The sequence below is a fragment of the Arcobacter sp. L genome (assembly GCF_000284235.1).
Classification (GTDB): Bacteria; Campylobacterota; Campylobacteria; order Campylobacterales; family Arcobacteraceae; genus Aliarcobacter; species Aliarcobacter defluvii.
Genome location: NC_017192.1, coordinates 2,249,189 through 2,306,859, shown reverse-complemented (window position 1 = coordinate 2,306,859; position 57,671 = coordinate 2,249,189). Strand labels below are relative to the sequence as shown.

51 protein-coding genes (2 of these 51 running past the window's edge) are annotated in these 57,671 nt (G+C 25.4%); 27 read left to right on the top strand and 24 right to left on the bottom strand.

The window, feature by feature from the left end; genetic code table 11:
• The 7 genes from ABLL_RS11340 to ABLL_RS11310 all read left to right on the top strand — a co-directional run.
• Window positions 1-936: the final stretch of a hypothetical protein gene (locus ABLL_RS11340; RefSeq protein ID WP_014474952.1), read on the top strand. The gene continues 1,146 nt to the left of window position 1, outside the view; only the last 936 of its 2,082 coding nucleotides appear in the window; the start codon falls outside the window, past its left edge; its stop codon occupies window positions 934-936.
• A 101-nt stretch (window positions 937-1,037) separates the two neighbouring features.
• Complete coding sequence (locus ABLL_RS11335; RefSeq protein ID WP_014474951.1) at window positions 1,038-2,387, top strand: imelysin family protein; 1,350 nt, start codon at window positions 1,038-1,040, stop codon at window positions 2,385-2,387.
• 10 nt (window positions 2,388-2,397) lie between these two features.
• The gene (locus tag ABLL_RS11330; RefSeq protein WP_014474950.1) at window positions 2,398-3,756 is read left to right on the top strand and encodes a di-heme oxidoredictase family protein; all 1,359 of its coding nucleotides are present in this window, start codon (window positions 2,398-2,400) and stop codon (window positions 3,754-3,756) included.
• Entirely contained in the window at window positions 3,756-4,700 is a 945-nt protein-coding gene (locus ABLL_RS11325; protein ID WP_014474949.1) for an imelysin family protein, read from the top strand. Before ABLL_RS11330 ends, ABLL_RS11325 begins: the two co-directional genes overlap by 1 nt.
• 4 nt (window positions 4,701-4,704) lie before the next feature.
• Window positions 4,705-5,667, top strand: coding sequence for a sterol desaturase family protein (locus tag ABLL_RS11320; RefSeq protein ID WP_014474948.1), 963 nt, complete (start codon window positions 4,705-4,707; stop codon window positions 5,665-5,667).
• Complete coding sequence (locus ABLL_RS11315; RefSeq protein WP_041654873.1) at window positions 5,609-6,730, top strand: cytochrome-c peroxidase; 1,122 nt, start codon at window positions 5,609-5,611, stop codon at window positions 6,728-6,730. Before ABLL_RS11320 ends, ABLL_RS11315 begins: the two co-directional genes overlap by 59 nt.
• A gap of 70 nt (window positions 6,731-6,800) precedes the next feature.
• Window positions 6,801-7,061, top strand: a complete 261-nt coding sequence (locus ABLL_RS11310) for a hypothetical protein (protein WP_014474946.1) — start codon at window positions 6,801-6,803, stop codon at window positions 7,059-7,061.
• On the opposite strand, the gene ABLL_RS14945 is transcribed toward ABLL_RS11310, so the two are convergent.
• Window positions 7,058-7,756: a sensor histidine kinase gene (locus ABLL_RS14945; protein WP_014474945.1), complete on the bottom strand. Its 699-nt coding sequence runs from the start codon at window positions 7,754-7,756 to the stop codon at window positions 7,058-7,060. The two genes, ABLL_RS11310 and ABLL_RS14945, sit on opposite strands and share 4 nt — an antisense overlap.
• Window positions 7,757-7,802: 46 nt before the next feature.
• A complete protein-coding gene (locus ABLL_RS14940) occupies window positions 7,803-8,954 on the bottom strand; it encodes a cache domain-containing protein (RefSeq protein WP_014474944.1) in 1,152 nt (383 codons plus the stop codon).
• A gap of 99 nt (window positions 8,955-9,053) precedes the next feature.
• Here ABLL_RS14940 and ABLL_RS11295 point away from each other — a divergent pair, with 99 nt between their 5' ends.
• The 6 genes from ABLL_RS11295 to ABLL_RS11270 all read left to right on the top strand — a co-directional run bounded on the left by ABLL_RS11295 (window position 9,054) and on the right by ABLL_RS11270 (window position 18,951).
• On the top strand, window positions 9,054-9,758 hold the full coding sequence (locus tag ABLL_RS11295) for an SDR family NAD(P)-dependent oxidoreductase (RefSeq protein WP_014474943.1): 705 nt from the start codon (window positions 9,054-9,056) through the stop codon (window positions 9,756-9,758).
• Window positions 9,759-9,817: 59 nt separating this feature from the next.
• Window positions 9,818-11,707, top strand: coding sequence for a methyl-accepting chemotaxis protein (locus ABLL_RS11290; RefSeq protein ID WP_014474942.1), 1,890 nt, complete (start codon window positions 9,818-9,820; stop codon window positions 11,705-11,707).
• Between the two features lie 87 nt (window positions 11,708-11,794).
• Window positions 11,795-13,552 (top strand): TolC family protein, encoded by a 1,758-nt coding sequence (locus tag ABLL_RS11285; RefSeq protein ID WP_014474941.1) that lies wholly within the window; start codon window positions 11,795-11,797, stop codon window positions 13,550-13,552.
• A complete protein-coding gene (locus ABLL_RS11280) occupies window positions 13,552-14,643 on the top strand; it encodes an efflux RND transporter periplasmic adaptor subunit (RefSeq protein WP_014474940.1) in 1,092 nt (363 codons plus the stop codon). Before ABLL_RS11285 ends, ABLL_RS11280 begins: the two co-directional genes overlap by 1 nt.
• 2 nt (window positions 14,644-14,645) lie before the next feature.
• Window positions 14,646-17,702 carry an efflux RND transporter permease subunit gene (locus ABLL_RS11275; RefSeq protein WP_014474939.1) on the top strand — a complete coding sequence of 1,019 codons (3,057 nt, stop codon included), beginning with the start codon at window positions 14,646-14,648 and terminating at the stop codon, window positions 17,700-17,702.
• 1 nt (window position 17,703) lies between these two features.
• Window positions 17,704-18,951 carry a dicarboxylate/amino acid:cation symporter gene (locus tag ABLL_RS11270; RefSeq protein WP_014474938.1) on the top strand — a complete coding sequence of 416 codons (1,248 nt, stop codon included), beginning with the start codon at window positions 17,704-17,706 and terminating at the stop codon, window positions 18,949-18,951.
• 19 nt (window positions 18,952-18,970) lie between these two features.
• On the opposite strand, the gene ABLL_RS11265 is transcribed toward ABLL_RS11270, so the two are convergent.
• Complete coding sequence (locus ABLL_RS11265; RefSeq protein ID WP_041654872.1) at window positions 18,971-19,357, bottom strand: nuclear transport factor 2 family protein; 387 nt, start codon at window positions 19,355-19,357, stop codon at window positions 18,971-18,973.
• Between the two features lie 110 nt (window positions 19,358-19,467).
• On the opposite strand from ABLL_RS11265, the gene pyrC reads away from it, so the two are divergent.
• Together pyrC and ABLL_RS11255 are read left to right on the top strand one after the other, a co-directional pair.
• Window positions 19,468-20,481, top strand: a complete 1,014-nt coding sequence (gene pyrC, locus ABLL_RS11260) for a dihydroorotase (RefSeq protein ID WP_014474936.1) — start codon at window positions 19,468-19,470, stop codon at window positions 20,479-20,481.
• Between the two features lie 24 nt (window positions 20,482-20,505).
• Complete coding sequence (locus tag ABLL_RS11255; RefSeq protein ID WP_014474935.1) at window positions 20,506-21,051, top strand: 6-carboxytetrahydropterin synthase QueD; 546 nt, start codon at window positions 20,506-20,508, stop codon at window positions 21,049-21,051.
• A gap of 25 nt (window positions 21,052-21,076) precedes the next feature.
• On the opposite strand, the gene ABLL_RS11250 is transcribed toward ABLL_RS11255, so the two are convergent.
• The 4 genes from ABLL_RS11250 to ABLL_RS11235 all read right to left on the bottom strand — a co-directional run bounded on the left by ABLL_RS11250 (window position 21,077) and on the right by ABLL_RS11235 (window position 24,490).
• Complete coding sequence (locus ABLL_RS11250) at window positions 21,077-21,979, bottom strand: AraC family transcriptional regulator (protein ID WP_014474934.1); 903 nt, start codon at window positions 21,977-21,979, stop codon at window positions 21,077-21,079.
• Window positions 21,980-22,732 carry an SDR family NAD(P)-dependent oxidoreductase gene (locus ABLL_RS11245; protein ID WP_014474933.1) on the bottom strand — a complete coding sequence of 251 codons (753 nt, stop codon included), beginning with the start codon at window positions 22,730-22,732 and terminating at the stop codon, window positions 21,980-21,982. It lies immediately after the preceding gene.
• 91 nt (window positions 22,733-22,823) lie between these two features.
• Entirely contained in the window at window positions 22,824-24,116 is a 1,293-nt protein-coding gene (gene nhaA / locus ABLL_RS11240) for a Na+/H+ antiporter NhaA (RefSeq protein WP_014474932.1), read from the bottom strand.
• On the bottom strand, window positions 24,113-24,490 hold the full coding sequence (locus tag ABLL_RS11235) for a Fur family transcriptional regulator (protein ID WP_014474931.1): 378 nt from the start codon (window positions 24,488-24,490) through the stop codon (window positions 24,113-24,115). Before ABLL_RS11235 ends, nhaA begins: the two co-directional genes overlap by 4 nt.
• A gap of 120 nt (window positions 24,491-24,610) precedes the next feature.
• On the opposite strand from ABLL_RS11235, the gene ABLL_RS11230 reads away from it, so the two are divergent.
• Together ABLL_RS11230 and ABLL_RS11225 are read left to right on the top strand one after the other, a co-directional pair.
• Window positions 24,611-25,540 (top strand): metal ABC transporter solute-binding protein, Zn/Mn family, encoded by a 930-nt coding sequence (locus ABLL_RS11230; RefSeq protein WP_014474930.1) that lies wholly within the window; start codon window positions 24,611-24,613, stop codon window positions 25,538-25,540.
• Window positions 25,537-26,997, top strand: a complete 1,461-nt coding sequence (locus ABLL_RS11225; protein WP_014474929.1) for a DUF1007 family protein — start codon at window positions 25,537-25,539, stop codon at window positions 26,995-26,997. Before ABLL_RS11230 ends, ABLL_RS11225 begins: the two co-directional genes overlap by 4 nt.
• A gap of 9 nt (window positions 26,998-27,006) precedes the next feature.
• On the opposite strand, the gene ABLL_RS11220 is transcribed toward ABLL_RS11225, so the two are convergent.
• Window positions 27,007-27,561 carry an N-acetyltransferase gene (locus tag ABLL_RS11220; RefSeq protein WP_014474928.1) on the bottom strand — a complete coding sequence of 185 codons (555 nt, stop codon included), beginning with the start codon at window positions 27,559-27,561 and terminating at the stop codon, window positions 27,007-27,009.
• Between the two features lie 105 nt (window positions 27,562-27,666).
• Between ABLL_RS11220 and ABLL_RS11215 the strand changes: the two genes are divergently transcribed.
• The 5 genes from ABLL_RS11215 (at window position 27,667) to ABLL_RS11195 (ending at window position 32,453) form a co-directional block, all read left to right on the top strand.
• Window positions 27,667-28,329 carry a response regulator transcription factor gene (locus tag ABLL_RS11215; protein ID WP_014474927.1) on the top strand — a complete coding sequence of 221 codons (663 nt, stop codon included), beginning with the start codon at window positions 27,667-27,669 and terminating at the stop codon, window positions 28,327-28,329.
• 89 nt (window positions 28,330-28,418) lie between these two features.
• Entirely contained in the window at window positions 28,419-29,813 is a 1,395-nt protein-coding gene (locus tag ABLL_RS11210) for a cytochrome c (protein ID WP_014474926.1), read from the top strand.
• Window positions 29,810-31,138, top strand: coding sequence for a cytochrome c (locus ABLL_RS11205; protein WP_014474925.1), 1,329 nt, complete (start codon window positions 29,810-29,812; stop codon window positions 31,136-31,138). The genes ABLL_RS11210 and ABLL_RS11205 overlap by 4 nt, the downstream gene beginning before the upstream one ends.
• Window positions 31,139-31,164: 26 nt before the next feature.
• Window positions 31,165-31,608 (top strand): redoxin domain-containing protein, encoded by a 444-nt coding sequence (locus tag ABLL_RS11200; RefSeq protein WP_173363179.1) that lies wholly within the window; start codon window positions 31,165-31,167, stop codon window positions 31,606-31,608.
• Window positions 31,587-32,453 (top strand): 4Fe-4S dicluster domain-containing protein, encoded by an 867-nt coding sequence (locus ABLL_RS11195; RefSeq protein ID WP_014474923.1) that lies wholly within the window; start codon window positions 31,587-31,589, stop codon window positions 32,451-32,453. The genes ABLL_RS11200 and ABLL_RS11195 overlap by 22 nt, the downstream gene beginning before the upstream one ends.
• 159 nt (window positions 32,454-32,612) lie before the next feature.
• Here the strand turns inward: ABLL_RS11195 and ABLL_RS11190 are convergent, their stop codons facing one another.
• Window positions 32,613-33,431 (bottom strand): LysR family transcriptional regulator, encoded by an 819-nt coding sequence (locus tag ABLL_RS11190; protein WP_014474922.1) that lies wholly within the window; start codon window positions 33,429-33,431, stop codon window positions 32,613-32,615.
• Between the two features lie 91 nt (window positions 33,432-33,522).
• Between ABLL_RS11190 and ABLL_RS11185 the strand changes: the two genes are divergently transcribed.
• Entirely contained in the window at window positions 33,523-34,398 is an 876-nt protein-coding gene (locus ABLL_RS11185; protein WP_014474921.1) for an AEC family transporter, read from the top strand.
• Between the two features lie 14 nt (window positions 34,399-34,412).
• Here ABLL_RS11185 and ABLL_RS11180 read toward each other — a convergent pair whose 3' ends face one another.
• The 5 genes from ABLL_RS11180 to ABLL_RS11160 form a co-directional block, all read right to left on the bottom strand.
• A complete protein-coding gene (locus tag ABLL_RS11180) occupies window positions 34,413-34,808 on the bottom strand; it encodes a PAS domain-containing protein (RefSeq protein WP_014474920.1) in 396 nt (131 codons plus the stop codon).
• 12 nt (window positions 34,809-34,820) lie between these two features.
• Entirely contained in the window at window positions 34,821-36,200 is a 1,380-nt protein-coding gene (locus tag ABLL_RS11175) for a methyl-accepting chemotaxis protein (protein WP_014474919.1), read from the bottom strand.
• A 143-nt stretch (window positions 36,201-36,343) separates the two neighbouring features.
• Complete coding sequence (locus ABLL_RS11170) at window positions 36,344-39,193, bottom strand: ABC transporter substrate-binding protein (protein ID WP_014474918.1); 2,850 nt, start codon at window positions 39,191-39,193, stop codon at window positions 36,344-36,346.
• A 19-nt stretch (window positions 39,194-39,212) separates the two neighbouring features.
• On the bottom strand, window positions 39,213-41,249 hold the full coding sequence (locus ABLL_RS11165) for an EAL domain-containing protein (RefSeq protein WP_014474917.1): 2,037 nt from the start codon (window positions 41,247-41,249) through the stop codon (window positions 39,213-39,215).
• A gap of 41 nt (window positions 41,250-41,290) precedes the next feature.
• Entirely contained in the window at window positions 41,291-43,246 is a 1,956-nt protein-coding gene (locus tag ABLL_RS11160; RefSeq protein ID WP_014474916.1) for a methyl-accepting chemotaxis protein, read from the bottom strand.
• A 135-nt stretch (window positions 43,247-43,381) separates the two neighbouring features.
• Between ABLL_RS11160 and ABLL_RS11155 the strand changes: the two genes are divergently transcribed.
• Window positions 43,382-44,047, top strand: a complete 666-nt coding sequence (locus ABLL_RS11155) for a response regulator transcription factor (protein ID WP_014474915.1) — start codon at window positions 43,382-43,384, stop codon at window positions 44,045-44,047.
• Window positions 44,048-44,059: 12 nt separating this feature from the next.
• On the opposite strand, the gene ABLL_RS11150 is transcribed toward ABLL_RS11155, so the two are convergent.
• Both ABLL_RS11150 and ABLL_RS11145 read right to left on the bottom strand, forming a co-directional pair.
• Window positions 44,060-45,556 carry a PLP-dependent transferase gene (locus ABLL_RS11150; protein ID WP_014474914.1) on the bottom strand — a complete coding sequence of 499 codons (1,497 nt, stop codon included), beginning with the start codon at window positions 45,554-45,556 and terminating at the stop codon, window positions 44,060-44,062.
• 1 nt (window position 45,557) lies between these two features.
• On the bottom strand, window positions 45,558-46,709 hold the full coding sequence (locus ABLL_RS11145; protein ID WP_014474913.1) for a PLP-dependent aspartate aminotransferase family protein: 1,152 nt from the start codon (window positions 46,707-46,709) through the stop codon (window positions 45,558-45,560).
• Between the two features lie 131 nt (window positions 46,710-46,840).
• On the opposite strand from ABLL_RS11145, the gene ABLL_RS15140 reads away from it, so the two are divergent.
• From ABLL_RS15140 to ABLL_RS11135, 3 genes are read left to right on the top strand one after another with little or no spacing between them, the layout of a single operon-like run.
• Window positions 46,841-47,005 (top strand): hypothetical protein, encoded by a 165-nt coding sequence (locus ABLL_RS15140; protein WP_014474912.1) that lies wholly within the window; start codon window positions 46,841-46,843, stop codon window positions 47,003-47,005.
• Window positions 47,002-47,742, top strand: a complete 741-nt coding sequence (locus ABLL_RS15220) for a L,D-transpeptidase (protein ID WP_014474911.1) — start codon at window positions 47,002-47,004, stop codon at window positions 47,740-47,742. Before ABLL_RS15140 ends, ABLL_RS15220 begins: the two co-directional genes overlap by 4 nt.
• 41 nt (window positions 47,743-47,783) lie before the next feature.
• Window positions 47,784-48,149, top strand: a complete 366-nt coding sequence (locus ABLL_RS11135; protein WP_014474910.1) for a hypothetical protein — start codon at window positions 47,784-47,786, stop codon at window positions 48,147-48,149.
• A gap of 40 nt (window positions 48,150-48,189) precedes the next feature.
• Here the strand turns inward: ABLL_RS11135 and ABLL_RS11130 are convergent, their stop codons facing one another.
• The 8 genes from ABLL_RS11130 to ABLL_RS11095 form a co-directional block, all read right to left on the bottom strand.
• On the bottom strand, window positions 48,190-49,209 hold the full coding sequence (locus tag ABLL_RS11130) for a PotD/PotF family extracellular solute-binding protein (protein ID WP_014474909.1): 1,020 nt from the start codon (window positions 49,207-49,209) through the stop codon (window positions 48,190-48,192).
• A complete protein-coding gene (potC, locus tag ABLL_RS11125) occupies window positions 49,206-49,961 on the bottom strand; it encodes a spermidine/putrescine ABC transporter permease PotC (RefSeq protein ID WP_014474908.1) in 756 nt (251 codons plus the stop codon). The genes ABLL_RS11130 and potC overlap by 4 nt, the downstream gene beginning before the upstream one ends.
• Window positions 49,958-50,809: an ABC transporter permease subunit gene (locus ABLL_RS11120; RefSeq protein WP_014474907.1), complete on the bottom strand. Its 852-nt coding sequence runs from the start codon at window positions 50,807-50,809 to the stop codon at window positions 49,958-49,960. The genes potC and ABLL_RS11120 overlap by 4 nt, the downstream gene beginning before the upstream one ends.
• Window positions 50,802-51,887 (bottom strand): spermidine/putrescine ABC transporter ATP-binding protein PotA, encoded by a 1,086-nt coding sequence (gene potA / locus ABLL_RS11115; RefSeq protein WP_014474906.1) that lies wholly within the window; start codon window positions 51,885-51,887, stop codon window positions 50,802-50,804. The genes ABLL_RS11120 and potA overlap by 8 nt, the downstream gene beginning before the upstream one ends.
• A gap of 172 nt (window positions 51,888-52,059) precedes the next feature.
• Window positions 52,060-52,737: a hypothetical protein gene (locus ABLL_RS11110; RefSeq protein ID WP_014474905.1), complete on the bottom strand. Its 678-nt coding sequence runs from the start codon at window positions 52,735-52,737 to the stop codon at window positions 52,060-52,062.
• Window positions 52,738-53,841 carry a M48 family metallopeptidase gene (locus tag ABLL_RS14790; RefSeq protein WP_014474904.1) on the bottom strand — a complete coding sequence of 368 codons (1,104 nt, stop codon included), beginning with the start codon at window positions 53,839-53,841 and terminating at the stop codon, window positions 52,738-52,740.
• A 1-nt stretch (window position 53,842) separates the two neighbouring features.
• Window positions 53,843-54,880 (bottom strand): glycoside hydrolase family 19 protein, encoded by a 1,038-nt coding sequence (locus tag ABLL_RS11100; RefSeq protein ID WP_014474903.1) that lies wholly within the window; start codon window positions 54,878-54,880, stop codon window positions 53,843-53,845.
• Window positions 54,880-57,671, bottom strand: the 3' portion of a protein-coding gene (locus ABLL_RS11095; RefSeq protein WP_014474902.1) for a type VI secretion system Vgr family protein. 55 nt of this gene lie beyond the right edge of the window; 2,792 of the gene's 2,847 nt are visible here — the last part of the coding sequence; its start codon lies beyond the right edge, outside the window; the stop codon is at window positions 54,880-54,882. The genes ABLL_RS11100 and ABLL_RS11095 overlap by 1 nt, the downstream gene beginning before the upstream one ends.

The following is a 57,671-nucleotide window of genomic DNA, read 5'->3' as shown; positions in this document are numbered from 1 at the left end:
ATTATAAATGAAGTTATAAATGCAGTCTTTAAACAAGAGTTGAAAGATACAATTACTTTAGATTCCGTAATTAATACTTCCTTAGTTCCTAATAAAGCTATATCAAAAATTAGTGTTTTGTCAAATATTGGAAATATAAATATGGAAAAAGCAATTTTTGATTTTACAGAAGATTCTTTAAAAAGTGATTATTTGTTAAATATACCTTCTTTATCTAATATAAAAGATTTTACAAAAACTCAATTAAGAGGAAAACTTGATTTAAAAGGTGAAATTCAAAATGAAAAAGAAAATTTATTAATTAGTGGTAATTCAAATATATTAGGAGGAACTTTAGATTTTAATTTAAAAAATAGTGATTTTATTACTACATTAAATAATATAAATATGAAAGATTTATTATATATGATAAATAATCCAGAAGTATTTGATTCTAAGGCAAACTTCAAATTAAATTATAATTTATTAACTAAAAAAGGTAATTTAAATGGAACTTTATTAAATGGGCATTTTTTACCAAATGATTTTTCAAATATCATAAATCAGTTATCAAAATTTGATTTAACAAAAGAGGTTTATGAATCAGCAGAAGTAAATAGTGATATAAATGAAAAGCAGTTAATATCTGATTTAACTATGAAAAGTAAAAATACTCAAATTGATATAAAAGATTCTTTATTGGATTTTGAACAAAATTTAATAGATGCAAAACTTGATACTCAAATCAAAAAAAGTAATTTTTTAATAACTTTAAAAGGTGATATGAAAAAACCAACTATTTCTTTAGATACTAAAGAGTTATTAAAAAATGAAATAGATAAAAAGCTTGAAAAAAATAGATATAAAATTGAAGAAAAACTAGACAAAGTTTTAGATGAAAAAATAAAAGATGAGAAAACAAAAGAGTTAATAAAGAATTTAAAATCTATATTCTAATTATTTATGATAATAATTATCACTTTAAGAAGAAATGAAGTTTTTTTTTGATTTAATTCATTATGATAATTAATATTAAAATTAACAAAAGGAATTAGATTATGAATTTAACTAAAAAAATGTTAGTTTCTTTCTCTGTTGTTGCTGCAATTGCTTTAACTTCTAACGCTGCAACTAATACTGAACCAAAAAAATTTGAGCTTGCTCAATCAAAATCTATTTTAGAAGCATATTCTGATATTGCTCTTGCAAATTATAGTGATACTTTAAAAGATGCAAAAGCATTAAAAGTTTCTATTGATAAATTTGTAAAAAATCCAACTCAGGAAAATCTTGATGCTGCAAAAAAAGCTTGGTTAGAATCAAGAGAATCTTATGGGCAAACTGAAATTTTTAGACTTTCAAATGGTCCAATTGATGCAGAAGAAGGTTGGATTGCAGAAACTTATGGTGCATTAGAAGGACAAATTAATGCTTGGCCACTAGATGAAAATATGATAGATTATACAGTTGATGCAGATGGAAAATTAACTTCTGGAAATATTATTGATACTGTTGGGAAATTTAATCCAGGTGGAGAAGAATCAAAAGAAGTTGATGTTACAAAAATTACAGTTGATGCACTTACAGATTTAAATGAAAATGGTGGAGAAGCTAATGTTTCTACTGGATACCATGCAATTGAATTTTTATTATGGGGACAAGATCAAGATTATTCAAACTTTATGACAGATGCTGTAACTCCTGGAGCTATGACAGCTGGGCAAAGATCACTTACAGATTTTACTACAGATAAAAATGCAAAAAGAAGATTGGCTTATTTACAAGCTTCAACTGATAAATTAGTTGCAGATTTAGAATTAGTTACATCAGCATGGGAAAAGAAAGTAAATGGAAATAAAGGTTTATATCAAGCAGCAATTAAAGGTGAATTAAAAGGTAAAGATGCTTCAAAAAATATTGAAGCAGCAGAAGCTTTAAAACAAATAATTGCAGGAATGGGTGTATTTATTAAATCTGAATTAGCAAATGAAAGAATTGCAGTTGCAGTTTTAACTCCTAGTGAAGAAGATGAACACTCTTGTTTCTCTGATAATACACATAGAGATATCTTAACAAACTATTTAGGATTTAAAAATATTTTAACAGCTACTTATAATGGTAAAAAATATGGTAAATCTTTATTTGATGCTGTAGATAAAGATACAAAAGAAAGAATAGAAAAATTAATGTCTTCAATAGAAGAAAAAATTAATAGTATTGATGAAGTAGCAAAAACTAAAGCTCATTTTGATTATCAAATTAGACCTGATAATGAACAGTCAAAAGTTATTGTGAAATTAAAAAATGAGTTAAGAAAACTTGGTGATGAAATGGTTAATGTTGCAGCTGCAAATGGAATTAATTTAAGTACAGATGATGTTACTGATCCAGAAGAAACAAAAATTTAATTTTTCATTTTTGAAAAAAACAATTATATTAAAAAGCCTTGTAGTAATATTTGCTACAGGGCTTTTTGCAGTTAATAATAGTGGTAATTTTTTATCAAATGATAAAAATAGTTCATTATTATTAAAGCCTGTTAATAATCTAAATGACAAAGAGTATGATAAATTTATTTTAGGTAGAAGTTTTTTTTCTATTCCTTGGGTTGAAGCTCCAAGTGTAACAACTGCACGTGATGGATTAGGTCCACTTTTTAATGCAAACACTTGTGTTAGTTGTCATCCAAAAAATGGAAGAGGAACTCTTTTTGCAGATGAAAATTTACCTTCAAGATCTTTACTTGCTAGATTATCAATTACATCAAATGATAGTGATGAACATAAAGAATATTTGAAATATAAAGGTTTTGTACCTGAGCCAGTTTATGGAAATCAACTTTCAATAAATGGAATTTTTGGAGTTGATTATGAAGGAAAAATCAAGATTGATTTTGAAGAGGTTGAAGTAGTTTTTTCAGATGGAGAAAAACAAATATTATTAAAACCAAAATATAATTTAGAGAACTTAAATTATGGAAAATTAGATAAAAATGTAAATATTTCTTATCGAATAGCTCCTAGTTTGAATGGAATGGGATTAATAAGTCTGATTTCACATGAAGATATATTGGCAAATGTTGATGAAAATGATTTAAATAATGATGGTATTTCAGGACGTGCAAATTTTGTCTACTCAAATATTACAAAAAGAATTGAACTTGGAATTTATACTTGGAAAGCAAGTGTTGCATTTCTAAAAGAGCAAGTTGCAGGTGCAGCTTCAAATGATATGGGTTTAACAACTACTATTTTTCCAGATGGGAATTGTACAAAATATCAAAAAGAGTGTAATGAAGCTCCAAAACCAAGAGACATGATAGATTTACCTGATGATAGATTAGATGCTGTTTCATATTACTTAAAGCATATTAAAACTTATGAAGCTAAAAAAACAAAAGAATATGAAGAAGGATTAGCTTTATTTGAAGCTATTTCATGTTCGAAATGTCATATAAGTAGTTTTAATACTAAAAAAGGTTTTAAAATATCTCCCTTTTCAGATTTTTTACTTCATGATATGGGTGAAGATTTAGCAGATGGAAGAGTTGAATTTATGGCAAATGGTAGAGAGTGGCGAACAGCACCTTTATGGGGATTGACACTTCATGAAAAAATAAATAAAGAAAAACCAAGACTTTTACATGATGGAAGAGCAAGAAGTTTTCAAGAAGCCATTTTGTGGCATGGTGGTGAAGCTCAAAATAGTAAAGAAAACTATATGAATTTACCAAAAAATCAAAGAGAAAAATTGATTAAATTTTTAGAGGAATTATAATGAAGAAAATTTTATTTTTAATGTTTTTTTGTACAACAATTATATTTGCACAAGATAGAGCACTTTTAAATATAGTTAAAAACGTATCTATACCAAATGTTGAAACAGCAATTAAAGATGCAAAAATTTTAAAAGATGATATGAGTGATAAAAATTTTACAAATTTTATTAAATCTTGGAAAAAAGTAGAAGTTATTTATTTTGCTGGAGAAATTGATGATGATTATTTAGATACACCAAGATATATGGATGTTTTTAATAATTTAAAAGAAGATTTAAATTCTCAAATGCAAAGAGTAATAGAATCAGATACAGAACCAAAAATGGCATTATTTAAAAATTCATTTAAAACTGTAAATGCTTTGGAATATGTTTTATATAATGATAAAGAGTTGACTTTAAGAGAAAAAGAGTTAGCTAAAATAATTATTGATTCATTAATTTCTCATTTAGAAGATATTAAAGGGGTTTATGAAGAGTATTTAACTTCAAAACCAAAAGATGAAAAACTTGAAAATGCAATAATTATAAATACTTTAATAGCAAGTTCATATAGACTAAAAGAGTGGAGAGTTGGGAATCCTGCTGGATTATCTTCAAAATTTAAAAATGATCCTAAAAATAATAGAGCAGAATATTTTTTAAGTCAAAATTCATTTGCTGCAATAGATGCTATTTTAGATGCACAAAAAGAAGTTTTAGAAGAAAAAAAATATTACAGTTTTTCAAATATAGCTAAAAATTTAAATGCTCAAAAAGAGTTAGAAACTGCTTTAAATAAAATCAATGAAGCAAAAGTAAATTTATCAAAATTGAAAAAAGATGATTTTTCAAATGCAAAAGATTTATTTACAAGTTTAAGAGAATTACATAATGCTTATTATTTATCTTTAATTGAAAAACTAGGTTTAAGTCCAAATGTTTTAGATGCTGATGGAGATTAATTAAGTGAATGATTTTTTTGCATTAGAATATTTAATAAACCCAAGTAAAAGACTTTTTTGGGTTTATTTACTTAGTTCAATGGTACTTGCAATAATTTATTTTTATATTACAAAAAAAAATACGAGAGTAATCACTTCTTCAAAACTTTGGTTACACCCAAGTGCAAAGTTAGATTATTACTATTTTTTTTTATCATATTTTATAAATATTTTTTTATTGATTCCATTTATTATAAGTGCAAAAAGTGTTGCTTTATTTGTAAATAAAGAGTTGTATTTATATTTTGATTATTATGAAAATGAATTATTTTCATATAAACAAATAGTTTTAATGTATACAATGTGTATATTTATTGTAAGTGATTTTTCAAGATATTGGTTACATAGATTTTTGCATACTATCCCATTTCTTTGGGAATTTCACAAGGTTCATCATAGTGCAAAAGTTTTGACACCTGTGACATTTTATAGAGTGCATCCAGTTGAAAATTTTTTATTTGGACTTAGATACTCTTTAAGTGTGGGAGTAGTAACAGGAGTTTTTATATATCTATTTGGAGCAAAAATAGATATTTATATGGTTTTTGGAGTTAATATAGTTTTATTTATATTTTCATTATTTGGCTCAAATCTTAGACACTCGCATATTCCATTTTCTTATGGAAGTTTTTTAGAGAAGTGGTTACTTTCTCCAAAACAGCATCAGATTCACCATGATAAAAAGCATTTTAATAAAAATTACGGTGGTTACATAGCTATATGGGATAGAATTTTTGGTTCACTTTGTTTATCAAAAGATGTGAAAGTACTAAAGTTTGGTTTAAGACCTGAACAAATGAAAGAGTATATATCTTTAAAAAATTTAATTTTAATACCATTTATAAATTTAATAAAAAAAGGGGGATTTAGTGAAAAAATCAAATTTATTAATTTCAGTGCTTTTAGCTTTTTCAAGTCTAAATGCTAGTGAAGTTTTATCAAAAGAGACTTTAGGTCAAGTTTTATATTTTGATGTAAACTTATCAAAAAATAGAACACAAAGTTGCGCTACATGTCATAATCCAAATGCAGGATTTGTTGATGATAGAAATAATGGCGTAAATAAAATGGTTTCATTAGGAGATGATGGAAAATCTTTAGGAGATAGAGAAGCTCCAACAGCATCTTATGCAAAATTTTCTCCAAAATTTCATTTTGATGAGAAAAAACAAAAATATGTCGGTGGACAGTTTTGGGATGGAAGAGCTGCTACTTTAGAAGAACAAGCTGGTGGTCCACCATTAAATCCAATAGAAATGGGAATGGCAAATAAAAAAGAGATTATTGAAAGAATAAAAGAGAATAGTTTATATGTAGATTCATTTAAAAATATTTTTGGTAAAGATATATTTGAAGATGAAGATAAAGCTTATGATGCGATGACAATTGCAATTGCTTCGTTTGAACGAACTGACGAATTTTCTCCTTTTGATTCGAAGTATGATAGATATTTAAAAGGTGAATATGATTTAACTCCTCTTGAAGATTTAGGTAAATCAATATTCTTTTCAAATAACAATAATTCATGTGCAAATTGTCATGTTCTAAAAGGTGAAGATAAAGCTGGCGAAACATTTACAAATTATGAGTATCATAATATTGGAACTCCTGAAAATAAAGAGTTAAGAGCTAAAAATGGTGTAAAAACTATTGATGAAGGGCTTTTAGCAAATCCAAATGTAACAGATATAAATCAAAAAGGAAAACATAAAGTTCCAACGCTAAGAAATGTAGCTGTAACTGCTCCTTATATGCATAATGGTGTATTTAAAGATTTAAAAACTGTTGTTGAATTTTATGATAAATACAATAATAAAGATAGAACTATAAATCTTGAAACTGGGAAATCTTGGGATGAACCTGAAGTTAAAGATACAATTTCAATAAAAGAGTTAAGAGCAAATGCACTAAATGATAGAAAAGTTGAAGCTTTGGTCGCTTTTATGAAGTTGCTAACTGATAAAAAGTATGAATATTTATTAGATAAATAGGAACACAAAGAAGTTATTTTTTAATATTTTATTATATTTATTTATGATAAAATGTTTTAAAAGGCTTCTTTTGAAGAGTAATATTATACCATTTTTTATTATTTTGAATTTATCTGCTGGAGAAAATATAAATAATTTAGAAAAAGAAAAAGAGAATTTGATTTGTAAATACATAGAACGAATTGAAGAAGCACAAAATAAAAATTTAGATGCTAGAGTGAATTTATTAGATAAAACGTTAAGTTGCTTATTTAATTCAAAGACAAAAAAAGATATTACAAATTGTAAAATCGATGAAAGAAAAAGAATAATGCAGAAAATAAAAGGTTAATTTTTTTCTGCATTTAATTCTATAGTGATTTCTAATCCTAAATAATCAATATTTCCATAGTTTATTTTCGTATTATTTATTTTTAGATTTCCATTCATATGTTTTGAAATTATCTCTTCTGTCATATAAAGACCAATTCCCGTCCCTTTTGCTTGATGTTTTGTAGTAAAATAGGGTTCACAAACTTTATCGATAATATCTTCTTTTATTCCACCTGCATTATCTTTTATTTTTATAATTGATTTATTCTTTTCAATATAACTATTTATAAAAATTAATCTAGGATAATCTTTTTCTAAAAGAGCATCTTTTGAATTGTTCAAAATATTTATAAGCGCTTGAATAAATTCACTTTCATAACCATAAATATTAAAATCTTCAATTTTATTTACAAATAGAATCTCATGATTTTTAAATTGAGCGTCTATTAGTTTGAAAGCTTTTTCAAATGATTCTTTAATACTAAAAAAAGTTTCCTCTTTATCAGATTTAAAAAAGTTTCTAAAATCATCAATAGTTTTGGATAAATATAAAGCAGAATTAGTTATGTTATCTATTGACTCATTAAATGATACATCATCTAAATTTTCTAACTCTTTTTGAAGTTTCATGCCAGTTGCTGCTGTTGTTATAAGGGAAAGAGGTTGTCTCCATTGATGAGCAATATTTCCAAGCATTTCTCCCATCGCAGCCATTTTTGATTGTTGAGAAAGAATATGTTGTTGTTTTTTTAACTCAAGTTTATAGTTTAAAAATTTTTTTTCTAATCTTTTTGATATATATATATATAGAAATAGTTAATAAAATAAGAGTAAGAATAAAAGTAATTATAAAAATATTTTTTATTTTTTTGTTAAATTTTTCATTTAATTCCAAACTCTTTTCTTTAATAATTTGATTCATATGGTTATGAAAAAAACCTTTTCCTAAAATCCAATTCCAGCTAAATAAACCTTTTACATAACTTGTTTTTGTAAGAGGTATTTCATCATCGATAATTTGATAGTCATAAGTGATAAAACCTCCACCATCTTTTGCTAAGTTCCAAATATCATTAAATAAAGTTGTTTCTTTATTTGAATCTATTTTTTGAAAAGATTTATCAACTAAATTATCGACTTTTTGAAAAAGTGCTTTTTTGTTATAATCTAAAATAAAAAAGTAGTCATTTTCATTTGTTTTTAATTTTGAAATATATTCTAAAATTTCATTTTTCATATTTTCTTCAAAATCTATAACATATTCACCACTTCCAATAAACCAATTATATGGTTTAAAATGTATATTAAAACCAATTTTTTTGAAATCTTTTTTACTTAAATTATCAGGTTTTGCATAGTACCATGATAAAAATGCTTCATCTTTGTTTTTAAGACTTTCAACTATTTCTCTTGCTAAATACATACCATTTGTATCTTGAAAATTATAGACAAATTTCCCCTCATTTTCTCTATTTATAGGAAGTAAAATACATTCATAATCAAAAGTATAGATAAAAATATAACCTCGACCATCGTTGAATCTTATATCAACTAACGCATCCTTTATCATTTTGATTATTTCATCTTTTGTTTTTGTATCTTTATTTTCATTATAAATTCTTGTTGCTATATTATTGGCTTCAAGAACTCTTTCTCTAATATTTCTTTTTAATTTCTCTTCTGTTTTTTCTTGGGTTCGAATAATTAAATCATATAAATTTTCAACTTCAGTTTTTACAAAATCTTGATTTCTTTTCAAAAATTCATTTTTTAGAGATATTTTTTCTTTTTCTAATTCATCTTGTTTCTCAAAATATAAAAAAATTGAAATTAGTAAAGAAAGAGAAATAATAAATATTATGGGAGTATATTTTATGATGTTAATAAGAGATTTCTCATTTTTATAAATCATTTTTTTCCTATTTGTTGATAGATTTATTCTAACAAAATTTAAATTTTAATAAAATGACCAAGGTCAATGATTTTGATATTATAAGTTAAAGGAGAGAGAATGTCAAAAAGAGTATTAATAACAGGTGGAAATAAGGGAATTGGACTAGCAGTTTCAAGAGCAATGTTAGAATTTGGATATGAAATAATTATTGTTGCAAGAGATTTTGCGAATTGTCCTTTAGTTGGTGTTGAAAATGTGACTAGTATTGAGTATGATTTATCAGATATTGATGGTTTAAAAGATTTAGCAAATACAGTTGGAAATATAGATATTTTGATTAATAATGCTGGATATATGCAACCAAAATATTCTTATGATAACTATCCAAAAGATGCACGTGAGCATATAATGAATGTTGATTTATATACTCCTGTTGAGTTGATGAATATTTTTAGTGAAAATATGAAAAAACAAAAATATGGAAGAATTGTAAACACTGCTTCAATTGCTGGACAAATAGGACATCCTGATGTTTGGTATGGAATAGCAAAAGCAGGACTTATAAATGCTACAAAAATTTATGGGAAACTTTTAGGTGCCTATGGAATAACAGTGAATTGTGTGGCGCCAAGTCCAACTGAAACAGATATGCAAAAAGATAATAGCGAAGAGAGAAAAGCAGAGTTTAAAAAAACAGTTGCAACGGGAAGATTTGCTGAACCTGAAGAGGTTGCAAAAGCCATAGTATGGTTAGCTACAGATTGTCCTGAATATATAAATGGTATTTGTTTAGATATAAATAATTGTTCATATCCAAGATAATAAAATATTAAGAAAAATTATTATAGTCTTCCGCCCTTATTTTAGTTTCAAGGGTCTTTATGTTCAAAAATTTTTCTATTAAGAAAATATTAGTTTTATCTGGAATTTTAATAGTTCTAATTTCTTTGGTTAATTTAGTGGTTAATATCTTTTTATTATCTTCAGTTGAAAATAGAGTGAAAGAGAAAGAAAAAGATATTTTACCAACAGTGTTTAATTTTTTAGAACTACAAAAAGATGTAATTCAAGTACAACAATGGCTTACTGATGTTTCTGCTACAAGAGGAGCAGAAGGATTTGATGATGGATTTAATATTGCAAAAGAGTATTCTTCAAAAGCGAATGAATTACTAGATAAAATGATAGATGAACATAAAAATAAAGATGAAATTTTAGTAAAAGATTTAAATGAATTTAAAAATGATTTTAATAAATTTTACGAAGTAGGTCTTAAAATGGCAAATACATATGTAAAATTTGGTCCTTCTGAGGGAAACAAAATCATGGAAGAACTCGACCCTTTTGCTGAAAAATTAACTAATAAACTATCTGAATGGATTGATTCTAACTTTAAAATCAATAGTGAAAAATCTTTAGAAATAGAAAAAACAATAGACTTTACTCAAAAAAATCTAGTTATTTTGGGGCTAATTATTATAATAGTAAATTTAGTAATTTTTGCTATTTTAGTTAGTCGAATTTCAAATTCAATTAATATTTTTCAATCGGGATTATTGTCTTTTTTTACTTATTTAAACAAAGAAACAAAAACTGTAGAACCTTTAGATGATAGTACAAAAGATGAATTTGGACAAATGTCTAAAATCATAAATGAAAATATAATAAAAACGAAAAATATAATAGAAAGTGATGAAAAATTTTTACAAGAAGTTGAAAAAGTTGTAGTTGAGGTAAATAAAGGAAGTTTAACAAAACGACTAGATAACAAAGTTGAATCAGAAAATCTTGAAAAACTACGAAATAGTATGAATATAATGCTTGAAAAATTAAATGAAATTGTTGGAAAAGATACAAATAAAATATTAGAAATTTTAGATAGCTTTGGAAGATTAGATTTTAGAAATTCTATAGAAAATGATAATGGAAAAATTCCTTTAGCTTTAAATAATGTAACAAAATTGATAAATGATATGTTAGTTGAAAACAAATCAAATGGATTAACTTTACAAAATAGTTCAAATATTTTGATGTCAAATGTTGAAACATTAAGTTCTTCTTCAACTCAAGCAGCAGCAAGTCTTGAAGAAACAGCAGCAGCACTAGAAGAAATAACTTCAAATATTGCAAGCAATAATGATAAAGTTATTGAGATGTCAAGATATGCAAATGATTTAACATCTTCTGCAAATGAAGGTCAATCTTTAGCAAATCAAACAACTGAATCTATGAATGAAATTGATGAAGAAGTAAAAGCAATAAATGAAGCAATAACTGTGATAGATCAAATTGCTTTCCAAACAAATATATTGTCTTTAAATGCAGCTGTTGAAGCAGCAACTGCTGGTGAAGCTGGAAAAGGTTTTGCTGTTGTTGCACAAGAAGTGCGAAATTTAGCAAATAGAAGTGCTGAAGCTGCAAAAGAAATAAAAGATTTAGTACAAAATGCTACAAATAAGGCAAATGAAGGAAAAGCAATCTCTGATAAAATGATTCTTGGTTATAATAATCTTAATGAAAACATTTTAAAAACAATGGATTTAATAAAAGATATAGAAAATTCTTCAAAAGAACAACTTACTGGAATTGAACAAATAAATGGTGCAGTTACAGAACTTGATCAACAAACACAACAAAATGCAAATGTTGCAATGCAAACAAAAAATGTTGCTCAAAGTACTTTGATAATAGCAAATCAAGTTGTAAAAAATGCAAATGATAAAAAATTTATAGGAAAAGATGAAGTAAAAGCTAAAATTGTGAATTTATAATATCATTAAAGTAGATTTAAAACAAGGATATATAAAAATAGCTAAGCTTTAAATTTTTATTTTTATAAAACTTTTTTAAGGAACTTAATGGCTAAAAAATTACTTTTTATATTTTTGGAATTTTTATTTCTAAATAGTTTATATGCAAAAGATTATAATTTAAATTTTTTAGTTGATAAAGAATCTGAAAAATATGTAGATAATATAAAAGAAGAGTTGAAACATCTATTTCCAAGTGATGATAAAATAAATTTTAAAATAGATGTTTGTAAAGATTCTTGTGAAACTAAACTAAAAAGTTATGATTTTTCTTTACTACAAAAACCAGAAAAGTTAAAAAATAGTTCAAATTTTTTACTTACTTATAATCATATATATTCAAAGTATGAAGAAAATAAACTAATAAGAGCTAGTGCTTTATTAATATTTGAATATTTAAAAGAGAATAAAAAGAATAAATATTTACATTTAAAAAATGAATTTTTTGAAGAAAAAAAACAAGAAATAAAAAGTGAAAATAATATAGATTTAAAAGATTTATTTTCTTTAGCTAAACAAAACAATCTTCAAATCTTACAAAGTCTAAATAGTATGAAATTGAGTAAATTAGATGTTGATGAATCAAAAACAAACTATAAACCACAAATTGATTTTTATTCAAATCTAATTCAAATGGATGGCGATAGAGCAAAATATAGCAGTGGTTTATATAGTGAAGGAACAGTTGATGTTGGTGTAAAACTAACTCAACTGATTTATTCAGATAAAGTAATAAAAAATATAAAAATCAAAGAATTACTTGAAAAATCAAATAAAAATGGTGTTAAGGCAAAAATTGATGAAGTTTTTTATAGTGTAGTGCTTACTTATTTAAATATTATAAAAGCAAGTAATCATAATGATATTATGAAAATCAAACAAAATTTTATCAAACAAAATCTAAGTTTTGCAAACCAAAGAGTAGAAATCGGTGTTCAAGATAGAAGTGATGTTTATAGATGGGAAAGTGAATTAGCAAATGTAAATATAGAGTTAGCAAACTCTATAAATGAATTAGATTATTTAAAAATAGAGTTAGCAAATCTTTTACAAATAAATAAAAATTTCTCTTTTTTCAATTATGGAATGGAATCAAAAATCTTTAAACTTTTGAATCAAGATTCAATAAATTTTATTTCAAATGAAAAAGTACAAGAGTTATTTTTAGATGAAATTATCTATTCTCATTCTGCTTTAAAACAATTACATGATTTGATAGTTGCAAAAAATGAAGAATATAAGATGAATAAAGCTTCAAGATATTTACCAACTATTGCCTTTGAAGGAAATGCAAAAAAAATTGTAGATAGATATGCACAAGGTTCAAATACTACTAGATATTGGGATAATGATGAATATCAAGCAGTTATAAATTTAACTTTACCTATTTATGAAGGTGGTTTAAAATCTGTAAATATTGAAAAAAATGAAGTTGAATTACTCAATTTAAAACTTCAATATAATGAAATAAAAAATCTGATTGAAAAAAATGTAGAACAAAACTATGATTCTTTAAAAAAATCTTATGAAAAAATATCTTTTTCAAAAACAGCTCAAGAGTTTGCCCAAAAGAATTTTGAACTAATTCAAGATAGATATAAAATGGGAAATGAAAATATTATTTCTTTATTAGATGCTCAAAATGCTTATATAGTTTCAAAATTAAATGAAAATATTTCAATAATTGATTATTTGATTGATTTAAGTTCAATTTACTATTTTAGTGGAAATATTGATATATTAATTGATATGAACAAAAAAGATGATTTAGAGAAAAAAATATTAAAAGTAACAAAGGAATCATAATGATAAAAATTCTATTAATTGGATGTTTACTTTTTTTTACAGCTTGTCAGAAGAAAGAAGAAAATAAAAAACAAGAGAGTAAAAAATCAGTTTTTGTGATAAAACCTACAATAAAAGATGGTTTAGAAAAAAGAATTTTTAATGCTGTTGCTTCTTCTTCAAATGAAACAAAACTTAGTTTTAAAGTTCAAGGAAATTTGAACTATTTTAAAATACAAATTGGTGATGAAGTAAAAGAGAATAGTTTAATTGCAAAACTTGATTCAAAACCTTATGAATTGAAAGTTTCTCAAGTAAATTATGCATTAAGTGAATCACTAGCAAGTTTACAAAATGCAAAAAATTCTTATGAAAGAGTAAAAAAATTATATATAAATCAAAATGCAAGTGTAAGTGATATTGATAATGCAAGAAGTTCTTTTGAAGCAAGTAAAGCAAAAGTTGAAAATATAAAAAAAGAGTTAGAATATGCAAAACTCCAACTATCTTATACAGAGTTATATTCTCCAATAAATGGAGTAATTGGAGCAAAATTTGTAAATGAAAATGAAAATGTAACAGTTGGTACACCAATAGTTTTGGTAAGTGATAAGTTTGTTGATGAGGTTAGAATACATATTCCAGAGATGTTTATAAATAAAATTAAAAAAGAGGATTTTGTAAAAGTATTTTTTAATTCAATAAATACAGTTGTCAATGCAAAAATTTCAGAAATATCAAAAGTTGCTTCTTCAAATGAAAAAACATATTTAGTAATAGTAAAACTAGAAGAAAAAAATCCTTTGATTAAAGTAGGAATGTCAGCGGATGTTTATTTTAATTTTGAAGAAAAAGGAAAAAAATTAGTTTATCTAATTCCTTCTAACTCTGTTTTAAATGATAAAGATGGTTACTTTGTTTATGTAATAGAAAAAAATGGTAATGACTATTTTACAAAAAGAAAAAATATAAAAGTTGGTAACTTACAAAAAGAAGGATATGAAGTAATAAGTGGTTTAAATGAAAATGATTTAGTTTTAAAAGCAGGAATGAGTGAAGTTTTTGAAGGTATGGCTGTTGTTATTGGAAATGAAAAAGCAATAGGCAACTAAAAATGAATCTAACTTCTTTTGCTTTAAAAAATGACAAAGTAACCATTGTTTTTGCTATTTTAATTTTTATTTATGGAATTATCTCTTTTTTAGATTTGCCAAGAGCAAAAGACCCTGGATTTATAATAAGAACTGCAACAGTTGTGACTTATTTTCCAGGTGCAAGTGCTAAAAGAATAGAGCAACTTGTAACTGATAAATTAGAAAAAAAGATTCAAGAGATGAGTGAAATTGATTTTATTAAATCAACTTCAAAAAGTGGTGTTTCTATAATTTTTGTAAATATTTTGGAAAAACATAAAAATATGCGCCCAATTTGGGATAGTTTACGAAGAAAAGTAGATGATGGAACAAGAGAACTTCCTGATGGAGCTTTAAAACCAATAGTAAATGATGAGTTTGGTGATGTTTATGGTTCTTTGATTTCTATTTCTAGTGATGGTTTAAGTAAAGCAGAACTTGAAGATATCGCAAATGATACAAAAGATGTTTTTTTAAGATTAAATGATGTTGCAAAAATAGATATTATTGGTATTCAACCACAAGTTGTTTATGTTGAATTTGATAACTCAAAATTAGCTAGATTGAATTTAAGTGCTAGTTATTTAAAAAATATTTTAGAGAGTAAAAATATTGTACTTTCTGGAGGAAATATCAAAATAGAATCAAGTAGATTATCTATTGAGCCATCAGGAAATTACGAAAATATAGAACAAATATCAAATACAATAATTCCTTTAAATACAGGAGAAAAAGTCTATTTAAAAGATATTGCAAATATAAAAGCTGATTATAAAAATCCAAGTTCTTTGATAGTTCAAAAAGATGGTAAAGATTCGATTATTTTAGCAATTTCTATGAAAAAAGATGGCGATATTATCAAGCTTGGAGAAGAGATAGATATTTTGACAAAACAAGTTCAAGATAAACTTCCTTTAGGAGTAAAACTTGATAGATTGTTTAATGAACCAAAAATTGTAGATCATATTATAAATAATTTTGTGAATAATCTTCTTCAAGCTATGGTGCTTGTTATTTTAGTTATGCTTTTTTCTTTGGGTTTAAGAACTGGATTAATTGTGGCTTTTTTAATTCCAATGTCAATATTAACCTCATTTATAATTATGTCAGTTTTTGATATTTGGTTAGACCAAGTTTCACTCGCAGCTTTGATTATCTCTTTAGGCTTACTTGTTGATAGTGCAATTGTTATGAGTGAATCAATTATGGTTTTGATGCAAAAAGGAAAAAATGTAGTAGAAGCATCAATTCAAAGTGCAAACGAGCTAAAAATTCCTCTTTTAACATCAGCGCTTACAACTTCAGCTGCTTTTTTACCTATTTTTTTAGCTAAATCAAGTACAGGTGAATATACAAACTCTATATTTAAAGTTGTAACTATTACACTTTTATCTTCATGGGTTTTAGCTCTTACTTTAACGCCTGTTTTAAGTAAATATTTTATGAAAAAAGATTTAACTAAAGAGTTAAAACAAAGTAGGGCGATTAGATTTTATAGAGATTTTTTAAATCTTTTATTAAATCATAAAATAGCTACTGTTATTGTAGTTACTTTATTGTTTATTAGTTCTTTAAAAGTATTAGATTCTGTTCCTAAAAAATTCTTTCCCGAAGCAACAGAGTCAACATTTACAGCTGAAATTAGACTTCCAATCGGAACAGCAATAGAAACTACAAAAGAAAATGTAGAAGTTATAGAAAAATATATAAAAGAGAAATATATGTCATCTAAAAATGGTGATAATGAAGTGATAAATTTTGTCTCTTTTATTGGTGAAAGTGCTCCTAGATTTTGGTTATCTTATGAACAAGAGTTGGCAAGTAGTGAATATAGTACAATTTTGATAAATACAAAAGATACTGAAGTTTTACCAAAAATTGAAGAAGATATAGAAAATTTTGCAAAATCAAAATTCCCAGATATGCAAATAAATGCAAAAACTTTAGCAATGGGACCACCAGTTAAAAAACCAATAGAGATAAGAATTAGTGGAAAAGATACTAATAAACTTTTTGAATTAAGTTCTAAAGTGAAGCAAGAACTATCAAAAATAGCTGGAGTGAAAAATATTGTTGATGATTGGGGAATTAGAAATAAAAAATTAGTTGTTCAGATTGATGAAGCTAAAGCATTAAAAGAAGGTATTTCAAATCTTGATATTGCTATTTCTTTACAAACAAATCTAAGTGGTTTTGAAGTGGCAACTTATAGAAAAGATGATAAATTGATTCCTATTATTCTTCGTTCAAATGAAGATACAAAAGATGATATAAATAGATTGCAAACAGTAAATGTATATTCTCAAACAAGTGGAAAAAATATCTCTTTATCTCAAGTTGCAACAATAAAAGTAGTTTATGAAGAATCAAATATAATAAGAAGAGATAGATTAAAAACAATAACAGTAGGAGCAGAAATAGAAGAAGGTTATAATGCACTTTTGGTTTTTGAAGATATAAAACCTTGGCTTGAGCAGTTTTCAAAATCTTTTGAACTTGGTTATTATTATGAGTTTGGAGGAGAATATGAAGCTTCTGGAAAAGCAAATGATTCAATTGTTGTAAATCTTCCGATTGCTTTTATGTCAATTTTACTTTTGATGGTTGCGCAGTTTAATTCTATAAAAAAACCTTTGATTATATTAACTTCTATTCCATTGGGAATAATTGGAGTTTCTTATGGATTATTTATTACAAATTCATATTTTGGATTTATGACTCTTTTAGGAATTATCTCTCTTTCAGGTATAGTTATAAATAATGCAATTGTTTTACTTGAAAGAATAAAAATAGAAGAAATAGAGAATGGTTTTTCACCATATAAAGCTATAATTGAAGCTAGTATTAGTAGATTTAGACCAATTGTTTTAACAACACTTACAACTGTTTTAGGACTTGTTCCTTTATGGTATAGTGGAGGAATTATGTGGGAACCAATGGCAATTTCTATAATATTTGGATTAATGGTTTCAACTATTCTTACTTTGGTTTTTACACCAGTTTTATATGCAATATTTTATAAAATAAAAAAGGATTAAGATGCTAAAAAAATTGTGGTTTAAAGTTATTGTTGGAATGATTCTTGGTTTGATTTTAGGTTTACTTTTATCTCCAAGTGCTTTTGCAATGGTAGATGAAAAGCTTTCTTTTATGTTAGCTCCATGGATAGCTTTGATTGGAAATATTTTTTTAGCATTAATAAAAATGATAGTTATTCCTTTAGTTGTTAGTTCTATAATTTTAGGAATTGTAAGTGCTCAAAGTGTCGAAACTTTAAAAAAATTGGGATTTTTTATTTTCCCTTATTTTATTTTAACTACATTAGTTGCCGTAGTTTTAGGGATAATAAATACAACTATAATTAATCCAGGTTCGTATGTTTCAAAAGAAGTAATATCTCAAATGAGTGTAGCAAATACTCAAGTAGCAAAAACAATACAAAATATATCAATTCCAGATATGATAGTTGATTTAATACCTGTAAGTGTTGCAAAAGCGGAACTTGCAGGAAATATCTTAGCTTTTGTTGTTTTAGCTATTTTTGTTGGAGTTGCTCTTTTAAATCTAAAAGAAGAGGAATCAAAACCTTTGGTTGATTTATCAAAATCAATTCAAGCTTTTTCAATGAAAATAGTAGAATGGGCTATGAAACTAGCTCCTTATGCAGTATTTGGACTTATTTGTAATATAACAATAAAAATAGGTTTTCAAGCAATTTCTTCAATGTTTATGTATATTTTAACTGTACTTTTTGGGTTGATATTACTTTTGTGTTTTTATTTAATTATAGTTTATCTCTCTTCAAATATGAAACCATTTCAATTTTTAGGAAAGATAAAAGAAGTTCAACTTATGGCTTTCTCAACTTCAAGTTCGGCTGCAGTGATGCCACTTTCAATTAATACAGCAGAAACAAAACTAAATATACCTCCAACTATTTCAAAATTTGTAATACCTTTGGGTGCAACTATAAATATGGATGGAACAGCACTTTATCAAGTAAGTGCAGCAGTTTTTTTAACTCAAATTTTTGGAATAGATTTATCTTTTTTTGAATTGGTTATTTTAGCATTGACAACTGTTGGAGCATCAATTGGAACACCAAGTACTCCAGGAGTTGGTATTGTAATACTTGCAACAATTTTACAAAGTATTGGAGTTCCACTTGAAGGAATAGCACTTATTTTAGGAGTTGATAGAATATTAGATATGTGCAGAACTACAATAAATGTAACAGGGGATTTAACAGCTTCTTTATTTATGAAAAGAGTTTTAGGTATTAAATAAATTAATACCTATTTAAACTTTATAACATACGTGGTATTTGTGATGAATGGTGATGTAAAATAGGCTTAGGTCTTGAAATATCTAAAACATAACTAAAACGAGCTTCAAAGTTTAGTAATTCACCATCAACTGCAAATCTCCAATTATAAATACCACTTAATGAAAAAATTTGATTTTGAATTTCTTGAGAAATCACAGTTTTTTCATGAAGGGCAATACTTAGTTCTTCTCTACTACCTAATTTTTCGAAATAATCTTTTAATTTATCTGGTGTATTTAATAATCTATTTGAAAATGTAGGAATTAATACAGCGTGGTCATCATATAAGTTAAGTAGTTTTTCTATATTAGCAGTATTAATTGCATTCATCCAAGCTTCAAGAATATCTAAAGGCATTTTTCTCATTTTTCCCCTTTTTAATTGAAATATTAGCAAATAAGATTTAAATGCAACTTAGTTGCATTTAAAAACTCTTTAGTTAAAATGCCCAAAATAAAAAAAGGAAATTATTTAATATGGAAAGATTTATTATAAATTCTGCTTTAGATATGCATCTTCATTTAAGAGATGATGAGATGTTAAAACTTGTAGCTTCTAAAACATCAAAAGATTTTGTAGGAGCACTTGTAATGCCAAATCTTGTTCCTCCAATTACTACAAAAGAAGCTCTTTTATCATATAAAAAAAGAATAAAAGAAGTTTGTAAAGATGATGATTTTAATCCTTATCTTACGATATTTTTTCAAGTAGATTATACATATTCATTTTTAGAAGATATAAAAGATGAGATAATTGCAGTAAAACTTTATCCTTTTGGTGTTACAACAAATTCCCAAACTGGTGTATCTTCAATGGATGTTGAAATTTTAAGATCAACTCTTGAAGCAATGAGTAAATTAGGCATACCTTTGTGTGTACATGGAGAAACAAAAGGTTTTGTAATGGATAGGGAAAAAGAGTTTTTACCTATTTATGAATCTTTAGCAATAAATTTCCCAAATCTTAAAATAATTATGGAGCATATCTCAACTAAAGAAGCAGTAACTTTACTGGATAAATATAAAAACTTATATGCAACAGTTACAATTCATCATCTTCTTTTAACTCTTGATGATGTTGCTGGTGGAGGATTAAATCCGCATTTATTTTGTAAACCTATAGTTAAAAGATATGAAGATAGAGATGCTTTATTAAAAGTTGTATTAGACGCTCATCCTAAAATAATGTTTGGTTCAGATTCTGCACCACATCCAAAAAATAACAAAGAAGCAGCAGATGGTGCAGCAGGTATTTTCTCTTCACCAATAGCACTACAAGTTTTAACAGAATTATTTGAAAAGCATGAAAAATTAGACAATCTAAATAATTTTGTAAGTTTAAATGCACAAAGAATTTATAATCTAATGCCTATTAAAAAAGAAGTTAATTTAATCAAAAAAGATTTTATAGTTCCAGAAATTTATAGTAATGAAACTGAACAAGTAGTTCCAATGTTTGCTGGTAAAACTTTGCGTTGGAGTATTGAATAAATAATTTATTCAAAGGAGAAGAAGATGATTATAAGAAAAAAATTTAAATTTGAAGGTGCTCATATAGTGAGAAACTGTTCTACAAATAGATGTAAAAAGTCAATTCATGGACACTCTTATATTGTTGAAGTATTTTTTACTTCAAATAAGTTGGATAATGGCTATATGATTTTAGATTTTGGTTTAACAAAAAAACATATTGAGAATATTATAGACTCTTTTGACCATGCTTATTCAATGTGGAGTGAAGAAAAAGAAGAGTTTAAAAACTTTTTTAAAACTAATAGTGAACGTTGGATAGAAATGCCAGTATCTCCAAGTGCTGAATCTTATAGTTTAATGTTCTTAAAGTTTATAGATCATATTTTAAAAAACACAACTTTTTCAAATGCAGAAGGGGATGTTTTAGTAACATCCGTGAGAGTGCATGAAACTAAAACAGGCTATGCAGAAGCTTTTAGAGAAGATATGGAATTAATTGAATTAGACATCAAAAAAGTAGTTTTTTCTAAGGAAGTTATAAATGAATGGAAAGAAAAAGATGAATTGATTAAAATTTTATCTTTTTAATTATTATGATGGAAAAAAATTTTAGCTATGTATTAAATAAGGCAATACCACTTTTTTTAATATTTTTTATATCTAAACTAGGATTTATACCAAAATAAGAGGTATATTCTCTACTAAATTGGGAGTTACTTAGATAACCAACTTGAAAAGCAGCTCCTGAAATATCCATATTTTGTGTAATCATCAATCTTCTTGCTTCTTGAAGTTTTTGTATTTTTCTATATTGCAAAGGAGTTAATGCTGTAAAAGTTTTAAAATATTTAAAAAAGTTAGAAACACTCATATTTACTCTTTTTGCAATCTCTTCTATACTTAAAGATTCATATAAATCTTTATTCATAAAAGAGATAGCTTTTGAAATTTTATAAGCATTTCCTTCAATAAAACTAAGTTGTAAAAGTTCAATAGTTTTATTAGTGATAAGTAAATGGTAAAGTAACTCTTTTTTATACATTTTTAAAAGAGTTTTTATATCTTTTTCTTTTTTAGAAAGTTTAAAAAGTCTAAAAACTGTATCCAATAATTCTTCATTAATTTTATATGAGCAAAGGGCTAAAGAACTTTTATTTTTATCTAAAGTAATAGAAAACTCTTTTATTGCTTCAAAAATCTCTTCTAAAGTAAAAGAGATTTTAAAAGATAAAAAGGGTTCATTTTCTGAAGCTTTTACTATTCTTCCTGAAATAGGAAGATATGTAGATGAGATTAAAAAAGAGGAGTTATCATAAGTTATAACTTTTTTTCCAATAGTTACAATCTTCGCTCCTTGTAAAATTACAAATAGTGATGGTTCATAAACTGTTTGCAACTCTTTTGTTATATTTGAAGATTTGAAAATTATCATTGAAGGAATATTTGTAGTATTAATTCCCTCAATCAAACTCTCTTTTAAAACTAAGTTTTTTAACTCTTCAAGTAAATCTTTCATTTATAAACACATTCCTCCTGAAATTTCTATTCTTTGTCCATTTATCCATTTACATTCTGATGAAACTAAATTAGCAACAGCTTCTCCAATATCATTTGCAACACCAACTCTTCCTAAAGCAATTTTAGAAGCAATTACTTTATTTATTTCTTCATTATCCCTAACTACACCATTTCCAAAATCAGTCTCAATTGCTCCAGGTGCTATTACATTTACACTTATTCCTCTTTTCCCTAACTCTAAAGCTTGATACTTTGTCATAACTTCAACCGCTCCTTTCATAGTTGCATAAGCACAAAATCCATCTAAACTAAATCTTGTAAGCCCTGTTGAAATATTTAAGATATTTCCATTATCTTTGATATATGGAAGTAGTTTTTGAGTTAAAAAAAATGGTGCTTTAATATGTATATTCATCAAATCATCAAACTCTTTTAGAGTTGTATTTTCAAAAGAGTTATTTATTCCGATTCCTGCATTGTTTATCAATAAATCAAAACAATTTGTATCAAAATTTAATTTTAGACAATTTTTAAATTCTTCTACAAAAATATCAAAAGAGTCTACTTCTAAGGTATTTAGTTTTATTGCAAATGCTTTTTGCCCAAAACTCTCTATTTCTTTTATAACTTCTAAAGCAGCATTATTTGAATTATTGTATGTAAAAATTATATTATAAGATTTTTTTGCTAGTTGTAGAGCCATATTTTTTCCTAAACCTCTACTACCACCAGTAATAAGTGCTATTTTCATCTTTTATCCTTTATGTTTTTTTTGATTATATAAGAATAAAAGAGAAAATAGTTAGATTAAAACTCTATAAAATTTGCCTAATTCTCTAATTTTAAGAGTTATATTTTTTTCTATTACTTGCTAAAATTAATAAAATACCAAATACAGCAGCTATAAATGAAGCTCCGAAGATTCCAAGTTTCACAGCAGCAATAATTCCTTCATCAACAAAAGCTAAATGAGTGATAAAAATTGACATTGTAAATCCAATACCACCTAAGAAACCAACTGCAATTACTTCAAACCAAGAGATGTTTTCAGGTTTTTTAATAATTCTTAATTTTGTTAAAAGATAAGTAAAACCAAAAATACCTATTGGTTTTCCAATTAATAATCCAAAAACAACTCCTGAAACTATCATTAGATTTGCTGAAACTGTTGTGAAGTCTATTAAAACTCCTGCATTTGAAAATGCAAATAAAGGCATAATAAAAAATGCAGATAAACCATGTAGGTTATGCTCAAGTCTAACTAATGGATTTTGAACTTTATCATATCCATAAGCAATACTTTCTAAAGCATCTGTTTGATGATGATTTAAAATAGGAATTTCATCAATATTTTTTTCAAAATCATCTACTGAATCTCTTGTTTTTTGAATAAACTCTTTTTCATCTATTTTAGAACTAATTGGAATAGCAAAAGCTAATAAAACTCCAGCGATTGTCGCATGAATTCCAATTTCATGGATAAATACCCATAAGAATATTCCTAAAATTAGATATGGTAAGATTTTTTTTACACCACTGTAATTTAAAAACCAGATAAGTCCATATGCAATTCCTGCATGTAAAAAATATTCAAATTTAATTTCACTTGTGTAAACAGTGGCAACTACTAAAACAGCACCTAAGTCATCAACAACAGCAAGGGCAACTAAAAATAGTTTAACAGCAGGATTTACTTTTGTACCTAAAAGCATTAAGATACCTAAAGCAAATGCAATATCTGTTGCCATTGGAATACCAAATCCCATTGGATTTTCACTATTAAATGCAACATAAATCAAAGCTGGGATTACCATCCCTCCAATTGCAGCAACGATTGGAAAAGAGGCTTTACTTGCACTTGAAAGTTCACCTATTATCATTTCTCTTTTTATTTCAAGTCCTACCATAAGAAAAAATAGAGCCATTAACCCATCATTTATCCAATAAGTTAAGTTCATAGAAATAGTTCTATCACCTAAAGTTATACCTAAAGGCATATGCCATAAATCATAGTAAGCTTGACCTAAACTTGAATTTGCAACAATAACAGCTGCAACAGTAGCAATAAACAGAATAATTCCACTTAATGCTTCTTTTGAAATAAAATCTTCAATTACTAAAAACTTTTTTATCATTCTTTTCCTTCCATACAATTTTTGCATATACCTTTGATAATAATATTTTCAATTTTATATCCAGGCATAACAAAATCTAATTTTTCATGAATACACTCAATTTTCGAGCACTCTGAACAAATAAAGTGAGAGTGTTGATTTTTTTTAATTTCGAAGTATCTTTTTTTATCATTTGATTCAAAAGAACTTATCAAATTTTCCTCTTCGAAAATAGTAATATTTCTATAAAAGGTTGCTTTATCCATAGAAATATAATCTTTCATATCTTCGTAAGATAAAGGTTTATTTGAATTTACTAAAAGTTCTAAAATAGATTTTCTAGCACTTGTAAGCTTGATATTTGTAATGTTTGTTAAATTATCTAATATATTCATAGTTAAGATTATAGCAATTTTTTTTTAAAATTAGTTTTACGACTAAGTTGCATTAAAGATTAATGAGATTAGAATTACAAAAAAATTGCAACTTGGTTGCAAAATAGTAAAGGAAAAAATTTGAAAAGAATTATATTTTTATTCATTGCTTTAGGTTCATTTTTATATGCTTCAAAGCCAGAATTAACTGTAAATATTTTACCTCAAAAATATTTTGTTCAAAAAATTGTAAAAGATAAATATGAGATAAATGTAATGGTTAAACCAGGAGCTTCTCCTCATAATTATGAACCAAAACCATCTCAAATGAAATCTTTAGTTGTTTCAAAAGCATATTTTTTAATTGGAGATTCTTTTGAAAAAGTTTGGTTAGAAAAATTAAAACAAAGTGCAAAAAATACTCTATTTGTTGATACAACAATTGGAATTGAAAAAATAGAAATGGCAAAACATGAACATCACGATGAAGAAGCTAATCATGAAGCAAAACACGAACATGAACATGAAGCGAAACATGATGACCATGATGAAGATGAGCATGAAGAACATGGACATGACCATACTGGATTAGATCCACATATTTGGTTAGATCCAATTTTAGTAAAAATTCAAGCAAAAAATATTTATGAAGCAATGGTAAAAATTGATTCCGCAAATAGTGATTTTTATAAAACAAATTATGAAGAGTTTTTAAAAGAACTTGATACTTTAGATGCTGATATTAAAAATATTTTAGCTCCATATAAAGACAAAGCATTTATGGTATTCCATCCTTCTTGGGGATATTTTGCAAAAAGATATGAAATTGAAGAAATCTCTATTGAAATTGAAGGAAAAGAACCAAAACCAAATGAATTAGTTGAGTTAATAGAAGAAGCTAAAAAACATAACATAAAAATAGTTTTTGTTTCTCCACAATTTTCTCAAAAAAGTGCACAAACAATCTCTAAAAATATTGGAGCAAATGTTGTAGCAATTGACCCTTTATCTGAAAACTGGTCAAAAGATTTATTAAAAACGGCAAATGAAATAGCTAATAGTTATAAATGATTAAATATTTTATAATATTTTTGTTATTTAAGAGTATCCTATTTGGATGCTCTTTATGTTCTATTTATAGTCCAAGAACTCATGTATCTACTCAAATAAAAGCTGATAAAGAGTATATAAAAACTTTAAAAGTAAATTGGAATTTTGCAAAAGAGTTTCAAGAAGAGTTATTTAAAATTTATGATTTGAATTTAGATGGAAAATTTGAAGAAAAAGAATTAGCTTTAATTCAACAATCTTTGATTGATTATATAGAACCAAAAAATTTCTTAACTACAATCTCTTATGATAATAAAATAGATAAAAAACCTTTACCTTTTAAAGTAAAAAATTACAAATTAACTTACAAAAATTCCATTTTAAATTTTGAATATAATATTGATTTAAACTATAAAATTTATGATAAAAACATCTTAACAATAAAAATCTTTGATGATATGAGTTATTTTTTGATTGTTTTTGAAGATATGAAACAATTATTTTATATACCTTATAAAATATCAAAACAGACAAATACAAATGAAGTTATTTTTACTATAAATGCTCCATCTTTAGCTGAACAAAAAATAGAAGAAAAAGTATTACTTCCTAAAGTTGAAGAAATTAAAAATGAAAAAAAAGAAGAAATAATACAAGTTAAAAATGAGCAAATAAAAAATGAAAATATTTTAGATAAATTTGTTTTAAATATAAAAAAATATTTAGTTGATATAGAAAATGGTGACAAATTTGCTTTGATATTTTTACTTATGGCTTCATTTTTATATGGAGCAATTCATGCATTAGGTCCAGGTCATGGAAAAGCTTTGGCTTTCTCATATTTTTCTTCACAAAAAAGTTCTTATTTTGAAGCTTTTGTTATTTCATTGGTTACTGCTTTTGTTCATATTATTGGAGCTTTGATTTTAGTTTTATTTTCTGTTTTTGTGCTTGAAAGTGTTTTAAATAGATTTATGGAAGATTCTATTTCATATGTAACAGCATTTTGTGCAGTTATTATAATGCTTTTAGCTTTATATATTTTATATAGAAAATTAACTAAAAAATCATGTGCTTGTTGTTCTTGTAGTGTACCTTTAGAAACTACAAAGTTTTCACTAAATCCACAAAATATAAATTTTGTAAAAACAAGTCAGAATAGACCAATAATAGATACAAAAAGAAGTAAAAAACAAGATTTGATTTTTGTTTTAACAGCTGGAATAATACCTTGTCCTGGAACAGTTTTACTTTTTGTTTATGCTTTTTTATTAAAAACATATTTTGCAGTAATTTTGGCAAGTATAAGCATAAGTCTTGGAATGGCAACAGTGATTTTTGCTTCATCTTTTTTAGGAGTAACTCTTAATAAAGTATCAAATAAATCACAAATATTTGCAAATATTTTAGAAATAGCTGCTCCAATTTTTATGTTTATTTTAGCTTTATTTTTACTTTTAAATTCTAAAGTTTTTTAAATCTTAATTTCAAACCATTTTTATCATATGATGATAATTATGGTTTGCCACTTCTAAGATAGTGTTCTTTTGAAATCCTATTTTTTCATATAAAGCTAAAGCTTTTGGATTTTCAAAATCAACAAGTAAAGAAACTTTTTCAAATCCCAACTCTTTTGCTTTTTCTTCTATATAAACAAAAAGTTTTTTTGCTATTCCTTGTCCTTGAAAGTTTGGATTAACACTAACTGTATCTATATAAAACTCATCTTCAAAACACTCTTTTTCAAATGAATCTAAATAAATATTTTTAGTTTTTAGATGTTCTAAGATTGGGCTATCTAATTTTTTTACATTATTTGAATTGTAAGCAAGTAATAATCCTACTATTTGATTTTCTATTTCATAAGTATAAATATTGTTATAACTTAATCTATTTATATCCATTGTTATATAAAAATCTAAAGTTTTTAGTATTTGTTTTTCTTCATTTTCACCAGTTAGTGTATTTGCAATATTATGAATTGCATCAAAAATAAGAGTTGAAATATTTGTAATATTATCTTTTTGTGCTTGTTTTATCATTTTTTTCCCAAATATAATTTTTTTGTGATTCTATACTATTTCAACTAACAGATAATTAATAGATTTATTTTACAATTTTATTAATCGTAAAATTGGAGAGAGTTGTTGAAGGTATTAAAAATTTTAGTTTTAGAAAGTAGTGATAATTCGATTTCTCAAATTATAGAAATTTTAAGAAATAATGATTTTTCAGTAGATATTTGTAGTAATAATAGTGAATTTTTGGAGTGTATTTATAATAATTTATATGATTTGTATCTAATAAATATAAATGAAAAATCTCTTCCTAGATTTCAGTTAATTCAATTATTAAATGAATATCATGATATGACTATGAAAATGGTTATAGCTTCAATTCCAAATATTATTAAACCATCTTTTTTATCTGGCTGTGATGAATGTATTATAAAAAATATAGATGAAAAAGAGATTTTATTGCGTATAAAAGCACTTATTAGAAGACAATTCAAAATTTATTCAGATTCTATTCATATAAGAAAAAATATCGAATATGAAATATTTCATAAAAAAATCCTGATTGATAAAACAGAAGTTCATTTAGGAGAAAAACCTCTTTTGATTTTAGATTATTTACTTAAATTTAGAGGTTTATTTGTCTCTTCTGAAAATTTAGAAAATGGAGTTTATCCTGCAAATAGTAATAATAAAAATGGTGTAATTCGTTTTCATATACATAAACTTAGACAAATTCTAGGAAATGATATTATCGTTTCAAATAGAGTAAATGGTTATAAAATCAACATTTAAAATCCCTAAAAAACACAAACGAATAATTAACACAGTAGCATTAAAATAGCATTTGCATAAGCAAATATATATATAGGGAGGATTTGGGTATGTTTGATTACCCCATTTTTGAGATGCCTTTTATAGGTCAAAGAATGTTAATGGCTATAAACGCAATTATTCATGTTTTTGTATCTCATGGAGGAGCAGTTGGTGGATCTATTGTATTAGCTGCAATGGCTTGGTGGGCAAATAAGAAAAACGATATGGCAGCATATAATTTAACATTTAAAGTTGTTATGGTTTTCTTTATTGTATCTACATCAGTTGGAGCATTAACAGGTGTTGGTATGTGGATTCATGCCAATATTTTAAGTCCAAATGCAATAGGTGGGCTTATTAGAGTATTTTTTTGGAAATGGTTTATAGAGTGGATTGTATTTAACTTTGAAGTTGTACTTTTACTTTTACTATTTATGAGTTGGAAAAAAAATCAAGAAACTGCACAAGGTAGAGCTAAAACTATAAGAATTGGTGTTTATTATGCTATTTCTTCATGGTTAACTATGGTTATTATCACTGCAATTTTAGCATTTATGCTTACTCCAAATTTTGATGGACAACCTTGGGTTGACCCTGAAGTTTACCCTGGAAATGTAAACTATAATAATGCCTTATTTAATCCAACTTGGTGGCCTTCACTTGCCTTTAGAACATTTACATCAATAGCATTCGCTGCAGCACTTGCAATAATGTGGACTTGGATCATCGCAACTTTTTCAAAAAATGAAGAAGACAAGGAAGCAAAAGCAAGATTAGTAAAATTTTTAGCAGGAATTATGTTGATAACTGTTCCAATAAGTGCAATTTTTGGTTATTGGTATTACACAGAAATTCCAGCAGCTGCACTTGCCATGATACCAACAGCAGTTATGACAAGAGCATTTGAAGATAGATTTGATTTAATGTATCTTATGGCTATTGGAGTTGGTGGCTCAATTGTTATTACAACTATTATTGCTTATTTTTCTCCAAAAAGAATGCCTTATTTAGCAGCTAGTTTAATGGTTGCAGGATTTTTAGTTCTTTGGGGATATGAAGAAAGAGTAAGAGAGTTTATACGAAAACCTTTTTTGATTTATAACTATATGTATTCAAATGGAATTAGAGTTACAGACGTTCCATACTTAAATAAAGTTGGTATTTTAGAACATGCTGTTTTTTTAGATGAAAATAAAAAAAGAGTAAATGAAGATAAATCAAACATTATTGAAGTAGGGAAGTCAGTTTTTCAAATAGAGTGTCGTATCTGTCATACTCAAAATGGTATTAATGGATTAAAAGGTTTAACAACTGGTTGGTCACATGATGCTATTAGAAATAGGTTGAATAATCTTCCAGGTGGTGGAACGCCATATATGCCTCCATTTGTTGGAACAGAAGCTGAAAAAGATGCACTTGCAGCTTATATCAAATCTTTAAATACTAAAGGAGTTATAAAATGAATTGGAAATTACCATTTGATATTCCATTAATTACACCAACTTTAGGACTTCCTTTAGAGTTTTTTAGTATTTTGGGAATTATAGTTTTTGTTGTTCATATTTGTTTTATATATATGTTAATTGGAGCCTCAACTGCTTCTGTTATTTATAATATTATGGGTGTATTTAAAAAAGATTCAAACTACGATAAGTTTGCATATAGAATGACAAACTACACAACAGTTTCAGAAAATATGGGTGCTTTATGGGGAGTTGCTCCTTTACTTGTAATCTCTGTACTTTTTACAGGATTTTTTTATACAGCAATTTTGAAAGTTAGTCCACATATTTTACATATTATTTATGGAAATATCATTGCCTTTTTACTTTCTTATGCTTATAAATTTTCATGGCATGCTTTACAAAATCATAAAGGTTTTCATATAGCAATTGGATTATCTGCTGTTTTAGCATTTTTTACACTTCCTTTTGTATTTATGTCAATGACAAATCTTTATATGCAACCAGAATTATTTGCAACTATAAATAATATTTGGGACATTATGTTTACTCCTGTTACTGGATTTAGACTTTTAAATTTCTTTTTAACAGCATTTATGGCAACTGGTGTTGTTATGATATTTATAGGTGCTAGATGGGTAAAAAAAGGTGAGGTTGAAGTTGGAAAAATTGCAATTAGCCAAGGTAAAAAATGGTTCTTACTTGCTACTCCTTTAAATATTGTTGTAATGCCTTTATTACCATTTGTATTTACAGCACGTATTAGTGAAGCTTTAATGCATACAGGATTTATTTATTTACCATTTATTTCTTCAATACTTTTAATTATTGCATTTTTATATGTATTAAATAAATTTAATGATGAGGTAGTAACTCCTCAAACAGCTTTAAGAGCAATAGCTCTTGTAGTAGTTTCAATTTTTTTAATGGCAACAACAAGAGAAGGTGTAAGAGTTGTATCTTTTGCTGAACCACTTGCTCTTCAAGCTCAAGCTACTTCTGAGTTTATGAATGCTTCAATTGCTGAATATAAAAAATATAAAGAAGAATTAGCTAATAAACCTACAATGGATTTAAAAAATCCAGTAATTTTAGCTGAATCAAAAGGGTGTTTAGCTTGTCATAGTGTGGATGTTAAATTAGTTGGACCTTCATATTTAGAAGTTTCAAACAAAGAAAGAAACAAAGATGTTTTAATTCACTCTATTCAATATGGAAGTGCAAATAAATATGATGTTATTCCAATGCCAGCACAAGATATAACAGCAGATGAAGCTTTAATACTTGTAGATTGGATTCTTTCTTTAAAAGATACAAATAAATGAAAATTGTCAAGATAATTTTTCTATTTTTGATACTAAAAGAGGTGGCTTTTGCTACCTCTTTTTCTTTTGAAAATATAGAAAAAGATAAAATAAATATAGTTGCTTTTGTAACTTCATGGTGTCCTGTTTGTATTAAAACAAATGATTATTTAGTCTCTTTAGGAGAAAAAAATAGTGAGATTTTTATAACTTTACTTTTTGTAGATGAAGATATCCCAACTTCAATAAAACAAACTTCTAATCTAAAAACAATCTCTATTTCACTTAATGATTCTAAAAATTTTGGAGTGACAAAAAGTGTGCCTTATATTTTGATTTTTGATAAAAAAGGTGAACTTGTAAAAAAATATCACACTTTTAACGAAAATCTGATTAGTAGATTGATAAATAATCTAAAAAACAATTTATATGAAAATGGTACTTTACCACCTGAACAAAGGATAGACTTATGGCAAAAAAACAGATTTTAGTTCCATCTTTATTGATTAGTTTTTTTTTGTATATTCTATTTCCATGGTTAAGTTTTAATGATATTCATTTATTGATGTTTAATTTTGAGTTTCATAGATTTGAGTTTTTATTTATGGCTTTTGAAGCTTCAACTCATCAGTTGATTTATATTGTAATTACATTGTTTATTGGATTATTAGTAGGATTAAACTTAACAATATCAAGATTTTTTTGTGGATATTTTTGTCCAACTTCTCTTGCTTCGATTATTAGTATGAAACTAAAAAATCCTTTTGTTCTTTTTTTTACGATTATGTCATTTGCTTTTATTTTGGCATTTTCAACTATTTCGTATTTTACATCAGCTGTTGATTTGTTTTTCAATTTTACAAAATTTGATACAGCTTCAATTTTTGTTGGAATTTTAACAACAGGATTTACAAGTATTTTTTTAGTTTTTAGAGGTTGGTATTGTTCGATTTTATGTCCTTATTTTTTTGTAAGTGCAATTTTGCCACAAGAGAAAAAACAAACTTTTGAGTTTTTTGATAAAGAGAGTTGCATAGACTGTGAAAAATGTGTAAAAATTTGTCCTATTGATGACCTTGATATAAAAGCTGGTTTTGATATAAGATGTGTTCAATGTGGACTTTGTGAAGTTGCTTGTGAAAGTGTAATGACAAAATTTAACAAATCTTCACTTATAAAGAAAAAATATAAAAATAGAAATATTTTTAAAAGTTTTTCAGAAAAAGGTTATATTTGGGGTTGTTTGATTTTTATAATTATGATTGTTTCAATAATTTATATCTTAGATAGTTCAAATTTGGATAACTGCTACTTTATAAATAAAAATTTGTATTAAATAAAATGGTCACTTCTTATTAAATTTAGAGATTACATTCAGAAAATTAGTAGGAAAAGACTGTTTGTACATAAAATTTATTTTGTATAGTTGATAAATTATTTTATGACCATTTGTGAAATCTTAGAAAAAAATTGTTAATTTAAAGTTTGGAAAATTTTATAATTTTATTTTCTTTAAATAAGTTGCAATCATAGGAATATAATCTTTTCTGCAAACTAAATGGGTTTCTAACTCATTTGGTAATTTTGTAAGTTTTAATTCATTTGTATAAGCATATTTATCAATAATCATTTTTGAAACATAAGCTTTTCCCATTCCTGCTTTTACACAACCTAACATCACTTCATAATTTTCTATAAATATTGTTTTAAAATCTAAATTTCCTCTTTGTTTTTCATAAGAAGCTAAAAATTTATAGTGGGTGCTATCTTGTTTATATGCGATAAGTGTGTTGTTATACTCCAAACTTTTTGGTTCAACCATATATAAATCATCATAAAATTTGTTTAAAATTATCAAGTCTTTATGGTTTGGAACTCCAGTTATAAAAGCAATATCAAGCTTATAATCAAGAAGTTTTTCTAAAACTTGTGGATTTGCATTTGCATAAAATTCCAATTGTATATTTGGATATTTTTTATTTAATTTATCTATAAAAGCCAATAATCTCAAAGCTACATTTGCTTGTCCAGAACCAATTCTAAGTGTTTCTTGATAAGTTAGATTTTTCATTTTAAGTTCAGCAACTTCAACTTTTTTTACAATTTCACTTGCAAGTGGATAGAGTTTTTCTCCCTCTTTTGTAAGAATTACACCACTTGGTACTCTATGAAAAAGTAAATATCCTAAATTTTTTTCTAATTGTTTTATTCTTAGAGTTACATTTGATTGAGTAAAGTTAAGTTCAAGTGCTGCTAAAGAGATAGATTTTTTATTTGCAACACTTACAAACACTCTTAATAAAGTTGATTCCATATTACTATCCATTATGTAGTGTATTATTTTATATTATTTGACATTATATTGTAAATTGTTTATAGTTTCAAAAATTTAAAAAGGATTTTAGTTGATAGAACTGCTGTTCAATAAACTTATGCCAATTGTAATACTAATAATTATTGGTTACTATTGGAAGAAAAAAGAGTTACCTTTTGATAAAGATATGATTAGTTCTTTAATTATGAATCTAGGAACACCAGCTCTTTTAATAGCTTCAATAAACAATAAAGATTTAACTAGCGAAAATATAATAACAATTCTAATTTACGGAACAATAATTATTGCTATTTGTACTATTCTAACAATAGCTTATTTAAAATTTGAAAATAAACCAATAAGACCATTTTTACAAAGTTTTATTTTTCCAAATACTGGTGGTTTAGGTATTCCTATTGTTTATGTATTATTGGGACAAACTGCATTTGTTTATGCAATTACTTTTTCAGTTTTAATAAATATTTATCATTTTACTATTGGGTTATGGCTTTCAAATAGTTCTTTAAATCTAAAAAAAGCTTTGCAAACACCTGTTTTATACGCTTTAGTTCTCGCGCTTGCTTTTAAAGGAACAAATACTCAAGTTCCTTTTATAATAGAAGATGTATGTAAAATGTTAGGAGGAATAGTTATTCCTTTATTGCTTATGGCTTTTGGTTCATCACTTGTTGATATAAAAATAGGGCAAAATATAAAAGCAGTTAGAATGGGAGTAGTGCGTGTAGTTTTAGGATTTTTAGTTGTTTATACTATTTTTTATTTTGGAAATTTTGAACCAGTTTTAATTTATACTTTATTGATTCAATACTCTATGCCAATTGCAACTACGAGTTATCTTTTTGCTTTAAGATTTAATGGACCTTTTGAAGAAATTGCAGTTATGACAGCTTCCAGTACAATAGCAATTTTATTTTTACTTCCTATAATAATCTATGTAATAAATTAAATTACATAGATTATTTATTCATTTTCTTTTAAATTTTTATACAGCTTTTCATAAACTTCTATTTCTTCTTTTGAAGCTTTTTTTCTACAACTTAAATAACCTTTTTCTCCATCATAATTTTCAAAAGGATAAACTGTTGCAAAAACCCAATAAAAACCATCATCTTTTGTTCTATTTTTTACATAACCAGTCCAGATTTCTCCTTTTTTTACAGTTTCCCATAAATCTTTAAAGGCAGTTTTTGGCATATCTGGGTGTCTTACTAGATTATGAGGTTTTCCTACTAATTCATCCAAAGTAAAACCAGCAATTTTACAAAAATCATTATTTGCAAAAGTTATAATACCTTTCTCATTTGTTTCACTTACTAAAAAAGCATATTCATCTAAAATAGTCTCATTACTACTCATTTGTTATTCCTTTTAGAACCTTTTACTTTTTGCATCAAAGACTAACTCTTGTGCCATTTTTTGAGTTGTTGTTGTGATTTTTGCTACATTTTTTGCTTGATTTACATTTTCTAAAGATAATTGATTTAATAAATTTATCATTCTATTTATCTCTTCAATTCCTTCTAATTGTGTATTACTTGAGCTACTTACATCTTGTATAATCTCTATAGTTTGATTTATATCATTATTTAATTCTTCATAACCTTCAATCATCATATCACTTATTTTTTTCCCTTCATTTGCTTTTGTTGTTGCTTTTTCAACAATATTTTTTATTTCACTTGCCGCTTGTGCACTTCTATTTGCAAGATTTCTTACTTCTGCTGCAACAACTGCAAATCCGCGTCCAGCTTCACCAGCAGTTGCCGCTTCAACAGCTGCATTAAGTGATAAAATATTTGTCTGAAATGCAATTTGATCAATAATTGTTATAGCTTCATTTATAAATGTTATCTCTTTATTTATTTCATCCATAGAATTAGCAGTTTTTGAAGCTAGAACTTCTCCATTTATGACAGCTTTTTTTACAATCTTTCCAAGTTCATACATCTTTTGTGCATTTTTTGTATTGTTTTTTGTTGTGGTTGTTATTTGAGTTAAAGAAAAGGTAGTTTTTTCTAAAGATGAAGTTTGTTCTGTTGCTTTAGTAGCAAAAAAGTTTACAGTTTCTAACATATTTTTGGAGTTATTTTCTAAGATTAAACCATTGTCTAAATTTTTTTTAGCATTTAAACTAAGAGTTTCTCCTAAAAAATTTATGCTTGTTAGAACTTTTAACATTTCACCTTTTACATTATTTGTAATATCAACTTGTTTAGTAAAATCATCTTTTGAATAAGATTCTAAGATATTTACTAAATCATTCATATCTTTATTTACTTCATCTAACATTTTATTAATTGTATTTCTTAATGTCATAAGCATTGGATTTGTTGTTTTTGAATTTATTCTTGAGCTATAAATTCCTTGTTCAACTCTATCCATGGTGATTACAATCTCTCCTAAAACTTTCATATCATATTTCATTCTTTTATCAATTTCTAATGAAATATTATTTAGTTTTAAATCTAATTGGGTGATTTCACTATTTCCTTTTATTAAACAAGGAATATATTTGTTATTTTTTGAAGTCAAAAAATCTAAAAAATTTTCAAAGTTTTTATTAAAACTATAAAATTCATTTGTTGTTGATTTTATGAATAAAAAGCAAATTATTCCTATAAAAGTTGAGAAGAGAAGAGTTAAGATTATAATTAGGGTAGTTTGAGAGTTTAATCCTGCTATAGCAATTAAAATAAAGCCTATTTGAGAGATAATATACAGAATTACTATTTTACGTTTTATTTCCATTTTTAATTTATTCTTTCATATCAAATACCCAAGTTTATGAAGAACTTAGGTCTTATATTTATCTTAATAATGCAATATCCATTCCTTAAGATACTGAATAACTGATATTAAAGAAAAACTTAAAAAATTAAAATTATTAAATTTTAATTTTTAGGAAAAGTTATAATTATTTCAAGTCCATTATCTACATTTGAAGCTTTTATCTCTCCTTTAAAATGTCTATTTATAATAGTTTTACTTATATAAAGTCCCAAACCTGTACCATTTTTTTTAGTTTTTGTTGAAAAATATAAATCAAATATTTTTTCTAAAAGTTCATCTTTTATTCCACCAGCATTATCTTTTACTTTAATTATTAGATTTTTTTCATTCTCTTCTAATGTCACATCAACTGTTTTATTTAAATAATCATTTTCTTTAAAAGCATCAATTGAATTATTAAAAATAGTTAATATTACTTGGTATAGTTCATTTTTATAACCATAATAAGTCACATCAGAGATATTTGAGTAAAAATTAAACTTTATACGATTACTTTCAAATATAGGTTTAATAAGATTATAAGTAGATAGAATCACCTCTTTTAAAACAAAAAATTCTTTATCTTTTTTGGGTTTAAAGAAATTTTGGAAATCATCTATTGTATTTGATAAATAATCTATTTGTTGTTTGAAATTTATTTTTAGATTATTTAGAGTTTCAGTTGATAAATTCTCTTTTTTATGTTTTATGATTATTGTGTTTACTATTAGTGAAATATTATTTAGAGGTTGTCTCCATTGGTGTGCAATCATATTCATCATTGACCCCATTTCAGCAAGTTTTGCTTGTTGGAACATAATTGCTTTTTGTTCGTGATTTTTTTGTAATTCTTCTTTTATTCTCTCTTCAAGATTTAAATTTAATTCAGCTAATTTTCTTTGAGTATTTTTTAGTTCACTAATATCTATGATTGTACTAATTCTTTTATTTGAATTTTTTATATTATGACCTTTTACTAATCCATCTATTAAAGTTCCATCTTTTTTAACAAAAGTTAATTCATAAGGTTCTTGGTCATTTTTAAGTTTTTGTTTTATGATATGATAATCTTTTGTAGCAACAAAATCAGAATATGATTTATTATAAATTTCTTTAAAATTATCATAACCTAGAATTTTTAGAAGTTGATTATTTGCTTTAAAAAGTTTTCCATTTTCAAATAGAGCAACACCTTCTATTGTAGAATTAAGCCACTCATTTAACTCGTCATTTTTTCTTTTTAGAAAAACTACAAAAAATAAAATAGTAATTAAGATAAATAAAAATGTATAAAATATTTTCCAAATTAAATCTTTATTAATAACTTCTTTATATCTTGTAACTTTATATTTTTCTTCTATTTGTTCAATGTCTTCATGTGAAAAATTTTCTAATCCAAAATTGATAATTTCTTTTAATTCTGGTTTAGTTTTTTTGATGGCAAAAGCACCTTTTATTGGTTCAATATGATTCAAAAATCCTGAAATTTTAAATTCTCCATATCCAAATTTTTGAATTAATCTATCAACTGTTATATTGTCTGTTATAAAACCATCTACTTCATCATCTTTTAGCATTGAAATAATTTTTTCTAAATCATTTTCAACTAAAATATTTGTGCCCAAATAGTGTGAAGTTAAATAATCTTTAAATACACTATATCTTGTAACAAACTTTTTATTTTCTAATATATTATTTTCAATAAAAGGTTTATCTATTTTTGTAATAATTACTAAATTTGATTTTAAATAAAAATTACTTCTATCCATAATTTTATAGTATTTGTAAGAATCTTCAGCAGTGATAGTTACAATATCACATTTATTATCTAAGACATTTTGAATATTCTTTTTATAATCATCTATTTTTATTGGTTTTAATATAAATTGAAATTTTTCTGCAATATTATTTAAAATTTCTCCAGATATTCCTATTAATTTATTATTTTCATCTATTCCATCTATAGGAAAAGAACTATCTTGTATGCAAACAGTAAATTCTTTATTTTTTGTTAGATAATAGTTTTTATAAAAATCATTTAATGCCTCTTTTTCATTCCAAATAAAATCATCTAAATTCATATTTTTAAATTTTTGTGGATAAATCAAAGATATTGTATTTGCCATCTCTTTGATTTTTGATTTATCAATATTTCCAAAATCTTTTTTAGAATAACTACTAAAAGATTTTAAAATATTTGCTTCATAAGTTAGAGCTTCTTTTGATTTTTCTTGAGTGTTATATTTTTCATAGGTTAGGTTTACACTAAAAGGAATATTATTAAAAGCATATATCCAACCTTCTTTTGTAGCTTCAATAAAATCTTTTACAATTTTAGGATTTTGTTTTGCAAATTGTGCTGAGGTATAAACCATATCACCATAAAAATCGAATCCATAATCTTTTGGAAGGAAAGTATTATATTTTATATTCTCTTTTTCTAAAAAATAAGCTTGATTAGATAAATATCCAACAATTGCATCTGATTCTTTCTCTATAAAACTTTTGGAATAAAAAGTATGTTCTTTTGCATTTACATGAATATCTTGACTTTTTAAAATAGCATTTATTGAAATATTTGAAATTTCATTTTTAGCAAACTCTATATTTTTATTCTTTAAAGAAGTTAAGGTATCTAACTCTTTTTGAGTAAATAAGGCAATTGGTGAAGATTTGAAAACTGAAAAAATAGCTACAATATCTGCTCCATTTAATTTATGATAAATTAATGAAGAATCATCTATTCCAAAATTATTTTGATTTGTTAATACTGTATTTAGTGGATCAAATTTTCCATCAAACTCTTTGAAATTTACATCTAAACCATATTTCTCATAAATTCCTAACTCTTTTGCTACATAAAATCCTGCAAATTGGAATTGATGTTTCCATTTCAATTGAATTGAAATAGGAGTTAGTTCATTTGAGTATAAAAAAGAAATCATTAGTAAAAATAGAGATATGATTTTCAAGATATTCCTTTAAATTATTTTATAAGAGATCCGCACTAACTGGTTCTTTAAATAAAAAACCTTGAAAATGTTTACATCCCATAGATATTAATTTTTCATATTGCTCTTGTGTCTCTACACCTTGCGCAATTACATTTAAATTAAATTTATTACCTATTGACAATATAGTTTCAACAATAATTGAATCATTTAAACTATTTGATAACTCTTTTATAAAAGATTTATCAATCTTTAATTCATTGATTGATAATTGTTTTAAATAGGCTAGAGATGAATAACCTGTTCCAAAATCATCAATTGATAAGTTGATTCCTAAATCATTTAATTCTTTTATTTTATCTAAAGTTTCTTGGGTATTTTTTATTAATAAATTTTCTGTTAATTCTAACTTTATTTTATTTGGTTCAATTTCATATTTTTCTATTTGAGATTTCAAAAAATCATAAAAAAACTTTTCTTGAAATTGTTTATAACTTATATTTATCGAAACTTTCCAATCTTTTTTTATAGAATCTTCTTTCCATTGTTTTAATTGGATTAAAACTTTTTCAAAAACTAATTTGCCTAATGGTACAATTAAATTTGTTTCATCAGCAAGTGAAATAAATTTTTTAGGAAAAAGCAAGCCTTTTTCTTTATCTTTCCATCTAACTAAAGCTTCAACACTAACTATTTTATGCTGATTATTCTCATATAAAATTTGAGGTTGATAATGTATTACCATCTCTTTATTTTCTATTGCATCTCTTAATTTTTGAGTTAAATCGGCTTTTTGTTCTATTACTTGTTGTAATTTAGGATTAAAATAGCTAAATCTATCTCTTCCTTTTTCTTTTGAATTATACATAGCTGTATCAGCGAATTTCATCAATTCATCTATACTATAAGAATCGTTTTTGAATAGAACTATACCAATACTAGCAGATAATCTAAAATCAAAATTCTGAATGATATATGGTTTTCTTATCTCTTGAAGAAGTTTATTTGAAATATCATTTATGTAGTTCATTACTAAATTTTCATTATTATTAGAAAATTTCATAGCAACAATAAATTCATCTCCTCCTAATCTAGCTACAATATCATTTTCTCTTAAAATATTTTTTATTCTGTTTGTTGTTTCTATTAAAACAATATCTCCAATATTATGCCCTTTCGTATCGTTTATGATTTTAAAATGGTCTAAATCTATAAATAAAAGCGCTCCACAAGAGTTTACTCTTTTTATCTCTTTTATCATTTGGATTAATAATTCTCTTAGTAATAATCTATTAGGAATACCAGTTAAACTGTCATAATAAGCTAATTGAGAGATCTCTTTCTCTTTTTTCTTTAAATCACTTATATCAACAACAGCAGAAATTCTGATTTTTTTATCTAAAAGAGTTAAATCTTTTCCTCTTAAAATTACTGGAAAGATTGAACCATCTTTTCTAATCATCTTAGCTTCATAAGGTTCTTGATTGTCATTATTTATAACTTCTTTTACAAAATTAAAAGATTCAGAAGCTATGAAATCAAGGGCATCTTTCCCTATCATTTCATTTCTTTCATATCCTAATAATTTAGGTGCAACTGCATTTACATCAATACATTTTTTATTTTCATCATAAACAATAATTCCTTCTATTGTAGAATCAATTATAGTTTTAAATGATTTTATAAAATCATCTTTTTCTTGTAAAATTTGTTTTTCTAATTTTTTTTGTTTTGTTATATCAATACCTATTTGTACTTTAACTTTTCTTCCATCTAACCATTCTATTATCTTATCTGTAAACAAATAGTAATGATGGTTTATAGAGTTTTCATTTTCCCATTCGTAAGTTGTTCCAATAGGAATATCTATTAAATTTATTTTTTGTTTTTGTAAAGGACAAAAAATACATGGACTTTTAAAATCTTTTTGTAAAACCTTAAAACAAGTTTTACCCACAATTTCTCCAAACTCTTCTTTACATTTTTTATTAGCATAAATTATTTCATAGTTTGATAAATCAATAATATAAATTAAAGCACCTGTACTTTCTACAATTGTTTCCATCTCATTAAACATACTATGACCTTTTTTAATTTAATAATATTTTATTAAGAAAGTTAAAAACTTTCCCACTCATCAGCTTTTTTTATCTCTTCAACAACAGTTTGTTTTTTTTGTTTTGCATCTTTTTTCTGAATTTGAAAAGGAGCTTTTTGCTCTTTTTTCATATCTCTAGCTTTAACCTCGTTTTTACCATTAAACTCTTTTTCATTTGCATTACTTACAACTAATTTCGCTATTTGGTCTGTTATTACTGCTACATCATGTGTTTGACTTGCCACCATCGCATTTTGTTGTGTTTGTTGGTCTAACTGTGTTACTGCATCATTTATTTGCTCTATTCCTAACAATTGCTCCTTTGAGGCATTTTGTATATCAGAGATTAGATTTATTGTATGTTGGATATTTTCATTTAATTGTTTATATCCATCTATCATATGTCCTGCTATTTGTTTCCCTTGATCTGCTTTACTTGTTGCATTTTCTACTATTGCTTTTATCTCTTTTGCAGCTTCTGCTGATCTTGATGCTAGGTTTCTCACTTCTGCTGCTACAACTGCAAATCCTTTTCCTGCTTCACCTGCCGTTGCTGCTTCTACTGCTGCATTAAGTGAAAGTATATTTGTTTGGAATGCTATTTGATCAATTACAGTTATTGCTTCATTTATCAAGTTTACTTGATTATTTATTTCATCCATTGACTGAGTTGTTTGATTTGCAAGTTTCTCTCCATCATTTGCTGATTTTGTTACTTGATTTGAAAGCATTGCCATTTTTGCAATATTCTCTGTATTATTTCTTACATTACTTGTTATCTCTTCTATTGCTGCTGCTGTCTCTTCTAAAGATGCTGCTGCTTCATTTGAACTTAGATTTAATTTATCTACATTTATAAGTAATATATCTGAACTTGCATCTAATGTTAATCCATTTGTTTTATTATCTATTAACATTTGTGTAATTGAATCTTGTAGGGTATTAATTCCTACTACTAATCTTTCAAACACTCCACCTTTTTCATCATTTGGATGCATTTTTAAAGCTTTTCTATAATCAAGTTTTGAGTACTCTTCTAAGATTTCATCTACTTCTTCAAATCTTTTTCTAGTACTTTCAATCATTTTATTTACATTATCTCTAAACTCTTCTAAAGAGGCATTTGAAGTTGATTTTTCTATAAACTGACCATACCAACCATTATTAACTCTAGTCATTACAACTTTAGCATCTTCTATTAGAGCTGTATCTTGATTAATAGTTTTTTCAATTTGTTTAATATTATCATTAACAAATTTAGCCATTTCACCAAATTCATCTTTTGAAGAATCATCTAATAATGAAATATCTTTTGAGCTTCTATTTAGATATGAAAAAAACGATATTAATCCTATTTTGAAGTTGTCTAAAGATTTAATAATCATTTTAGATATGAATAGTGAAATTAGAATAAAGAAAATAATAGAACAAATAACAATTGAAGTTAAAATAGTATTAAATAAAGATTTTGCTTCTTCTTTTAGTTCTAAAGCACTTTTATTTATTTCGTTAATTTTATTTTCTAACATAATTCCAACATCAACCATTTTTTTTATGATGTCTTTAACTTCTTGTGATTCAGGTTTATTATTTGTAAAATCATCTATTAATTTAGTTGAAAATAGATCAAAATTAGTAATATATCCTTTTGAATAAGTAACTATTTCATCGCATAAAACTTTATTTTGTTCCATTGTAACTTGTTCTTTTAGATTTGATACATTATCATCTAAAGTTTTGAAGTTTTCTCTAACTTTTTGTGCATTTTCAATATTTGGATTTCTTAAAAATTGATATACTGATATTCTTCCTTTTAGTAATTGTTGGATAAATTCTTCTGTTTCTAAAGAAATTTTACTTCTAGAATTTTCTAAATTACTAAAGTAATTATATGCAATACCTGAAATTAGCATAATCAAAATAAACACGGCTGGAAAGATTAATAACTTTTTTTTGGTATTAATTCTTTTTAACATTTTGAATCCTTTATTTGAAATTTTAAGTATCACATTATGTAAATATTGTAATTCTTAACCTATATTGAAATTGTAGTATTAAAATCTAAGTCAACTAATAGTAAAATCTGAGGAATCAGAGTATAGGGAAATAATTTGGAATATAAAATTTTATTAGTAGAAGATGATGATAATAGTGCTTTATTAATCAGCGATTTTTTACAAGAGTATGATTTTAATGTTGATATTGTAAATACAGTTACAGATGCTGTTTCAAATATAAGTTTTAATAAATACTCTATTGTTTTATTAGATATAAATTTACCTGATTTTAATGGCTTTGAAGTATTAAAATTTGTAAATAAAAACAAAATAAATATTCCTATTTTAGTATTAAGTGCATATTCAGATAAAAATACAAAACTTCAAGCTTTTAGATTAGGTGCAAGTGATTATATGGTTAAGCCAATCGATCCAGAAGAGTTAGAAGCAAGAATTTGGGTTCAACTAAGAAATAGTTCTAATTTTGTATCAAATACAAGTAAAAAAGCATTATTTGAGATAAATGATAATGTAATTTTATTTAATGAAGAAGCTTTAAAATTGACAAAAACTGAGTTTGAAATTTTGTCTTTTTTAATTAAACATAAAAATCAAACTGTACATAGGGAAAAATTATTGGATTTTTTATCTTCAATTATTCAAAGTGATAGAAGTTTGGATTATCATATTAAAAATATTAGAATAAAACTTGGAGATAATGGAACAAATCCAAAATATCTTTTAACAGAGTATGGAATAGGGTACAAGCTAGTTTTTTAAAAGATAAAGAAATTAGATTTCATTTATCTTTTCAAATTCATTTATAATATCTTCTATATTTTCAGTTCCAACAGAGATTCTTAAAAGATTAGTTGGCAATCCAATTTGTTTTAAAAGTTTTTGTCCTTTTTGTGAAACTATCAAATCATAATGAGCAAGATAAGTATAAGGCATCAAAAGTGTAAATTCAGTTCCTAAACTTGGCCCTTTTGCAAAATTTAGCTTATCATAAACAGTTCTAAAATCTTTTTTAAAAGTTACAGAAACAATCCCACAAAGTGAATTTTCATCTATCATTAGTTTTTCATAATTTTCTCTAAAATCTGGACTTAAACAGTAAAAAACTTCATCTATAAAAGAAGCTTTTTGTAAATAATTTACAAGTTTTTTTGTATTTGAAGATATTTTTTTTACTCTTTTTTCATAATCTTTTATTTGATAAGCCATTCTTTGAATATCTTTTATGTATGGTTCATCTGCATGTTTGAAAAACTCATAAAAGATATGTGAAATTTTTGAATTTTGATTTAATATAATTGCACCCATTAAAACATCTGCATTTCCACATGCAAACTTTGTTAAAGATTCCACATAAATATCAGCATAAGAGTTTAAATCAAGATTATATGGAGTTGCAAAAGTTGAATCAATAACCAAAGGAATATTGTATGTATTGCAAAGATTTTTTAGTCTTTCTAAATCCACTGTTTGTACAAGTGGATTTGTAGGAATTTCTGTTATTATTGCTGAAACTTTTAATCCATCTTTTTTCAAAAACTCTTCAAGTAAATCTAATTTTGTAACATCATAAAAGATTTTACTCTCTTCAAAATAGTGATTTACTATATTCATAGTATCAAGATAAAGCCAACCAAGTTGTACTAAAACTGTTCTTCCATTTCTTGCTTGAATATTTTTGATTCCTTTTAAAACACAATACATTGCATTCATCCCAGATGGATTTAAACAGATATTTTGTGAAGGTTGTTTATATGCTTTTGCTAATGTTGAAATTAAAATCTCTTTTGCTTTTGATTCGTTTTCAAGTTTTTCATCGTGAAGTTTTGGGATTCTTCCAACTTTATATAAATAATCTTGTGCTAATCTTGAAGATAAGTTGTATCCAAGATGTTGAATAAATTTTAAAACCTTTTGATATTGTCGTCCTTTTAAAACTTTTATAACTCCAAAAGGTTCATCAAACTCAAATTTATTATGTATAAAATATCTGCAACTCACAGCTTTTACAGCCTTTTGTGAACTTAAAAGAATTATTTCATAGTTATCACAAACTTCATATTTTTCTTTTAAATAATTTGCTAAAAGTTTTAAATAAGGATGAATAATAAATCTTGGATATGCTGTTGTAATTTTTTCTAAAATCTCAGGTGTTTGTTCTTCGTAATCAATCACATCTTGTAAACTTGGCATACTCACAGAAACTGCATGAATATTGTTTAAAGGTAAAGTTTGCCCACAAGGGATGTGATTGAAAGTTTTGTTATTCATTTTATTTTACTGCTTGTTCTATATCTTTTATTAAATCTTCAACATTTTCTAAACCAATAGAAAATCTAACTGTGCTATCACTTATTCCAATAGCTTTTAGCTCTTCTTTTGAAAAACTTGCGTGTGAAATTTTTGCAGGAATTTCAACTCTACTATCTGGACTTCCAAATGAACATTTTTCACCGAAAATCTTCGTATTTTCTATGAATTTTTCAGCTAATTCAACACTTGAAAAATCTACACAAAAAACTCCAGGAATAAACTGCATTTGTTTACGTGCAAGTTCATATTGAGGATGGCTTGGAAGTGCAGGGTGTGTAACTTTTACTATATAATCTTGTTTTTCTAAAAATTTTGCAATGATTATAGAGTTTTCTTGATGTTCTCTCATTCTTATTTTTAAAGTTGGAATACCAAGAGTTATTAAAAATACATCCATAGGATTTTGACTTCTTCCATGGGCATTTGCATAATAATGAATTTGTTGGCTTAACTCTTTTGTTTTTGCAACAATCGCTCCAGCAACAACACTACCGTGACCACTTATATATTTTGTAGTTGAAAAAAGTGAAAAATCAGCTCCAAACTCTAAAGGTCTTTGACTTATAAAAGTTGCAAGAGAATTATCAACCGCAAATAAAGCATTATATTTATGAGATAGTTGGGCTATTTTTTCTAAATCAATGATTTTCAATCCTGGATTTGTAGGACTTTCACATAAAACTAAATCAATATCATGAGTTTTTAAAATATGTTCAATCATATCAACATCGCAAAAATTTGCAAAATGAACTTGAATATTGTATTTTTCTTTAAAAATTTTAAGAAGTCTGAAAGTCCCACCATAACAATCAGCTTCAACTAAAATTTGAGAATTTGCTTTTAAAACTGTCTCAAAAAGAAGTGAAACACAAGCGATACCAGTGTGTGTACAAACGCATCCAGCTCCACCTTCAACATGAGTAAATAAGTTTTCTAAAACTTCTCTTGTTGGATTATCACTTCTTGTATAATCATAAATTTTATCACCTTTTTGTTTTTTTAAATCAAATGTTCCAGTGTTATAAATTGGGAAATGTGAAGCACCACTTATATCATCAAAAGGAGCAAAAGAAGAAATATGGCATAAAGATGTTTCTATTTGTTCAGTCATAATAATCCTAAATTTTTTTGGCAATTGTATCTAAAAACTAATTAATGAAATGCCTAAAATTCTTAATTTTCTTTAATATTAAAAAATGGTATAACTATGAATATGATTTTATTTTTTAGGAGAGTTAAGTAATGATAAAATTTATATTATTAACAATTCTTATAGTTGTTTTTCAAGGTTGTGCAACTTGGACTGGGATAAAACAGGATAGTAATAGAGCTTGGGAAGCAACTAAAGATACTTCAAGTGATGTTTATCACTCTGTAAAAGAATCAATTCATGAGGCGACAGAGTGATAAAAAAGTTTTTTTTCTTTTTTCTAATTTTTTCTTTTTATTTATATGGTGCAACTAATCAAAAAGATTCAATTTTAGAGACAAAAGAGTTTTTAGAAAAATCTTCAAATTATTTAAAAGAACAAATAAGTTTGAAAAAACTCTCTTTTGATGAAGAAATATTTTTAAAAGATTTTTCAACTATTGGAACAAAAATTTTTGATAGATATACTCCAAAATTATCTACTTTTAGAAAAGTTGATAATCTTTTATCTGAAATGGGAGCTTATGATAGTTTGATTATTGAGGTTGATTCTTCAAAAAATCTGATGTATGTAAAAGCAAAATATGATAACAAAACTAAAAATTTGAAGACTTATAAAGTCTCAACAGCAAAGAAAGATATAAAAAAACCCTTAGGTGTTGGAAATATAACTTCGATTACATTAAATCCAGTTTGGTATCCAACTGCTGATACAATACAAAGTTTTAAAAAACGAGGAATAGATTTACCAAAAGTTGTGAAAGGTGGAGATAAGCTAAATTATATGGGAAGTGCTAAGATAAATTTAACGCACAAAGTAGATGGAAAAGAGACTTTTAGAATTCATGGAACACTTAATGAAAAAACGATAGGAAGTTATGAATCAAGTGGTTGTATCAGAATGAAAAATAGTGAAGTTGTACAACTTGTTGCGCTATTAAATGAATTTATAGATTTTAAAAGTATGGATGATATAAAAGTGGTTTTAAAATAAACAATTGATGTTGTATAATTCCACTAAAAAAGGATTGAGTTTTGAATAAAATAGTAATAAAACCAAAAAGTATGGGAACATTTACTTTAAATTGCCCTTATACAAATGAAAAATTAGATAATGATAATAACTCTTTTGAAATTTATGAAGGAGCAGGAAACTATCTATTTTCAATGTGTGAAGATTGTTTATTTTATGATGCAGGAAATAATAATGAAATTGAAAAATATTGGAAAAATTCTGCATTTGAAGCAGTAGAAAAATTTGTAGAAAATCATAAAGAAGATAATATTTTAATCATTGAAGTTCAAAAAAATGATGAGAGTTATTTTTATGGTTTTTTAAATGAAGATAATTTAGAGTTAAGTGAACAAGAGATAGAAAGAAGATTTATTAAACAATTATGATAAAACTATCTTCAAAATAATTTGAAGATAGTTTTTCTTTTTAGTTAGAAGTTTTTAACATTTCCCAGTATTTTTCATATGTAGGTAAAACTTCACCAACATCTGTTTGAAATTCACTGTTTTTTAAATCTTCTTCATTTGGATAGATGATTCTATTGTTTCTTGTTTTCTCATCTAAAAGTTCAAGAGTTTTTGCATTTGGAGAAGGATAACCTATCTCTTCACTTATTATTTTAGATACTTCAGGTTTTAATAAATAGTTTATAAAAATATGAGCATTATCAATATTTTTTGCACCTTTTGGAATAACCAATGAATCTATCCATAAAAGTGCTCCTTCTTTTGGATAAATATATTTTATATTTTCATTCTCTTCATTTGCCATAAATCCTTCACCATTGAAGTTCATCCCTAATTTTACCTCTTCATTTAGATAAACTTGTTTTTGAGATTCTGAATAAAACATTTTTACATTTGGTAAAAGTTCTTTTAGTTTATTGAAAGCCTCTTCTATTTCTTTAGGATTTGTTGAGTTTGCTGAATATCCCAAAACTTTAAGTGCCATACCAAAAACTTCTCTCATATCATCATTTAATAAAATAGAATTTTTATATACTGGATTCCATAGATTTTTCCAAGAATTAATATCTTCTTTTACTAATGAAGTATTATAACTAATACCTGTACTTCCCCATAAGTAAGGAATAGAATAGTTATTATTTGGATCAAAAGGTTTTGATAAAAGTTTTGAATCAAGATTTTTATAGTTTGGAAGTTTTGATTTATCAATTTTTTCTAATAAACCTTCTTTACTCATTTTATTTACAAAATAAGTAGATGGAACGATAATATCATAACCAGAGTTTCCAGCAGTTTTTACTTTTGCATACATTGCTTCATTTGAATCATAAGTTGAATATTTTACTTTAATTCCTGTCTCTTTTGTAAAGTTTTCTAAAACAGATTCAGGCATATACTCAGACCAGTTATAAACATAAAGAACTTTTTCACTTGCAAATAGGGAAATTACAAGGGAAACAATCATAAAAATGGATTTCATTTTTTCTCCTTAATCAAAATTTGTGAAAATAATATCATAATCAATGTGAAAATAAACATGATTGTACAAAGTGCGTTTATTTCAGGTTTTACTCCAAGTCTCACCATAGAGTAAATTTTAAGTGGTAAAATCTCATAATCAGGACCTGTCACAAAAAAGCTAATAACAACATCATCAAGAGATAAGGTAAGACTTAATAAAAATCCTGAAACAATTGCAGGGATTACATTTGGCAAAATAATAGTTTTAAAAGTTGTAAATTCACTTGCTCCTAAATCTTTTGCAGCTTCAATAATATTTTTATCAAAACCATTTAATCTAGCCATTACAGTAACTATTACAAAGGGAAGACAAAATGTAATATGAGCTATTAAAAGAGTAAAAAATCCTAAAGGAAGTGAAATAAAAACAAATAGCATTAAAAGTGAAATTCCCATCACAATTTCAGGTGACATAATAAGAACGTAAACTAAGGATTGCATAAATTTTTTACCAAAAAAATCATATCTATATAGTGTCAGTGCTCCTAAAGTTCCTAAGATTGTAGCTATTATTGCTGATACAAAAGCTACACTTATAGAATGCCAAGCAGCTTCTAAAAGTGCAGATTGATTTAATAAACTTTCATACCATTTTAAAGTAAAACCTTTCCATTCAACACTGTATTTTGAAGAGTTAAAAGAGTAAATGATTAAAACACCAATTGGTAAATATAAAAGAAAATAGATAAAACTTGCATAAACTTTTCTCATCTATTCTCCTTTGGTGTTGTTTTTTGTGATTTTGCTAAAAGTGCCAATAAAATGAACATCATTAAAAGTAAAACAACACTAGCAGCAGAACCAAAAGGCCAATCTCTAAATAATAAAAATTGATTTCTTATAAAACTTCCAAAAATCAACTCTTTTGCTCCACCTAAAATATCAGGAATAAAGAACATTCCAAGTGAGGGTAAAAATACTAAAGTACAACCTGCAATAATTCCAGGAAGTGATAAAGGAATAATTATTGTTTTAAAAATATTATATTTTGAAGCTCCTAAATCTTTTGCTGCTTCAATTAGTTTAAAATCAATTTTTTCAATTGAAACATATAAAGGTAAAATCATAAATGGAAGGAGGGTATACACCATTCCTATAAAAACGGCTGTTTGGGTATACATAATCTCTAAGGGTTCATTTATAATTCCAATAGTTAATAAAAAAGCATTTAATAAACCTTTTGTTTTTAGTATCGCAATTAGGGCGTAAGTTCTTACAAGTGAACTTGTCCAAAAAGGAATAATCACAAGTAAAAGAAGTAAAAATTTATATTTTTTTGCTGTAGTTGCAATAATATATGCAAAAGGATAAGCTAAAATAAGTGCAAAAAATGTAGTTCCAACTGCTAAATAAATTGAATCCAAAAATACAGATAAATAAATAGGATCAAAAAGTTTTATATAACTTTGTAAACTAGGAGTAAAGATTAAAAATTCATTTTCACCTTTTGTTAAAAAACTACTTCCTATTACAAGTAAATTAGGAAATAATGCAAAAACTAAAAGCCAAAAAACAATAAAAAATATTGATATTCTAGAAAATAAAGATAGTTTATTCATGTCCTAAAAGTACCTCCCATCCATCAACCCAATACAAATAAAGTTTTGAACCAATTGCATAACCTAACGCATCACTATCTTCATTGTAAAATTCACTTGCAATAACTTCTTTTCCATCTTCAAGTTTCACCAAAAGGTCGATAGTTGTACCTTTGTAAATAATATTTTCTAATTCTCCTACAAAATAGTTGTTTGTTTTAACATCTTCAAGATTTTTTTCAACTCTAAAATCTTCAGGTCTTATAAGTATCGTACAATAATTTGTCAAAATCTTTTTTGATTTTAAATGAAAAGTTTTTTCATAGTATTGAAGACTCATAAGACCATCTTGTTGTTCTATTATTTTTGTTTCAAAACAATTTGCTTCACCAATAAATTGTGCAACAAAAAGATTTTTAGGGTCTTCATATATCTCTTTTGGAGTTCCTATTTGTTCAATTTTTCCCTTATTCATAACTACAATTCTATCTGACATAGAAAGAGCTTCTTCTTGATCATGAGTTACAAATAAAAAAGTAATTCCAAGTTTTCTTTGTAGCATTTTAAGTTCAATTTGCATCTCTTTTCTAAGTTTATAATCAAGAGCACTAAGTGATTCATCTAATAATAAAATTAAAGGTTTATTTACAACTGCTCTTGCAATTGCAACTCGTTGTTGTTGACCTCCACTTAATTCGTGTGGTTTTTTATGAGAATGTTTCGATAATTTAACCATTGTAAGGGCATTTTCTACCTCTTTTTTTATTTCATCTTTTGGAGTTTTTTTCATCTTTAATCCAAAAGCAACATTGTCAAAAATAGTCATATGTGGGAAAAGAGCATAACTTTGAAATACAGTGTTTACTTCTCTTTCTTCTGGTGGTATATTATTTATATTTTTTTCTTGTAAAATAATTTCACCACTATTTGGATTCTCAAATCCAGCTAAAAGTCTTAAAATAGTTGTTTTCCCACAACCACTAGGACCTAAAAGAGTAAGAAATTCTCCTTCATAAATATCTAGATTTATATTTTTTAAAATTGGAGTATTTTCATAATCTTTGCATAAATCTTTTAGCGTAAACAATTTTTTGTTCATATTTTTTTAATCCTGAAAATAAAATATTATGAGATTAACACAACTCCTATTAATCTACACTTTCAGTGGTTTAATGTGAGTAAGTTATATTTATTAGAATTGATTTTTTATTATTTAATCCATTATAAGCATTTGTAAGATTTAAATAAGTAACAGTTCTGTTTGAATCTATTTATTCTTTATTAATTTTCCAACTTTGTTCTTGAGGTATCCATTTATTTCCTAGTAAAACTTCAATATTGGCTTCATTTGTAGCTTTTTTATCACAAGTTCCAGTTTCATAAAGTCTTTCAAGGATTCTTTGTTCATTGAAGTAAGGGTAGAACTCGTTTGGGTTGTAGGTTGAGATGGAGGTTTTAGCGGTAGGGTTTTCGCCATTTAAAAGACCACTATCTATCCAATAATTCCCACAACAAGTATTTTTATCTACTTTAGCTACATATCCAGCATAATCAACAAATTTCTTATTCTTTTTGTAATTAAAAGATGACCTAACTAAAGAAGCTAAAACTATCTTTTTATCCGGTGCGATACATGCCACAGAAAAAAGAGTTTTGTCATATTTATTTATGATAACCCATTCATTGGGCTCTCCAAGATCTTTGTCTCCAATAGTTATAATGTGTTGAACTTCCTGAAATGGTTCATTTTCTTCTTTTTGAAGTTCGGCTTTTATAATTTCTCCATTTATCTTATAGGTTCTTGATAGTTCTTTTTCGCTTGTATCAATAAGCTTAAAAGAATCTACAATTTCTTTATATTCTTCTGGAGTTGGTGGTGTGATTGCAAAGAGATTTGAACTAAAAAATATTCCTAAAAATGTAATTGTTTTTACAATCTGTTTTTTCATCTATTTTTCCCTTATAGTTTCATTAGATTTAAAAACATTTAAATGCTTAAAAACTCTTATAGGGATTTTAGATTTTTTATTATTTAGTTTCATAAGTTCTATATATTTTTCATAGTTTTGTTTTGCATTATCTTTATTATTTAATCCATTATAAGCATCAGCAATATTTAGATAAGCAACAGTTCTATTTGGAAATTTTTCTATAATTTTTTCTAAAATAAAAATAGCTTCTTTATTTTTATTTGATAGTTGTAAATAATATGCTAAATCATTATATTTTTGAAGAGTTTTTATATTTAATTCCTCATTTTTTAAAACTTCATTGATTTGTTCAAATGTTAATTTTTGATTTGATTTTGCATTTTCTAAAAGTTGATTTAATGTTAAAATAGTAGTAGCTATTTTTTCTTTTATATTCCAACTTTGTTCTTGAGGTATCCATTTATTTCCTAGTAAAACTTCAATATTGGCTTCATTTGTAGCTTTTTTATCACAAGTTCCAGTTTCATAAAGTCTTTCAAGGATTCTTTGTTCATTGAAGTAAGGGTAAGGCTTTTTGTCGCTATCAGGACTATCAACAATAATATTGTCCCAATAATTTTCTAAACTCAGTACATTATCTTTTTCTGCTATGGCTTTATATGAGTCATCATGAATTATATAGATTTTTGCTTTATATCGAATGTATTGTGGATAAATTCTTGATGAATCAGTATAATTTAACACTACTGATAAAACAGCCTCTTTCTTTTTATTTATACAACTAACTATATTCAAGTGTTGTCCATAAATAGTGAATGTTTCATCAAAAAAGTCAGAGTGTATAGTTCCGTTTCTAATCATTTTTTTTGTAGTTTGCAATGAGCCTTTAATATTTTGTTTTGAAAACTCTACTCTACCAAAGCGATCTTCTTCGTAAGTAATTACATCACCTTTTTTGAATATTATTTTTAATGTCCCATTGTTGCTTTTTTGTTGATAGCTTGAGATTTTTTGTAAATGAGTATCAATAAATGACGCATCAATAATACGATCTATTTCTTCATTATAGCTATATAGAGACTGTATCAAAACTATTAATAATATTATTGTAGTTTTTTTCATATTATATTCCTAATACTTTTTTAACTGCATCAAAAAATTCTTGTCTTTCTGTCAAACCATTAGTGCCACCATTAACTTTTTTTGTTACAGATGTAACATCTGTAGTATTTTTGTCAGCCAATAGATTGAGTTGGTTACTATCCCAATACCAACAAGCAGATTCAACAGCATAGTTTATATTTGATGCAATCAAATCTGGATTATTTATAAAATCTTGTATGTCATCAGGATTTTTTGCATTATGGGATGCTTGATAATTCGTATAATTTGTTCTTCCTGTAAGTTGAATCAACCCTCTACCTCTAAAATTATATCCATCATCTGTTCCTATACTATTTCCATTTCTTGTACCGTAAACAGCATTAAATAAATCAGGCTGTTTAAGATATTTCCCATCCAAAGATAATCTGTTTATATCATTATTTCTAGATGGCCATGTGGCCAATGCTGTACTTAAACGATAATATATTCCTTCACCAAAAATTCTAAAACATCCACTTTCATGAGCCACTTGTGCTAAAAAATGAGCAACTCTAAGAGGAGTATTAATCTCATGTTGACAACAATATTTATTTAAAGCATCTATTAACTCTTGATTATTACTTGCTTCTATACATTCCATTGCAACTAACATTTCTTTAGTGATTCCTCTACAAATAGCAATTTCAACCCATTTTTCATAGTTTTTACTAAATTTTCCATCACAGTTAGCATCTATCCAACCTGAAACAAAAGATACATCTTTTATTTCTTCATCTGTTAATTCTAATTTTGTTGCTATTTCTCTTGCTGTAAATTCATATTTTATAATATATTTATTTTCATATATTAAATTATATTTTTTTAATAATTCTATATTATTTGAAACTTTTTCTACTTTTATATTTTCAGCTTTAAAAGAAATATCTTTTATAGGTTCTTTATTATCTCTTAAAAGTTTTATTTCTAAAGTAATATTTTTGAAATTATTTATAAATTCTTCTTTTGAGACTATTGGTTTAGCATGTAATAATATTTTATCATCTAATTTTTTACTCATTAATTTATCCCTAAATCATTTAATTTTTTTTCATCCTCATCAAACACAGCAAAAGCATTAGCATAATCTTGAATATTTTGATTATTGATTATAAATGAATAAAAGTTTATTTCATAAATATTCTCTTTTTTTATATTGTGTTTTATAGTTTGTAAACCATTATATTTAGAGATAAGATTACCTTCTATATTCCATCTGATTTGATTTAACTCCTCTTGAGTTGGTTCTACAATATTTAGAATAGCAGTAGCTTCAATCTCTTCATTAGAAAGATATTTTATTTTTATATCAATTACTTTAATATTTCTTTTTAATTCTATTAAAATATAACCTTCTTCTTTGTGATTATTAGTAAAACAGAAAATATGAGCATATTTATATAAATTGTTTCTTTCAAGATTAACGATTAGATTTAAACCATCAATAGTAATATTATCTTTAGAGATAAAATCAGAATGAAGATCATTGTCAAAAGAGTCATTGTTTTTTATAAAATGCCACTGTAATAAAGAGAGTTGAGAAGAGGATAAAGTATTAGATTGAATCCATGAATCATTTTTATAAAGTAAAGTATTAGCATTAAAAATTAAAGAATCATTTATAGAATTTTGTTTGAGAATATTGGCTTCAATAGAAACTATTTTGAGCTTTTCATAAAGAGGTTTTTGAATATTAACTTTTTCTACATCATTTGCAAATACCCCAGAATAAGAAGAAGTAGTGTCTAAATTATTAGTTTTTAAAAAAATGCCACTTTTATTGATAGTTAAACAATTAGAATTACTTCTTAAAGTAATAGCTTCATTAGCAATAATCTCAATTTTATTTGCTTCTTGTTTTATTGAGTTTGCATTGATATGATAATTGTTTTTTATGTCAAGTCTAAAATTATTAGAAATTTGTAAAAAAAGATTTTGTAAATACTTTTTTTTCACATCTTTTTCTACATATTCCGTTTGATTTCCTTTTACTCTTAATGTAAAATCTTTTTCTATTATTTGTTTTAAATTATCATTAACCAAAAGATTAAGATTTTTGTTAACATTAATATCATAATCCTCTTCAACTGTTAATTCTTTATCTTTCTCTATCTTCTCTTTACTATTTGATTTTACTTCTACTATTTGTTCATTATTTATTATTATTTTTGAATCTCTTTTTATATCTTCTATCTTATCATTCTCTATTATTATCTTTTGATTATGTTTTACTATTCTTGTCTCATCATTTTGTATTAAAGAGTTCATATCTCTTTGTGCTTTTATATTTAATTCTTCTTCTCCTTGTTTATCTTCAAACAATATCTCATTAAATCCTATTTCATCTTCATATTGTGGTGTCGTATATGTTCTTATATAACTTTTTGTTTTATTATTTGGCAAAGAATGTGCTATTTTATTCTCACCATTATATAAGCTCCCTATTATTATTGGTTTATCGGGGTCTCCATTTATAAAGCTTACTATTACTTCACTATTTACTCTTGGTATAAACATTGAACCATAGTTATTTCCACTTGAAATATTTGACACTCTTAAGTAACAAGATGTTGTTTTATTTCTTTCAAAATGAAACACCACTCTTACTCTTCCTTGTTCATCTACATCTATATTATTCTCTTCTTCTTTTAAATTATTCTCATTATTTGAAACTATTGCTGTTTGTATTCCATATATTTTTGATTGTTTTATTGTTTTATTTGGTTTATATATTATTTCTTTTGGAATACAAGTTACTTCTACTTCATATTGTAAGGTTTGATTTAAAGTTGTATATTCATCTAAAGCATTTGGAAAGTATGCTTTATATTTCACTCCTAATATTATTACTTCTTTTGATTTATTTACTTTATCATCATATAGTTCTACTAATAAACTATCTTTTAGTTGTATCTCTTTTGAATAAGCTTTTATTGTTTTTATTTTTGAAGTTTCTCTTAATGAATCTATATTACTATATCTAGTTAAATCTTCATAATAACTCTCATTTAATAGATTCAATTTATCTTTTAATTTTTCTACTTTTAATTCTTGTTGTAATTGTTTACTATTTGGATTTTCTTCTTCATTTTCTTTATATACATTACTATTTATTTTATATTCTTTACTTGGTCTATTATAATCATAATAATCCTCTATATGAGAAGTTGCATTAAATTTTTTGATTATATTAAAATTAGAAATTGATTTTATTACTGGATTTACTAAAGCATAATCATTTAATTGGCATAGTATTACTTTATATGGTTGATTATTACTATAATCAAATATTAAATTATATCCTTCTGTTTGAGCTAACATCATTATAAAATCTAAATCACTTTGATTATATTGAGTTGTATATTCTCTTATTGGTGTTTTATCTTTATCTATTCTTATCTCTAAAGATGTATTTAATAATGCTGAATATCTTTGTATTATTTCATAAATAATATCTTCAAATTTTTTATTCTGAAATATTTCATATTTATTTGTAAAGTTTAAATAATATAAAGGATGTACTACTTCAATTTTATACATATATTTTTTTGCAACAATCGAATCTTCTTCTATTTTACAAATTTTTCCAAATATATTTTTTTTTATTCTTAAATTTATTAAATCTTCAATTATAATTTCTACATCAGTATCTAATAATAAATCAATATTTAAAAATTCATTACTTATAAAAGATACATTAAAACTATATATTTCATCTATATTACTATTCCCTGTTAAAGAATAAATTGAATAATCCTCTTCTATTAATCCTTTTATCTCTTCTTGCTTATAGTTTAATAATTTTATTCTAC

Bases quoted from the DNA above. Each gene is read 5' to 3' on its own strand.
- ABLL_RS11210 (WP_014474926.1), top strand. From the start codon at position 28,419: ATGTTTGATTACCCCATTTTTGAGATGCCTTTTATAGGTCAAAGAATG.
- ABLL_RS11285 (WP_014474941.1), top strand. From the start codon at position 11,795: ATGGCTAAAAAATTACTTTTTATATTTTTGGAATTTTTATTTCTAAAT.
- ABLL_RS11265 (WP_041654872.1), bottom strand. From the start codon at position 19,357: ATGAGAAAAATGCCTTTAGATATTCTTGAAGCTTGGATGAATGCAATT.
- potA (WP_014474906.1), bottom strand. From the start codon at position 51,887: ATGAACAAAAAATTGTTTACGCTAAAAGATTTATGCAAAGATTATGAA.
- pyrC (WP_014474936.1), top strand. From the start codon at position 19,468: ATGGAAAGATTTATTATAAATTCTGCTTTAGATATGCATCTTCATTTA.
- ABLL_RS11250 (WP_014474934.1), bottom strand. From the start codon at position 21,979: ATGAAAGATTTACTTGAAGAGTTAAAAAACTTAGTTTTAAAAGAGAGT.
- ABLL_RS14940 (WP_014474944.1), bottom strand. From the start codon at position 8,954: ATGATTTATAAAAATGAGAAATCTCTTATTAACATCATAAAATATACT.
- nhaA (WP_014474932.1), bottom strand. From the start codon at position 24,116: ATGATAAAAAAGTTTTTAGTAATTGAAGATTTTATTTCAAAAGAAGCA.
- ABLL_RS11270 (WP_014474938.1), top strand. From the start codon at position 17,704: ATGCTAAAAAAATTGTGGTTTAAAGTTATTGTTGGAATGATTCTTGGT.
- ABLL_RS11225 (WP_014474929.1), top strand. From the start codon at position 25,537: ATGATTAAATATTTTATAATATTTTTGTTATTTAAGAGTATCCTATTT.
- ABLL_RS11100 (WP_014474903.1), bottom strand. From the start codon at position 54,880: ATGAGTAAAAAATTAGATGATAAAATATTATTACATGCTAAACCAATA.
- ABLL_RS14790 (WP_014474904.1), bottom strand. From the start codon at position 53,841: ATGAAAAAAACTACAATAATATTATTAATAGTTTTGATACAGTCTCTA.
- ABLL_RS11160 (WP_014474916.1), bottom strand. From the start codon at position 43,246: ATGTTAAAAAGAATTAATACCAAAAAAAAGTTATTAATCTTTCCAGCC.
- ABLL_RS11175 (WP_014474919.1), bottom strand. From the start codon at position 36,200: ATGGAAATAAAACGTAAAATAGTAATTCTGTATATTATCTCTCAAATA.
- ABLL_RS11280 (WP_014474940.1), top strand. From the start codon at position 13,552: ATGATAAAAATTCTATTAATTGGATGTTTACTTTTTTTTACAGCTTGT.
- ABLL_RS15140 (WP_014474912.1), top strand. From the start codon at position 46,841: ATGATAAAATTTATATTATTAACAATTCTTATAGTTGTTTTTCAAGGT.
- ABLL_RS11150 (WP_014474914.1), bottom strand. From the start codon at position 45,556: ATGAATAACAAAACTTTCAATCACATCCCTTGTGGGCAAACTTTACCT.
- ABLL_RS11220 (WP_014474928.1), bottom strand. From the start codon at position 27,561: ATGATAAAACAAGCACAAAAAGATAATATTACAAATATTTCAACTCTT.
- ABLL_RS11165 (WP_014474917.1), bottom strand. From the start codon at position 41,249: ATGTTTAATGAGATGGAAACAATTGTAGAAAGTACAGGTGCTTTAATT.
- ABLL_RS11145 (WP_014474913.1), bottom strand. From the start codon at position 46,709: ATGACTGAACAAATAGAAACATCTTTATGCCATATTTCTTCTTTTGCT.
- ABLL_RS11130 (WP_014474909.1), bottom strand. From the start codon at position 49,209: ATGAAATCCATTTTTATGATTGTTTCCCTTGTAATTTCCCTATTTGCA.
- ABLL_RS14945 (WP_014474945.1), bottom strand. From the start codon at position 7,756: ATGGCTGCGATGGGAGAAATGCTTGGAAATATTGCTCATCAATGGAGA.
- ABLL_RS11255 (WP_014474935.1), top strand. From the start codon at position 20,506: ATGATTATAAGAAAAAAATTTAAATTTGAAGGTGCTCATATAGTGAGA.
- ABLL_RS11110 (WP_014474905.1), bottom strand. From the start codon at position 52,737: ATGAAAAAACAGATTGTAAAAACAATTACATTTTTAGGAATATTTTTT.
- ABLL_RS11245 (WP_014474933.1), bottom strand. From the start codon at position 22,732: ATGAAAATAGCACTTATTACTGGTGGTAGTAGAGGTTTAGGAAAAAAT.
- potC (WP_014474908.1), bottom strand. From the start codon at position 49,961: ATGAGAAAAGTTTATGCAAGTTTTATCTATTTTCTTTTATATTTACCA.
- ABLL_RS11335 (WP_014474951.1), top strand. From the start codon at position 1,038: ATGAATTTAACTAAAAAAATGTTAGTTTCTTTCTCTGTTGTTGCTGCA.
- ABLL_RS11180 (WP_014474920.1), bottom strand. From the start codon at position 34,808: ATGAGTAGTAATGAGACTATTTTAGATGAATATGCTTTTTTAGTAAGT.
- ABLL_RS11290 (WP_014474942.1), top strand. From the start codon at position 9,818: ATGTTCAAAAATTTTTCTATTAAGAAAATATTAGTTTTATCTGGAATT.
- ABLL_RS11190 (WP_014474922.1), bottom strand. From the start codon at position 33,431: ATGGAATCAACTTTATTAAGAGTGTTTGTAAGTGTTGCAAATAAAAAA.
- ABLL_RS11205 (WP_014474925.1), top strand. From the start codon at position 29,810: ATGAATTGGAAATTACCATTTGATATTCCATTAATTACACCAACTTTA.
- ABLL_RS11235 (WP_014474931.1), bottom strand. From the start codon at position 24,490: ATGAATATATTAGATAATTTAACAAACATTACAAATATCAAGCTTACA.
- ABLL_RS11325 (WP_014474949.1), top strand. From the start codon at position 3,756: ATGAAGAAAATTTTATTTTTAATGTTTTTTTGTACAACAATTATATTT.
- ABLL_RS11195 (WP_014474923.1), top strand. From the start codon at position 31,587: ATGGCAAAAAAACAGATTTTAGTTCCATCTTTATTGATTAGTTTTTTT.
- ABLL_RS11295 (WP_014474943.1), top strand. From the start codon at position 9,054: ATGTCAAAAAGAGTATTAATAACAGGTGGAAATAAGGGAATTGGACTA.
- ABLL_RS11120 (WP_014474907.1), bottom strand. From the start codon at position 50,809: ATGAATAAACTATCTTTATTTTCTAGAATATCAATATTTTTTATTGTT.
- ABLL_RS11275 (WP_014474939.1), top strand. From the start codon at position 14,646: ATGAATCTAACTTCTTTTGCTTTAAAAAATGACAAAGTAACCATTGTT.